We start from the raw sequence: 54888 nt of genomic DNA, 5'->3' as shown, positions 1-54888 counted from the left end.
GACGTCAGCATTTTTGACAAGTACATGGCGATTTGACGTGGTCGAACAACTGAACGGGAACGACGCGCGGACAAAAGGTCGGGCTTTGACACTTTGAAATGTTTGGCGACCATGATTTGAATTTCGTCAATCTTGATGCGGCGCGAATCGCGGGTGCGCATCAGATCGTGCAACGCTTTTTCAGCCAATTCGATAGTTACAGGCTCGCCTGTGAGCTGGTTCGCCGCCACCAAACGATTAATCGACCCATCCAAATCGCGGCCGTGGGAAATGACTTTCTTGGCCACATAGTCCAGCACTTGGGTCGGAATATGCAGGCCTGGATATTTCGCAAATGCTTGCTCTGCCCGCTTATCAACAATCGCACGACGCAGGTCTTCGTCTAGCGCCCGAATGGGCACCACAAGACCGCCTGACAGGCGCGAACGAAGCCGATCATCAAGCATTTCAAGCCCGTTCGGTGGCGCGTCACCAGCCACAACAACTTGCTTGGCCCCAGAAAGCAGCGCGCTGAGCGCTTGCCCAAACTCGGTCACCGACTTGCCTTGCAAGAACTGCATATCGTCGATTAACAAAACATCGATGCCGCGCAGCCATTCTTTAAAGCTAATGGCAGACTGACGCTGTACCGCCGAAATGAAATGATACATGAAATGATCGGCCGTCAAATACACCACATTGCGCGATTTATCCGCACCGCCTGCCGCCCACGCGATGGCGTTTAATAGGTGGGATTTACCCAAGCCAACTGACGAGTGAATGTAAACCGGATTGAATGTCACCGTGTTTTGCGCCACGGCCTGCGCCACTTGTTTGGCGGCACCCAAGGCCATTTCGTTGGCGCTACCTGCAACAAAGCTATCAAAAGTGAGTTTTGGATCCAGCGCAGAGCCCGAAAGGGCATCGCCCTGTTTGACCCGCGCCATATGCTTTGCACCCGTACGAATGGTTGCTGAAGCGGGCGGCATGGGTGTTTTGTGCTGGGTTACATCATCGGGTTTTGCCGCTTGTTTACTTTCAACGCGGCCATTGACCCGAACTGTTATTTGTAACGTTTGAACAATCTGGTTTTCACCTTGAAAGGCCTCAATGATCCGGTCTTGATAATTTGACATAATCCAAGAACATAAGAACCGCGTCGGCACAGATAGATGAGCCAAATCCCCATCCAGCTCAACCAATTCAAGCCGCGCAAACCAAGAGCTGAAAACGTCCTCCCCGACGCTGGCCCAAAGTCGCTTCTTTACCCGTTCCCAGAGTTTGACATTGTTGCCCCCCGACAATTCCATCTGTGCCCCGCCTTGCTGTTTTGCATCCGCTGTCGCTGTGCTTTGATGTCTTGCTGCATCTTTTTTGTCGCGCGCCAACATTGTGAAATGATCCATTTGTGCCTCTTAATGTGTCGAGCAACGCACCGCCGCAAAAATGGCGCGTTGATCAGCTGACTGCGTCTGCTGCCAGACAAAACATTAGCGTTCGCTGAAAGTATTCAACGTCACTACTTTTATGATTTACTTTGAATTGACGCCTAAACCACGCCGTTTACTTAACTAATGTAACTCTTATTGGTCTGACTAGCTATGGTGTGGTGCATATCTCAAATGGAAGACTGGAAATTTTGTATAACCGCACTGTTCCTGCTTAACACGCATTGTCATTGGCCCCCGTATTTCTAAACAACTCTTGTGACCGCAAGTGCTGTTGCTAGTTCCTTCATCAACAGGGGCAGTTTAGCCTTATTAAGGGATGCGTTTCAACTGGTGAATCATTTAAAAACCCTCTTGACTCTGGGGGGCAGATTTGGGTTGGCGATAGGGGTAGAATCTGACCAATCTTAAGGGATTGGATTTGCTGAATGAATCATAATTCAAGTCAAAAATGACGCAAAAAAAATAATTTACTTTTTATTAAGGATCAGCCCATTTTTGCCCGTGACGGTATCTTGCTGCAACATTTGAATTTGGATAAACGTTTGAAATCTTTGGTGTTTTGGAAGTCAAAAACGATAGTATGTCAAATTCATGAATAGATTCAATGGCTTCAATTTAATCGTTAAGTACCATCATGTGTGTCCAACATTTCGCAACGCTGGGTTTTTCGTCATGCAATAAACAGCGCCAAAAAGGTTCGATAGTTAACTAAGTTAACTCCCAATAAAGCGTGAGAAGAATCACCAACGAAAAAAGGCCGCCCGAAGGCGACCCTAAATACATCTACTGGTGATAAAGCGGCGCTTATGCGCTTAGGGCTTTAACCCGCGTAGAAAGACGTGAAATTTTGCGAGAAGCATGGTTTTTGTGAACGATGCCTTTTTGCGCTGCGCGCATGATTTCTGGTTGAGCGGCTTGCAAAGCAGTTTTTGCTACGGCGCTATCGCCAGATGTGATTGCTTCTTCAACCTTACGGATGAATGTGCGCATACGCGAACGACGTGCTTTATTCACTTCGGTGCGGCGCTCAATTTTACGAACAGCTTTTTTAGCTGATGGAGTATTGGCCATGTGGTCCTCTTTGTGCCTATTCGCGCCCCGCCCGTTGACAGATATGCGAAATAAAAGCGGCGGCACCTAAGGCCGCCAGAAACTACGTTGGCCGGGTTATAGGTTGAAGATTGAATTTGGTCAATAGGAAATGAGCGGAAATTGCCCGCAAAGCCCCGGTGGAAGAGTCTTTGGCCTATGTTTGGCAGCTCGGGCAATAAAAGGTTGAACGACCAGATTGCACGATGCGTGCAATTTCTCCTTTACAACCTGGAGAAAGGCAACGTTCGCCCTCGCGCCCATAGGCTTTAAACCGATGCTGGAAATAGCCCAATTCTCCGTTGGCATGCTTAAAGTCTTTAAGCGTTGACCCGCCCGCCGCGATCGCCTCATTGAGTACATGCACAATGGTTGGCGCCAACAGTTCCAGTGCTTTTTTCGGCCCACCGTCGGCCTTGACCAGCGTACCGACTGAGCGTCTTGGGTCAATTTTTGCGATGAACAAGGCCTCGCACACATAGATATTACCCAAACCTGCCACGTTGCGCTGATCGAGCAGCGCCGACTTGATTGGGGTCTTCTTATTTAAGAATCGGTCGGCAAGATGTTGCGCACTGAATTGGTTGCCCAAGGGCTCAGGGCCCATATTGGCAAAGTGGGGGCTTTGTGCCTCATCCTCAAACAAGTCCATATACCCAAATCGACGCGGGTCGTTATATATGATGTCGACCCGGCCTTTTTGCGGGTGTGCGATTTCTAAAATCACATGGTCATGCTTTTCCTGGGACAAGGGTACAAATTTGCGGGCTGCACCTTCAACCAATTCGGCGTTTATCTTAAAACTGCCGCTCATGCCCAAATGGGCGAGCATATGGGTGCCAGAGGTGAGCGGAATAATTAGATATTTGGCGCGGCGGCGCAATTGGCCGATTTGTTGACCTTCAAGCAAAGATTTGAAGTTATCCGGAAAGGGAAAGCGCAAATTCTCGCGGTTGAGCACCACGCGGGTGATCGTTGCCCCATCCATAAAGGGTGCGAGGCCGTTTTTGACCGTTTCAACCTCTGGTAATTCAGGCAATTTGCTGTTTCCTTTTGCACATTAACTGTGGCAATGACGCGCAGGCCTGTTACATGCGTCAGCCATAGAAAAGCTGAGGCGCATGGGATAAGGTGCGCCAACATTGATGATTTGCAAGTGACGACAAACAAGTGACCATAAAGATGAGTGAAGCGCAACAAACAACCCACTTTGGCGAACGCGAAGTCCCCTTGGATGAAAAACAAGGGATGGTGAATGACGTTTTCCACAAAGTCGCCGACCGCTACGACATTATGAATGATCTGATGAGTGGCGGGATGCATCGGGTATGGAAAGACGCCTTTGTGGCCAATCTTGCGCCCCCCAAAGGCGGCAAACGCCCGTTTGAAGTGTTGGATATGGCGGGGGGCACCGGCGATATCGCCCAGCGGATCAAAAACGCATCGCATGGCTATGCAAAGGTCACCGTTTCCGACATTAATTCAGACATGTTGCGGGTTGGTGCCGAGCGGGCCAAAACATGGCGCTATCAGGATGGCGTCGAGTTCGTTGAGGCCAACGCTGAAGAGTTGCCGTTTGAAGACAATTGCTATGACGTTTATACGATTTCCTTTGGTATGCGGAACGTGCCACAGATCGACAAAGCGTTAGCCGAAGCCTATCGGGTTTTAAAACGTGGCGGTCGAATAATGGTCATGGAATTCTCTGAGGTTGATGTGCCGGGTCTTGATAAGATCTATGATATGTTCTCTGAACATGTGATCCCACCGATTGGCGGGGTCGTGACCGGGGATGCGCAACCTTATCAATATTTGATTGAGAGCATTCGCAAATTCCCCAAACCCCAACAATTTTGTACCATGATTGAGGATGCAGGCTTTTCGCGGGTTACCCATACGCCGTTAAGCGGCAATATTGCCGCCATTCATTCTGGCTGGAAACTAAGATAGGCGGACGAAAAATGGGGCTTTTTGCTTATCTCCGTCTCGTGCGGGCTGGTTATGTGTTGGCGCGTGAAGGCGCATTCTCGTTAACCGAAGGCCAAGGCATTAAAGGACCTGCCGCAACCGCGATCTGGTTTGCGCGGCTGATTGAACGCCGTGCGGTGCGCAAAACCGGGCGGGTTGAACGTTTGTCTGCGGCGCTACAAAAACTTGGGCCAACTTATGTGAAGCTGGGCCAAGTGCTGGCAACGCGCGCGGATGTGGTGGGGCCGTTGGTGGCGCAGGATTTGGCCAATCTGCAAGACAAAATGCCGCCCTTTGATGCAAAATTGGTGCCCGCCATTCTGGCCGAGGCTCTGGGCGACAAAGTAAATGCACTCACGGATATTTCTGACCCGGTGGCAGCCGCTTCGATCGCTCAGGTGCATAGCGCGACCCTGATCAATGAAGATGGAACCAAGCAAAAAATTGCCATCAAATTATTGCGGCCTGATGTAGAAATGCGGTTTAAAAAGGACCTTGCTTCCCTTAAAGCCGCGGCTGGTCTTGTTGAGTTGGTCGACCCAAGAGCCAAGCGACTACGCCCCAAAGATATTGTGGCCACGTTAGAGCGCTCTGCCATTCTGGAAATGGACTTGCGCATGGAAGCGGCCGCCATTTCTGAGCTGTTTGAAAACACCAAGGACGATGAGGGATTTGAAATCCCCACTGTGCATTGGCCACAGACCGCCCGCAATGTATTGACCACGTCCTGGATGGACGGCATCCCGATCCGCGAACACGACCAGCTAGACGCAGCAGGCGTTGACCGGAAAAAGGTGGCGAAAGCGCTGATGCAGCATTTTCTGCTTCACGCGATTCGTGACGGGTATTTTCATGCAGATATGCATCCGGGCAATCTGTTTGTTGATCCAAAAACCGGCCATGTGCGGGCCGTTGATTTTGGCATTATGGGCCGCATTGGCAAGCAAGAACAAAAATTCCTCGCCGAAATCCTTTATGGCTTCATCCGGCGCGATTATCGTCATATTTCGCAACTGCACTTTGATATTGGCTATGTACCCAAACATCAATCGGTTGACGATTTCGCGCAATCGCTACGCTCTATTGGTGAGCCGTTGGTGGGGCGTCCAGCAAGTGAAATTTCCATGGCGAAAGTCCTCACCCAATTGCTCGACAATACAGCTTTATTTGAAATGGAAACCCGCACTGAACTGGTGATGTTGCAAAAGAACATGGTGTTGGTGGAGGGCGTGGCGCGCACGCTGGACCCAGAACTGAACATTTGGACCATTGCCGAACCTATTGTGAGCAAATGGGTGAAGCGAAATGTGGGGCCAATTGGCATCGCAGAAGAAGCAAAGGACACCGCTATCGCGCTTTATGGCGCGGCGAAAAAAGTGCCTTTGCTGGTGCAACGCTATGAGGCGATGCTGGAGCAAGCCGAAAAAGACCGGGCGAATCCACCTTTCTTTATGACAAGTTGGTTTGCCGTTTTGGTGGTAGCGCTGATGATTGGTGTTGGCGCGGCGGCGATAAAGACGTTAGTTTAGCAACAATTCTCATCTAGCGGAGTATGCCCCACATGTTGGCAGGCAAAAAAATATTGCTGATCATCACGGGCGGCATCGCTGCCTTTAAAGCGATTGATCTCATTCGCTTGATCAAAAAAGCAGGTGGTGAGGTGCAACCTATTCTGACGGCTTCGGCGGAGGAATTTGTGACCCCGCTAACCGCTGGCACGCTTGCGGGCAATGCGGCTTTGACCGACCTGTTTGACTTAACCCGCGAAAGCGAAATTGGGCATATTGAATTGGTGCGCGATGCGGACTTGATTGTGGTTGCGCCATGCACCGCCAACTTTATGGCAAAAATGGCCAACGGTTTGGCCGATGATTTGGCGTCCACCGCGATTTTGGCGCGCGACAAACATGTCATCGTTGCGCCTGCGATGAACGTAAAAATGTGGTCCGCTGCCCCAACCCAGCGCAATCTGAAATTGGTCGTTGATGACGGCATGCAAATTGTTGGGCCTGTCAGTGGGGAAATGGCTTGTGGCGAATTCGGCCCAGGGCGCTTGGCGGAACCCGAAACCGTTTTTGCAGCGATCCAAGACTATTTTTTCACCTTTAGCGAGAACCTGCCCCTCAAAGGCAAGCGGATTTTGGTGACGTCTGGTGCAACCCGCGAGCCGCTGGACCCGGTTCGCTATCTATCGAACGCCTCATCCGGCAAACAAGGCACCGCCATTGCCGCATCCTTGCGCGCAGCAGGTGCTGAGATTGAATTTGTCACTGGTGCGGCTGACGTGCCGCCGCCAAACGGGGTAAATGTGACCCAAATCACCACCGCACAAGACATGTATGATGCGGTGCATGAGACATTGCCGTGTGATGTGGCAATATTTTGCGCCGCCGTTTCTGATTGGCGACCTAAAGATGCAGGCTCTGAAAAGATAAAGAAAAAGGGCGACGGCAAAGCGCCAAGCGTTGAAATGGTTCTAAACCCAGACATTTTGAAGTCGGTTGCCGCACTTGAGCCGGGCGAGCGCCCGCAACTGGTGATTGGTTTTGCTGCCGAAACTGAAAATGTGGTGAAGCATGCGCGCGCTAAGTATGAACGCAAAGGATGCGATTGGTTGTTGGCCAACGATGTGAGCGAGAGCAGCGGCACCTTTGGTGGCGACAGCAATGTGATCATTTTCTTTGATAAGCAAGGCCATCAAGAATGGACACAGATGAGCAAAGCCGAAGTGGGGCTAAAACTCACCAACCGCATCGCATCATTTCTCAAACATCCGGACTGATCCCATGAGCGCACTTGACGTTAAATATAAGGTTTTGCCGCATGGCAAAGGGCTGAAACCCCCTTATCAAGCCACTGCCGGCGCCGCAGGTCTGGACCTGTGTGCCGCTGTTCCTGGCGATCAGCCGATGGTTATTAAAGCTGGCGACCAAGACATCGTACCCTTGGGTTTTGCGCTTGGTCTGGCCGAAGGATATGAAGCGCAAATCCGGCCCCGTTCTGGCTTGGCAGCAAAGTTTGGCGTGACAACACTCAATTCACCCGGCACCATTGATGCGGACTATCGTGGCGAGGTCATGGTTATTCTGATCAATCACGGCAAAGCGCCCTTCACCGTCAATCGTGGTGATCGCATTGCACAGATGGTGATTGCGCCAGTGCCGAAAATCAACATGATAGAGACAGATACTCTGGATATAACTGAACGCGGTGCGGGCGGGCATGGTTCTACGGGAGTTGCCACCTCCTAACAAATTAGGGAGCAATTTGATGTTTTACAAAATTCTGGCTGCAATTTTTATTTGGGTGTCGCTGAACATTGGCGCATTTGCCGCAGAGCGCGCAGCGTTTGATCTGATCGGCTATTCACCGGACGGCAAATATTTCGCGTTTGAGGAATATGGTATTCAAGACGGGTCCGGTTTTGCTTATTCGACGATTTTCATCATCGATGTGGCTGAAGATAAATGGGTTGCGGGTGCGCCATATCGGTATCAGGCTGAAGACGAGGAGATAGATCTGTACTCTGCTAGAACTTCCGCACAATCCATGGCTGAACCCGCATTACTGTCTCTTAACATTACGCATCCTGCACAAGCACTGGCGATAAAAGCCGACGGTGACCCCGCAAATCCAGATCTTGAACTGCCCTTTAACCTGCCCGGCCACACTGGCGTTGACGCGATGTGGGGGGAGTATGAACTTCAGCTCAGTGTTTTTGATGTGCCTTCGACTGAAAACTGTGCTTCCTATATGGAAGAGGCAACACAAGGGTTTGCACTTTATTTGGCGGCAGATGGGAACATCAACTTAATTCATCAGGACGACAATATCCCCAAATCCCGTGGTTGCCCCCTTGCCTATCGGCTGAGCGCCATTGTGGTGCCTTTTCAGGACACAAATCTTTCGCGTGCCATCGCATTAGTTTCTGTTTGGGCGTTTGGCTTTGAAGGACCGGATCGGCGATTTATCGCCGTGCCGCTCAATTACGAGGAATGAAATTGCGACTAACCGGCGAAGAAACCAAGCGGTATGCGCGCCATATTGTTCTTAAAGATATCGGCGGCAGTGGTCAGCAAAAACTAAAAGCTGCAAAAGTGCTGATTATTGGCGCGGGCGGCTTGGGCAGCCCGGTGATTGCCTATTTGGCAGCGGCTGGCGTTGGCACGATTGGCGTGGTGGACGACGATGTTGTTTCGCTGTCCAACTTGCAGCGCCAAATCGTGCACCGCACCCAAGATGGCGACGTGGCCAAAGTTGATTCGGCGCAGCGTTTTGCCCAAGACCTTAATCCGCATGTTAACTTCAACGCGATCAATGAAAGATTGAACGCGGCAAACGGTGCGGGCATCGTTGCGCCCTATGATTTGGTGGTGGACGGGTCTGACAATTTTGACACGCGGGCGCTCGTGGCTGATTTTTGCGAAGCTGCTAAAATTCCATTGGTGGCCGGCGCGGTTTCGCTGTTTGATGGCAACCTGACGGTGTTTAAGCCATATGAAATCAATCAACCCCGCTTTGCTGATCTGTATCCCCATCGCCCCACACCCGGTCAACTGCCTTCGTGCGAAGAAGCGGGTATATTGGGACCGATTACCGCTGTGATTGGGGGGCTGCAAGCCATGGAAGCGGTAAAGCTGATCACGGGCGTTGGTGAACCACTTGTTGGACGACTTCTAACATATGATGGGCGCGATGCTCGTTTTCGCGAGATGAAATATCGACGCAACGAATAGGCAATCTAGCCTTTATTGCGAAAAAAATGGGGACAGCAAATGGACGACAAAACTTCAGTTGCGGTGATTGGCCTTGGGGTCATGGGTCGGCGCATGCTTGAAGCGCTGGCAACCCACGATAAGTTCCGCGCCAGCCATATTTGGGATCCCAATCTCGATGCGGTAGCAAAAGCTGTGGCTTTGGCGCCGGATGCAGTAGTCTCTGACAGCCCAGAAGCAGCAATCGAAGCCGCAAATGTGATCTATCTCGCTTGCCCACCCGATCCGCGTCGGCTTTATGCAATGATTGGTGCGGATTGCGGTAAGCCATTGTTTTTGGAAAAACCATTAGGGATTAATTTGGCTGCGAGCCGCGCGATGGTGCATCACTTGGAGCAAACGGGCGTGCCAGTTGCTGTAAATTTTGTTCAAGCCACTGGCGAGCCGCTGGCAGAGATCGAAACCGCTTTGCAATCGGGTGAAATGGGCGACCTAATCGGCATCGATATCGAAGTTTCTTATGCTCAATGGCCACGGGTTTGGCAGCAAGAAGCCGATTGGCTGCGATTTAAGGCAGAAGGCGGGATGACCCGCGAGGTGATTTCGCATTTTGTGTTTTTTGCCGAACGTTTGTTGGGCACAACCCACCTCAAATGGGCGCATCCAACTTTCCCCGATGAATATCTGTGCGAAACCAACTTGTCCGCCCAGCTTTCAAACCATGAGGGTTTACCGCTCAATGTGTTTGCAAACGTTGGTGGCGCACAGCCAGACAGGCAAGGGCTGGTGATCAAAGGAAGCAAGAAAAGCTTTCGGGTCGAACAGTTTAGCGAGTTATGGGAGAGCGAAGGCGATGCGTTTAAGCAAGTGGTGTTCCCTTCGAAAAATGCCCGGATTGACGGGCTTCATCTCCAGCTTGATCATTTCGAGTGTTGTATGCGGGGCGAAGCGCACAAATTAGCAACCATCCAAGAAGCACTGAGCGTGCAGGAAAAGATTGAGGGCATGTTGGCGGGTTAAGGGCGGACATTGGGCAAATGAAGCAGCATATACCGATCTACTTTCAATAAAACGCTGAGTATGTGCGACGATTTTGGCGGAACTCGGGCTGGTAATCGATTTGCAAAACGATAAAATACACAACACGATGCTTCGTTAAAAGTGAAACGGCATGGCCGGTAAAAAGACCTGCAACCGCTGGCAACTTTAATGACTTTACCCCCCAAAAGTATCACCAGAAACGTCTGGCAAGGTTGGGTGGATCAGAGTTAAAAGACCAGCGTCGATCAACAACGCCATGGGACGCGGGTCCCACGAAGGAGCTTTATGCGCAAACTTATCTTCACGATCATACTCATTTTAACGCCGTCGATGGCCTTCGCCCATACTGGCGTCGGCGAAACGACTGGCTTCTTGAATGGCTTGGTCCATCCGATCAGCGGTATCGATCATGTCCTTGCGATGGTGGCCGTCGGTGTTTTCGCTTTCGTCCTTGGTGGACGGGCAATTTGGCTGGTTCCGGCAGCTTTTGTTTCTATGATGGTGGGGGGCTTTGTTCTTGGGGTCAATCAAGTATATGTTCCGTTCGTTGAGCTTGGAATTGCGCTGTCCAGTATCGTCATTGGCGGGGCGGCGGCCCTTGGTCGACCTATGCCGGTCAGCTTTGCCATGGCACTTGTCGGCTTCTTTGCGATATTTCATGGGCACTCGCACGGTGCGGAAATGCCAGAAACTGTGGGTGGGCTGAGCTATGCTATTGGGTTCATCACCGCGACCGCTACGCTTCACGCGGTTGGCATACTCGCTGCGCTCGGGGCGGCGAAAATTATCGGACGCCATGGGCGGCTGATCGCTCAGATTGCCGGCGGTATATTTGCACTGGGCGGTGTGGGCGTGCTCGCTGGCTGGCTCTGAACGTACGGGGACACTTTTATCGCTTCTGTCATCATTTCGGTGTCAAATCAGCGATACCTGAACCCCATATCCCGTGGCTATCGGTCAAATGATGGCCACGGTCTTTCGCAGGCCCAACATTGGCAATAGGACACAATATCAGCGCCAACCCCTGTCAGCGTTTAGGGCTTTAAGGATGTTCGTCCATCGTCCGTCAGCAGCCAGCATTTTTGACCTTCAAACACGGCTGTAGACAAGGGGTATCCATATCCCGCGCCTGAATCCAAATTCACCCGATTGCCATAGTGCGTGGCGACAGGGATATTTGTGTGGCCGTGCACGACCAGCCACGGATGGGCGCGCGGGTCATCCAAGAATTCTTCGCGAATCCACACGAGATCATTTTCAGTCTGTTCTTGAATAGCCACGCCGGGGCGGATGCCCGCATGAACGAACAAGAGTTTTTCGCCGAGATGATACGGCACAAGGTTTTTCAAAAACTGAAGATGTTCAGCTGGTACTGTGCTTCTGGCGTTCTCATGCAAATGGTAAATCCTTTGCCTGTCGGCACCGTCGACATCGTAGGATGCCAAAGTTGTGAGGCCACCTATTCTGTCGTGCAGCCAATGATAGCCAACCAACAGCTGGGAATCATTGCGCGGATAATCTTCCATGAACATCGAGAACATGCGATCGTGGTTGCCGAGCAGGCACGTCCAATTTTTGCCGGCATTTGAGCCGTCCATCAGGAGTTGGATAACTTGTTGGCTTTGCGGGCCTCTGTCAACATAATCACCTAAAAAGACAATTTTTGCGTCAGGGCCACCGTCACGCTCAATTTTTTCCAGAGCCCGCTGCAACATTTCAAACTGTCCGTGTATGTCACCAATGGCGTAAATTGGATCAGACATCTTGTCTCCTTGAAGCAAGTTTAACTAAGGAATCGCATTCAAAAAAGGGGCCATAAGGCCCCTTAATCGTCATGACGCGCCGCCGTCGCACCTAAAGGCGCTACCCCGGCACCCCCGCCAATTGTTGCCAAAAGCTAGTGCCAACCTTTGGGCGGGGAATGAGAGCGACTAAGCGTCTTTGTGCTTGAAGACCAACGTGGCATTGGTGCCACCAAAGCCGAACGAGTTGGACATAACGCAGCCGATTGACTGGTTGTCACGACGTTCCTGCAAGATCGGCATATCGGCAAATTCTGGATCAAGTTCAAAAATGTTGGCGGATTTACACAGAAAACCTTCATTCATCATCATGATCGAATAAATCGATTCTTGCGCACCGACCGCGCCCAAAGAGTGACCGGTCAACGATTTGGTCGCCGACAAAGGTGGACATTTGTCTTCATTGCCAAATACGCGACGGATGGCCTCAATTTCTTTGATATCGCCAACCGGCGTCGAGGTGGCATGCGGGTTGATATAATCAATCGGCACATTGACCGTTTCAAGCGCCATGCGCATGCACCGTTCCGCACCTTCACCCGATGGGGCCACCATGTCGTGGCCATCAGATGTTGCCCCATAACCAACGATTTCAGCCAAAATGGTCGCACCGCGCGCTTTGGCGTGTTCGTACTCTTCGAGCACCATCACGCCAGCTCCGCCTGCGATGATAAACCCATCGCGGTTTTTGTCGTAGGCGCGGGACGAAATTTCAGGCGTGTCATTATATTTGGAGGTCATCGCGCCCAGCGCATCGAACATATTTGACATTGACCATTCAAGGTCTTCGCTGCCGCCAGCAAAAACAATATCTTGCTTGCCCATCTGGATTTGCTCATAGGCATTGCCAATGCAATGCTTTGATGTGGCGCAAGCGGAGGTGATCGTATAGTTCACGCCCTTGATCTTGAACGCCGTAGCAAGCGTGGCCGATGCGGTTGAACTCATGGCTTTTGGCACAGCTAGAGGGCCGATACGCTTTGGATTTAGGTTTTTGCGGGTTAAATCTGCCGCATTGATCAGCGTTTCAGTGGAGGGACCACCCGAGCCCATCACAATGCCGGTGCGTGGATTGGAAATATTGTCTTCTTGCAAACCCGCTTGCTCGATCGCTTCTTGCATGGCGATATAGTTCCACGCGGCGCCGCGCGCCATAAAGCGGGTCGTGCGCCGATCAAGTATCGCGAATGGGTCAAGGGTCGGCTCGCCATGCACTTGGCTGCGGAAACCATATTCCACATGCTTTTGTGCCCGTGTAATGCCCGGTTTAGCATCGCGCAGGCTTTGCAACACTTCTTGTTTATTATTGCCGATTGAGGAAACGATCCCCATGCCTGTGATGACAACTCTCTTCATATATTCCTCTTAATGCGCATTCCATCGGTGCTTACAAAGAAGCTACTTGTTTTCCAAGCCGATGAGGCCCACACGCAAATTTTCCGCCTTGTAAATAATCTCACCATCCGCTTTGACCCAGCCGGTCGCGACGCCAAAGGGTAAAGGTGACCGCATGTGTTTTTTGATGTCCACATGATATGTTAACAACTTCTTATCATTTGTTGCTTGGCCAACAAATTTAATTGTGCCGCCCAATGCACGGCCACGGCCAGGTGAACCCGACCATGACAAGAAAAAACCAACCATTTGCCATAATGCGTCCAATCCCAAACATCCGGGCATAACAGGATCACCCACGAAGTGACATTTGTAAAACCAAAGGTCCGGGTTTAGATCCAACTCGGCCGTGACGCTGCCTTTGCCAAACTCGCCAGCATCGTTATTGATGTTGGTGATACGATCAAACATTAACATCGGTGGCGCTGGCAGTTTCGCATCGCCCTGGCCAGGCAACTCGCCTTTGCCATGCAGGATCAATTCTTCATAGCTAAACTGGCTGGCACGTTCTGTCATAAGCCAAACATCCTTTATCTTTTGGTCTCTGTGGCCAAATTTGAACAAATTCATGGCTCGGCCCAGACATGCTTTTGGCCGTGCATAACATTTTTGTTCCCATTCGCAAAGCAAATGCGGCCTAGTTTCGCCCATTTTTGATAATCATCGTCACATTCTGAAAACGGCAACAATTCAACAAAATTTTGAATGCACAGCCGTGCGATTATCCAAAAGACCAACAATTTGCTTCACACGTTCACCACGCGACAAATGGTCAGTTGTTTGAATTGATGAAATTGCCTATAATTCGCAACTAGAGATCAAATGGACGCGAAAACGAACAAATGACTGCACATATTGGTAATCAAAGATTTATGCAGGGCTCACGGGGCCCATGTCTTACCGCCGTGTTGCGGATGGCAGGCTTGCGCCCCACACGGCAACGGCTGGCCCTGGCGGACATGCTTTATGGCGGCGGCCACCGACATGTCAGTGCCGAGGCATTGCACGCCGAAGCGGCCACTGGTGGCGTTGCTGTGTCGCTGGCTACGGTTTACAACACATTGCGCCAGTTCAAAGATGCGGGGCTTTTGCGCGAAGTCACAGTTGATGCGGCGCGCACCTATTTTGATACCAACACATCAGACCATCATCACTTCTTCATTGAAGATGAAGACCGGGTGGTGGATATTCCAACAAATGATATTGAAATCAGTGGATTACCTGCCGCGCCAAAGGGGATGAAAATTACCCATGTTGATGTGGTGGTGCGGGTCAAAAGCGCGGGTTAGGCCTGTTCCTGGTTGACGACAATTGGTGTCGTTCATGTGCTTATTTCACTTTTTCATTCTGATAGACACCCCATAAGGCGACTTGATTGATCCAGCCCCTAAAATTTTGATTATCGTCAGAATTGGGGTCGGGTTTGTAGCGCCCAGATACTTCGCACCAGCCATCTTCACATTTTTCTACTGTCACCAGCACCTTGGGCTGCAATATGGCGCGACGTGGTGATGTTGCATCGGCGCGGTCATATATGGGTGTGCCATTTGGCGTGTCATTAAGCCACGGGGTCACCAAGGCAGTTCGGCGGCCCGACAAAAGGGTTTTATGGATCCAGCCTTCCGCCCCTTCCGAATCACGCACTTTGCGCCAGGCATCGAATTCTTGAATAATCTCGATGGTCAGCCCATTTTGGACAAAGATCCAAGCCACCTCATATTTTTGCCCCGGCCCGACACGCACATTGATCTTGCTTGATCCTAATGAGGCGAAGCGCGGCAATGGTGAGCCCGACGCCCCGACCGTTTGGGCCAATACTGACACGGGCCCAAACGTGAATGCAATTAGGATTGCGACGCAAAGGATGCGCACATATTGACCAATGCGAAAGGTCAAAGATTTGGTTTTTTGCATCGAAGGGGATACTCTTTCCAGCGACAGAATTTTCACATATCAATTAGCCAAATACACCTTAAGGTATAGCTAAGACCAAAAGGCTAATGGTTTGGGCGATTATAGCGAATATGAGGTCTCAATGACAGGATCAACCGCAAAAGTTTTTGTGACCAGACGTCTGCCCGCGCTGATTGAAGAGCGCATGGCGGCGCTGTTTAATACGGACTTTATCGATGAAGATCGCCCGCAAACCAGCGACAAACTGATCGCGCAATCCTTGCATTGCGATATTTTGGTGTCCACCATTACGGATCACCTAAACGCCGATGTGATTGCAAAACTGGGATCAAATGTGCGCATGATCGCCCAATTCGGCAATGGTGTGGACAATGTGGATGTGAACGCCGCGGCCAAACGCGGTATCACGGTCACCAATACGCCAAGCGTTCTCACCGATGATACTGCCGATATGACCATGGCGCTGATTTTGGCGGTACCGCGCCGCTTGATTGAGGGCTCACAAACTCTTTTGAAAGATGGGACATGGCCCGGCTGGTCGCCCAATTGGATGCTTGGGCGTCGTTTGGCCGGCAAACGGTTAGGCATTGTCGGGCTTGGCCGGATTGGTATGGCGGTGGCCCGCCGCGCCCGCGCATTTGGACTGGAAATTCACTATTTCGGCCGATCCCGCAAAGCGGGTGTGGTTGAAGACGAATTGGACGCCCATTATTGGGATAATTTGGACGCCATGTTGGCCGCTGTGGATATTGTAACCTTGCACACCCCAAGTACGGACCAAACCCATAATATTATCAACAAAGAACGCCTGGCCCTGATGAAAAATGATGCTTATTTGGTCAATTTGGCACGGCCGAATTTGATTGACGAACAAGCACTTATCGACGCTGTAACACGCGGCGAGATTTCAGGCGCGGCTTTAGACGTGTTTGAACACCACAAAGTCATAAACCCAGCGCTGTTGGACCTTGCACGGCAAGACAAAGTGGTTCTAACCGCCCATATGGGATCGGCCACCCTTGAGGGGCGCATTGAGATGGGTGAAACCGTGATTGTGAATATGCGGGCGTTCTTGGATGGGCATCAGCCCCCGCATCGGGTGTTGCCGGATCGGTTGGGGTAAGGGGCAGTAACATTTGTTTGATAAACTTGTGTCTTATGTATGCCACTATACAACATTACAGTTGACGCGTAAAATCTCCCTTGGAGACTAATTATGAATAAGAGCATAAAAAAATACACGTTTAAAATAAAAGGCTTTACCCCAGATCAATTACCATTTGATCGGCTGGTGGAGTATTATGCCGAGATCAAAAAAATGCTCGACGTTGCTGAACACCTGTATTTGGTTGGCGTCTTTGAGGGTAGCCACGCTAGTTCTTTTTCCATTGATCCCATTTATGAAAGCAAACTCACGCGGCGATTGGACGCTATCCGGCATGGCACTGCTCCGGCGAACGCATGTCGTGCTCATGATACAATTAACAAAATGTTGCAAGAAGACGGGACTAGTGGAGCACTTTTTGGCGAACAGGGTCAGAATGTGCTCCAATTTCCAGGAAAGCAGGCTGACACCGGAACACAAATGCAGATTCGCGATGTTGCTACGATTACTGGCGAGTTGTATTATCTCGCAGCGAGTGAAAGTGATGTCAAAGTCCGCGTTAAAACTGGTACCTATGGAGCAGTATACTGCAGTACAACCCGCGAAATCGCAACTGGATTGAAAGACTTTCTTTTCAACAATGTGAAGGTCAATGGGCGCGGCCTATGGACCAAAACAAGTTCTGGTGAATGGCGCGTTGACGAATTCGTAATTACGGATTTTGCCCCAGTACAAACCGAAAACCTTCGTGCAACCATAAACCGAATAAGGGAGCTAGAGCTATCTTGGCCAAAGGATCCCTTAAACGACATACGGGAAGTTGAGGAAAAAGGTGGGCAAATCCATTGATCGTTGCATTTGACAATACTTTTCTTTCCTTAGCACTTAATGAAAACACTATACCGACTCCAAATCCATCTACTGGCATTCCTGCTTCGCACTGTGCTCACCGCGTTGAAGGAGTTGTCGATGATATCGCGAGAGCAAAAGGAACGGTATTGATTCCTACGCCATGTCTTGCAGAACTATTGACTGCTGTGCCAGACATACAACGCGCGGTTTTCGATCATAGACGAGTCAACCGCATTCAGTATTGCTCCATTTGATAGTAGGTGTGCCATAGAGCTTGCCGATGAGACTCGCAAAGCAATCTTGGCCGGTGACAAAAAATCTGGTTCTCAAGCTGGGTGGACACAAGTAAAGTTTGATCGTCAAATTGCTATAATCGCCAAAGTAAATGGCGCTAGCGTGTTCTACACTGACGACATGAAACAAACTGAATTTGCCGAAATGCTTGGAATGAAAGTGATTCATACCTGGGATTTGGATTTGCCCGCGAAACACGCCCAAATCTCACTTATAGACGACAAATCTTAGTTGGCTCAGACAAACAAAAAGCCCGGCACTGAGGCCGGGCTTTTCAAATCGATAAAACTCAAAAGAGATTATTCGGCGGCTTCGCCTTCGTTGATCTCTTCACCAGTTTCTTGGTTTACAACTTTCATGGACAAACGCACTTTGCCGCGGTCGTCGAAGCCCATAAGTTTCACGTAAACTTTTTCGCCTTCTTTGACGATGTCAGTTGTTTTTTCAACGCGCTTATCAGCAAGTTGCGAAATATGCACCAGACCATCACGTGGACCAAAGAAGTTCACGAATGCGCCAAAATCAACACACTTGACAACCGTACCTTGGTAGATTTCGCCAACTTCTGGCTCGTCTGTGATCGACTTGATCCATTTAACCGCAGCTTCAATGGCTTTGCCATCACTTGAGGCGATTTTGATGGTGCCATCGTCTTCGATGTTCACTTTCGCGCCGGTTTTTTCAACGATTTCACGAATCACTTTGCCGCCCGTACCGATAACTTCACGGATTTTGTCGGTTGGGATTTTCATGGTTTCGATGCGTGGTGCAAATTCGCCCACTTCGTCACGTGCGCCATCAAGGGCTTTAGACATTTCCACCAAGATGTGTTCACGACCGTCTTTGGCCTGCGCCAAAGCCGTTTTCATGATCTCTTCGGTGATCCCAGCAATTTTGATGTCCATTTGCAGTGAAGTGATACCGTCAGAAGTACCCGCCACTTTAAAGTCCATGTCGCCAAGATGATCTTCGTCACCCAATATGTCTGAAAGAACTGCGAAACGTTCGCCTTCCAAAATCAGACCCATGGCAATACCAGATACTGGACGTTTCATGGGAACACCGGCATCCATAAGAGCCAAAGATGTTCCGCAAACTGTCGCCATTGAAGATGAACCGTTTGATTCCGTGATCTCAGATACCACACGAACAGTATATGGGAAATCTTCAACGCTTGGACGTACGGGGTTAATCGCGCGCCATGCCAATTTGCCGTGACCTGTCTCACGACGGCTGGTGCCGCCCATGCGACCAGCTTCACCCACTGAGTATGGAGGGAAGTTATAGTGCAACATGAAGTTGTTTTTGAAGGTGCCGTCTAGGCTGTCAACGAACTGTTCATCGTCGCCTGTGCCCAAGGTTGCAACAACCAAAGCTTGAGTTTCGCCGCGTGTAAACACAGCCGATCCGTGCGTACGGGGCAAAATACCCGCTTCAGCGACAATGGGGCGAACTGTTGAAAGGTCGCGACCATCGATCCGAAGACCCGTGTCCAAAACATTCCAACGCACCACTTTGCCTTGCAAAGACTTAAATACCGTACCGATTTGCTCGTCTGAGTATTTAGCTTCTTCGCCTTCAGCAGGTGCAAAATGTGCTTTAACTTTGGCTTTTGCAGCGTCAACTGCGACGTAGCGTTCTTGCTTTTCAGTAATTTTATACGCTGCGCGAAGCTCATCTTCAGTTACTTTGAGCATTTCTGCTTCAAGTTCTGAATAATCTTCGGCTTCGTATTCACGTGGCTCTTTTGCAGAAAGTTCTGCGAGCTTGATGATCGCATCGATGACTTTTTTGGATTGCTCGTGGCCATACATGACCGCGCCAAGCATTACGTCTTCGCTTAATTCGCTGGCTTCTGATTCAACCATCAAGACGGCGTCCTGTGTGCCGGCCATCACCAGATCCAATTTTGAATCTGTGCCTTGCTCTGGGGCAAAGTTCAATACATATTCGCCATCAATATAGCCAACACGTGCTGCGCCAATTGGGCCCATGAAGGGGATACCCGAAATGGTCAGCGCAGCAGAGGCAGCAACCAAGCCAAGGACGTCAGGGCGGTTTTCAAGGTCATACTGAAGAACAGTAACAACGATTTGTGTTTCGTGCTTGTAGCCAGCTGGGAACAATGGGCGGATTGGACGGTCAATCAATCGACAGATCAGTGTTTCCGCTTCTGTTGGACGGCCTTCACGCTTGAAATAGCCGCCCGGGATTTTACCCGCAGCGTAGAATTTTTCTTGATAGTTTACGGTCATCGGGAAGAAATCGACGCCCGCTTTTGGTTTCTTGGCTGAAACAACGGTTGCCAAAACAACGGTTTCGCCAAGGGTTGCCAAAACAGCACCGTCAGCCTGACGTGCCATTTTACCTGTTTCAAGGGTCAGCGGTTGGCCGCCCCAATTTAATTCCACCTTATGGTGATCAAACATATTTTTTAATCCTAAAATGCCTTGGCGGATGTGTCCCTCATGGCCACATTTTCGAAATCGACAAGGCGTCGTTCATTCATTTTGCAGAACGGAGAAGTGAAGCAAGATGGCAAGACGCTTTTGAAACAAGTTCAATAATTATCAAAAGCGACCGACGATCCTGCTCGCTTGGCCGTTGTGCTAGATTGTAAAAGGCGCGGCAGCCCAAAGGCCACCGCGCCAATTTGGTTTCGTCTAGCGACGCAAACCTAGACGCTCGATGAGCGACTTGTAGCGGGCTTCGTCTTTGTTGCGGGTATAATCCAGCAAACGACGACGCAAGCTAACCATTTTCAACAGACCACGACGGGAATGGTTATCCTTCTTGTGATCTTTAAAATGTTCGGTGAGATTAGAAATACGCTCTGTAAGGATCGCAACCTGTACTTCTGGTGAACCTGTGTCACCTTCTTTGATTGCATATTCTTTAATAAGCTCGTCTTTGCGCTCAGCAGTAATCGACATCGTAATTCCCTTCTAAAAATAAAGGAGTGATAAGCCGCCATGCGCCAAGATGTCGTCCAGCGCTGGCCCGAATTAGCCGCCCATCGGTTAGACCATAAGGGCGGTTGCGCTGGCTTATACAGGAAAATACCACATATGAAAAGAGGTAGGTTTTAAGCGTGCCATTCAGCGCGCCACGATCACCCGGCTGGGCTTAAATTGGCCTTTTTCAACAAAGCCCAATGCCACCATTTCGCCCCTATGGGTCGCGTAAGCTTCATCTAGTGCAATCGGTGCGTTGCGGCCAATCAACAAAGCGGGATTTCCCATGCGCACAAGCTGGGCTTGGCGTTCATCCAAAGACACTTCTGGCAAATGTCCCACCGCATCGCTGAGCGGTTTCAATTCAAGATCACGTTCAGCCAATTCAAGCGCTTCAATGTCTTCAATCGTTACCGCATCCTGGTCGGTAAACGGACCAACGGCAGCGCGGTGCAAGCGAGACACATGCCCCTTGGACCCCAGTTTTTCTGCAATATCACGGGCAAGGGCCCGCACATAGGTGCCTTTTTGGCAAGTGACGCGGAAGGTTGAAATGTCGTTGGAGTGGAAAAGCAACTCAAACGCGTCAATTTCCACCTCACGGGGTGGCATCACGACTTTTTCCCCTGCCCGGGCCAAATCATAAGCGCGTTCGCCGTTAATCTTGATGGCTGAAAATGCGGGCGGGATTTGCGTTATGGTGCCGGTAAAGTCGGGTAAAATGGCTTCAACTTCAGCTTGGCTTGGCCGTACATCAGATGTGGCGGTCACGTCGCCCTCAACATCGTCAGTGGTGGTTGTGCTGCCCCATTTGAGATCAAATTCATAGATTTTGACGCCGTCTTGCACAAAGGGAACTGTTTTGGTGGCCTCGCCCAATGCAATGGGCAAAATGCCGGTGGCCAGTGGATCAAGTGTACCCGCGTGGCCGGCTTTTTTACCGCCATACAACCATTTGATTTTCCCCACCGCTTGGGTGGAGGTCATATCATAGGGTTTGTTGAGGATCAGCCAGCCGGAAATGGCGCGCTTAGGGCGTTTGAGTTGGGTCATTGTTTTGCTTTTGATCGCTTATTGATCTTCTGGATCGTTTTCATCTTCATCGGGTCGAAGATCCTGCGCCACATGGTCAGACCGTAGCAATTGGTCGATCCGCCCCGCTTCACCAAATGTTTCATCTTCAAAGAAGCGAAATTCAGGCGCAAATTTGAGCTTGAGCGTCGGGACCACCTGACCACGGATAAATTTTTGGTTGCGGTTTAGCGCGTCAACCACCACATCCACTTTTTGACCGCCCAGAGGCATGATGTAGACTTTTGCGATTTTCAAATCGCGCGTCATACGGACTTCAGGCACTGTGATGAACGCCCCATCCAAGTCGGGATCAAGAATTTCGTCGCGTGACAGGAAAGCAGATAATGCGTGCCGCACCAGTTCGCCAACACGTAGTTGACGTTGCGACGTGAGTTTTTCGCCACTCATGGATCAACCCTCAATGTAACAAATGATGTCCGACGGCTTCTGTCCGCCGGACCAAATTTGGACGTGCTGCTCGAGCAATATGAAAGGCGAATTTGCCAAACAACTCTAAAGCGTACGCTCGATCGATTCGACGCGGTAACATTCGATCACATCGCCTGCGCGCATGTCTTCGTATTTTTCAAACGCCATGCCGCACTCTTGACCAGAGTGAACTTCTTTGACTTCGTCTTTGAAGCGTTTGAGCGTTGACAGCTTGCCTTCATGGACAACCACATCGTCACGGATCAAACGAACACCTGCGCCACGTTCCACCATGCCTTCGGTGACCTGACAACCTGCCACCCGGCCAACTTTGGTAATGTTGAACACTTCCAAAATCTTCGCGTTGCCCAAGAAGGTTTCACGCACCTCAGGAGCCAACAGACCAGACATTGCCGCTTTCACGTCGTCGACGAGATCGTAGATGATGTTGTAATAACGGATTTCGACGCCTTCACGGGCAGCGGCTTCACGGGCTTGCTTGTTTGCGCGGGTATTAAAGCCAAACACAACCGCATTTGAAGCAGCTGCCAGGGTTACATCACTTTCAGTGATACCACCCACGCCACCGATCAACACTTGGGCTGACACTTCTTCGGTGCCCAATTTGTCGAGCGCACCGATAATCGCTTCAACCGAACCTTGAACGTCACCCTTGATCACCAACGGGATTTTGGCCAAGTCTTCGGTTTTGAGCTGGTTCATCATTTGCTCAAGCGACGTTACGCCACCGGCAGCCGATTTTTCGCGTTTAGCGCGCTGACGGTATTCGGTGATTTCACGCGCTCTGGCCTCGTGCTCTACAACACCAAGCAAATCGCCTGCATCTGGCACACCAGCGAAGCCAAGAACTTCAACCGGGATTGACGGACCGGCGGCTTTAACTTGCTCGCCTTTGTCGTTGATCAACGCACGGACTTTCGCCCATTGCGAACCAGCGACCACGATGTCGCCTACAGCCAATTCGCCATTTTGGACCAATACAGTTGCCACCGCACCGCGACCTTTGTCGAGTTTGGCTTCAATCACAATACCTTGTGCGCGGCCTTTAGGATTGGCTTTGAGTTCCAAAATCTCGGACTGCAAAACAATCGCATCGAGAATGCCGGAGAGGTTCTGTTTTTTTATGGCAGAAACTTCAACATCAAGAATATCACCACCCATAGTCTCCACAAACACTTCATGTTGAAGCAATTCATTGCGTACACGGCTTGGGTCAGCTTCATGCTTATCCATTTTATTGATCGCAACGATAATCGGCACACCGGCCGCTTTTGCGTGTTTGATCGATTCAATGGTTTGGGGCATGACGCCATCATCGGCGGCCACCACCAAAATGGCAATATCGGTTGCTTGTGCACCGCGCGCCCGCATGGCCGTAAAAGCCTCGTGGCCCGGTGTGTCCAAGAACGTGATGTTATGGCCGTCTCGCTCAACCTGGTACGCACCGATATGCTGGGTGATGCCACCGGCTTCACCAGACACAACATTGGCTTCGCGAATAGCGTCAAGAAGCGATGTTTTACCATGGTCAACGTGACCCATAATGGTCACGACTGGCGCACGTGGTTTTAGGTCTTCAGGGTTTCGTGTCCCTTCGTCTTCAAACACACCGGTTTCCACATCAGCCTCAGAAACACGCTTTACACTGTGCCCCATCTCTGTTGCGATCAATTCGGCGGTATCCGCATCCAGTACGTCATTGATGGTGACCATTTGGTCTTGAGCCATCATGAGCTTGATCACGTCAACCGCGCGTTCAGCCATACGAATGGCCAACTCCTGCACAGTGATCGCTTCTGGAATTGTCACTTCGCGTGAGATTTTTTCTTTGGGTGTTTGCGGCCCTTTGCCACGCTGTTTTGCACGGCGACGACGCATTGCAGCCAATGAATGCCCACGATCGCGCTCAGTGTCACCTCGGGTGGCCGTTGTCACGGTCAAGCGGGTTTGGCGGCGATCATCAGTGGTCGCTTTTTTGTTTGGTTGCGGCTTGGCCGCACGTTTTGCCCGCTCAAGTTCGTCTTCACGGACCAGCGGCGCACTCTTTTTGCGCGCATGTTGATCTGGGTTTTTTGAAATCGCGCGTTCAGTTGGCGGTGCTGGCTGTTCTGCAGGAGAAAGTTCTGCGTTTTGCACCGGCTTGGCTTTTGGCTTAACCGTTTTAGCTTTTTCAGCCTGTGCGGTTTCACGCACTTTGTCGACACGCTCCGCTTCAAGGCGCGCTTCTTCTTCGACTAGAAGACGCTCAGCAGCCTCACGTTCGGCCTTGCGGCGCGCAGCATCATCAATCCGGCGCTGTTCAGCTTCGACTTGAGCGCGACGCTCTTCGTCGGCACGTGCAGCGGCCGCCCGTAAAGCGCGTTCACGCTTTTCAGATTCGGAATTGGTTAGACCCGTATTGGCAGGTTCTTGGCGACGCCCGCCTTGACCCGGTCGATTGCGGTTTCCATCTTGTCGACGCGGTTGCTGGCGTTGACCGGATGGCGCACCTGGACGCCCAACGGATGCGCCTTCGCTCGCTTTTGGTCGAGGTGCAGCACCAGTTGAGGGTGGTGTGAACGTACGGCTGCGTTTTTCAACCACGACGGTCCGAGAAGACCGACCGCCACCTGGACGACCGCCACCTGCAGGTCCGCCCTTTAGCGAAAGGGTCTTTTTGTCCCCGTCACCTGGTGTCACATCTGATCTTTTATCGTTGTCACTCATATATTCGCCATTCATCCATTACGTTTTCGCCACATAGCGTACAAGTCTTTCGTACTGCTTTATGGCCGAATTTGCTGCCGCACCGCCTACCAGCGCTGCATGTATCACATTTTTGCCGCCAAATGCCAAACTCAATTGTTCGCCACCCAGCAAGTCGATGTGAGGCAATGTCTGATCGAGTTCTAAAACCCGCACCAATTGCATCATTTTTCGTCGACCGTCTTCACTCGCATCGCTCGCTGTTATCAGCGCGCGCGCCTTCTCCGATTCTAAGGCGCTGCGCACTTTTGCAGAGCCCATAACAAAAAAACCACCTTTGCGTGCCAGTTGCAACGCGCCGATCAGCCGGTTTTCCAAATGCGCTTGGGTCAAACCGGCGAGGTCTTCAGGCAATTTGACCGGCGATTTTAGACTCCGAGCAAATGCATTCTTCTTCTGCGCCTCAGCAACAGCGACAGCCGTTGCGGTTACCCATACGCCTCGACCGCCTGCTTTTCCAGTCACATCTGGAAAAATTTGGGTGTCAGGCCCAACAACAAACCGAATGAGGTCGGTTTTTGGCAAAATTTCCTTGGTCACGCAACATTCACGTGTCGCAATTTCTTTATTTGCCGGCATTGGGCCTTTTACTAACCTCGACTTTGTACTTATTCAGCTGGTGCAGCAGGATCATCAGAACCCGCAACAGTTTCGGCTTCGGTTTGTGCATCGACTTTTGCATCAGCTTCAGCCGCAATTTCAGCTTCACCTGTTACCGGCACTTCAGTTGCTTCTTCATCAAGCTGTTCTTCTGACGACAAATCATCAAGCGTAACCCAGCCAGCTTTTAGGCGGGCACTCATGATCATTTCTTCAGCTTCTTCTCGGCTCACTGGGAACCCAGAGAACGTGCCTTCAAAGCGCTTCACTTCACCGTCTGTTTTCTCTGTCCAACCCACTAGATCGTCAGCAGCATAGCCAGCAAAGTCTTCGATGGTTTTGATCCCTTCCTTACCCAGCGCCACAAGCATTACAGCGGTTAGACCAGGAATTTGATAAAGTTCGTCTTGAACACCCAAAGCGACGCGTTCTTCATTGCGCTCACGTTCTGCTTGCTCAAGATATTCAGCGGCACGGGCTTGAATTTCAGCGGCAGTATCTTCGTCAAAACCTTCAATTGAGGCAATTTCAACCGGTTCAACATAGGCCACTTCTTCCAATGATGAGAAGCCTTCAGAAGCCAGCAATTGCGCAACCATCTCGTCAACATTCATGGCGTTCATAAACAGGTCTGAACGTTCAACGAATTCTTTTTGGCGGCGCTCTGATTCTTCTTGCTCGGTGAGAATATCAATATCCCAGCCGATCAATTGTGAAGCCAAGCGCACATTTTGACCGCGACGGCCAATGGCCAACGACAATTGCTCATCAGGCACAACAACTTCGATGCGCTCTGCTTGTTCATCAAGCACAACTTTTACCACCTCAGCCGGTTGCAATGCAGAAACCACAAGGTCAGGCAAAGCTTCGGTCCAAGGGATGATGTCGATTTTTTCGCCTTGCAGCTCGTTCACGACGGCCTGCACACGTGACCCGCGCATACCCACACAGGCGCCAACCGGATCGATTGACGAATCGTTTGAGGCCACAGCAATTTTCGCGCGGCTGCCAGGATCACGTGCGATGGAGCGAATATTGATCACGCCATCATAGATTTCCGGCACTTCTTGCATGAACAATTTTGCCATAAATTGTGGATGAGTACGTGACAAGAAGATTTGCGGACCACGTTGTTCTTGGCGCACATCATGAATATAGGCGCGCACGCGGTCGCCATAGCGGAATGTTTCACGCGGGATCAATTCATCACGGCGAATAATCGCTTCGCCACGACCAAGATCAACGATCACATTGCCATATTCAACCCGCTTCACGGTGCCATTGATGATATCGCCAAGCCGATCTTTAAACTCATCATACATGCGCTCGCGCTCAGCATCGCGAACTTTTTGCACGATCACTTGTTTCGCAGACTGGGCAGCGATACGACCGAATTCGATTGGCGGCAACGGCTCGGTGATGAAATCACTGAGCTTTGCATCTGTGTTGCGTCGCTGGGCTTCTTCTAATGAAATCTGGCGACCATGTTCTTCAACCTCGTCAACAATTTCGAGCAAGCGCCACATGCGCAACTCGCCGGTTGTTGGATTGATTTCAGCCCGGATTTCAGTTTCTGCGCCATAGCGTGAGCGGGCCGCTTTTTGAATAGCGTCCTGCATCGCTTCGATGACGATCATCCGATCAATTGACTTTTCGCGCGCTACAGCATCCGCGATTTGCAATAGTTCGAGCCTATTTGCACTGACAGCCATGTATCATTCTCCTCGATAGGGAACTTGAGACGCTTTTTAAGCGTCCCCATCATTCTCATCAGACTCATTGGTCTGATCAATTTCAGTTTCAATTTCTGGGTCGCTTAATGGGTTTGCTGCAACTTGGCGCTCGCGTGCCTCATCAAGCAATTTGTCCGTCATAACCAATTTGGCGTCTGCCAGGTTCTCAATGTCGATCTTGTGCAGAGCCTCTTGCCCCTCAGGCACATCGGGCAAACGAAGCAACACCAAATTGCCTTCAACCCCTTCAATGGTGCCGCGATAACGCCGCCGTCCATTGATCATATTTTGCAGTTCAATCTTGGCTTCATGACCAATCCATTGTTCAAAGTCAGAACGCCGAACCAAGGGACGGTCAATACCCGGCGAAGACACTTCAAGATGATATTCGCGGCTGATCGGGTCTTCCACATCAAGGATCGGCGAAATCTCTTTTGAAAATTTTTCGCAATCTGAAATGTTAAACTCGCCTTGGGCGTTTTCGGCCATGATCTGCAGCGTACAGCCATTATCCTGCGTCAAGCGCACCCGAACCAAGCGATAGCCTAAATCAAGCGCCACTGGTTCAAGGATTGCGGATACGCGCTGCTCTTGGCCAGCTTCGCGAGAATAACGTTGTTCTTTTAAGTCTAGTTCGACGTGCATTGGACCCATTTGGTATTAAAAAAGAGCGGGGCCGGTAGGCGCCCACTCTCATATTCGATTTGAGATTTTGGAGCTTGTATACTTGCCTTATCGCGTTTTGGCAAGCGATTTGCGACACAAACCGCCTGCGCTTGGGGCGCAGAGGAGTTGACCTCTATCAACGAATTGATGGGGCGCATGGGCCAGAATGAATAAGAACCAAAGGTGGCCGAGCGTGCTCAAGATCTATTTTCTATATGCAATCTACTTTGTGGGTGCCGCTATTGCGCTCTTGGTGGCGATTGGGCTGTGGTTCAATTATTCTGATCGGCGGGCGCTTGTGGCCGTCAACAAGGAAATTTGGCAGTACAAAGACCTCGCAACTGGGGTTTACGACCCCGCAATGGTTGGGGGGTTGCCTGAAGGGGTTCAGCGCTACTTTAGCTTTATGATTGCGCCCGGCGCGCTGCTCAAAACCATCAATCGCATTGAAATGGTGGGCGAGTTTGGCTTGGGCGACGTGAACAAGCACAATTACTTTGCATTCGATGGCATCCAATATAACGCAGCCCCACAAGGGTTCACATGGTCGCTTAAGACCAAAGATAATTTGATGGCGATGAATGGGGACGATACATTTTGGGCCGGTGAAGCCTGGACCAAGTTTTGGCTTTTGTGGGTGTTTCCCGTTGCGCGTGCCGGTGGCATTTCGGATTACCAAAGATCAGGATTTGGCCGGGTGGTTACCGAAATGGCGGCTTGGTCGCCGGTATCTTTGCTGCCCCAGTTTGGTGCGCAATGGGAACAACTCTCACCCAATTTGATACGGGCAACGGTTCGGGCACACGGCTTAGAGCAAGCGGTGGACATCACCATTGATGCGCGTGGCGCACCGACAGCATTTCTTATTCAACGCTGGAGCAATTCAAATGCATCGCAAGTGTTCAAACTACAACCGTTTGGCGGCGTTGCCCATACATATGCAACAGTTGATGGGATCACATTTGTGAGCGAGGTTGAAGCGGGCAACCATTTTGGGACGCCCGACTATTTTCCCTTTTTTAAAGCCAAAGTCACCAAGTTTGAATTTCAGCCAACCCCTTAAGTTTAGGTGCGGATGAAGCTGAAATAGAACGAGATGTTTCGACCCTCTTTGCGGGCCTTTTGTTCATAACGGGTAGATTGCCAACCGTCCCATGGCTCATGCCATGAAGTCGCGTCAACTTGTGGCCAATCAAATTGGTCGTGGCGTAATATATGACCAAGGGCCCAAGTGGCGTAATCCTCAATATCGGTGGCCACCCGAAACTCAGCACCCGGCTTCAAAATTCTTGCCAATGCGCTCAGTGTTACTGCGTTCACAAAGCGGCGCTTGTGGTGACGTTTTTTCGGCCATGGGTCAGGATAAAGCAAATAAGCCCCATCAAAAGACGCTTCTGGCAGAGCTTTGAGCAAATGCAATGCATCGTCGGTAAACAGCTTCACATTGGTCAGTTGATCATCATTGATCGCCGCCAGCATTTTGCCAATGCCGCCAATGAAGGGTTCGCAGCCAATAAAATTGGCATCGCGGTTCTCTCTGGCCTGCCGAGCCAAATGCTCACCACCGCCATAGCCGATTTCAATGAAATTCTTGGGCGCTTGATGTTCAAATATCGCGTTTAACGCTAATGGCCCTTCCCCCAGATCAAGCTTGACCTTGGGCAACAACTCATCGGCCAGCTTTTGCTGGGTGGGGTGCAGCTTATGGGCTGAACGACGGCCAAAGAAGGCCTTGCGTTCAGCCTCTAGGCCATATTCTTTCTTACGCAGATGCGATGTTGATGCTGGAGACATGAATTAGGTCAGTTCCGACCTGATCGCATCACCTAGGTTGGTGCGTTCCCACGAAAAACCACCATCATTTGTGGGGTTGCGGCCAAAATGCCCGTAAGCCGCTGTGCGCTCATAAATCGGCTTGTTCAACTCAAGCGCTTCACGAATGCCGCGCGGTGAAAGATCCATCACTTTATTGAGTACTTGGCCCAATTTATCCTCGTTCACCGAACCCGTACCGAACGTATCGACAAAGATCGACAATGGTTTGGACACACCAATTGCATAAGAAAGTTGGATTACGCATTTTTTCGCCAAACCAGCAGAAACGACATTTTTCGCCAAATAGCGCGCTGCATAAGCAGCTGAGCGGTCGACTTTGGTGGGGTCTTTACCCGAAAATGCGCCGCCACCATGCGGGGCTGCGCCGCCATAGGTGTCCACAATGATCTTGCGGCCGGTTAAGCCTGCATCGCCATCGGGGCCGCCGATAACAAATGCGCCTGTAGGGTTTACATAAAAATCTTCTTCGGGACACATCCAGCCATCAGGCATGGCGCTGAGCACAAACGGGCGGATAATTTCGCGCACGTCTTGTTGGCTGATGCCTTCAATGTGCTGGGTCGACACCACAACCGAAGCGGTGCCTACAGGTTTGCCATCCTCGTATTTCAACGTGACTTGGCTTTTGGCATCGGGGGCAAGCTGTGGCACTTCGCCTGCGTGGCGCGCCGTGGCCATAGAACGCAAGATTTTATGGGCAAATTGAATTGGCGCGGGCATGAGTTCGGGGGTCTCATCCACCGCGAAACCAAACATAATACCTTGGTCGCCAGCACCTTCATCTTTGTTGCCTGAGGCATCTACACCCTGGGCAATTTCGGCAGATTGTTCGTGCACATAAATATCAATATCGCAGTTCTGCCAATGAAAGCCGGCCTGCTCATAACCGATATTTCTTATGCATTCGCGGGCTATCGCTTCCATCGCCGCTTTGTCAATCGACTTGGGTCCGCGGACTTCGCCTGCCAAGACAACCCTATTTGTTGTCGCCAATGTTTCAACAGCAACACGCGAATATGGATCCGCCTTCAAGAATGCGTCAAGCACCGCGTCGGAAATACGGTCGCAGATTTTGTCGGGATGCCCTTCTGAAACGGATTCAGAGGTAAAAAGATATGACGATGTTGCCACAAGTGAGACCTTTCATTCAGAGCTTGAACAGCGCCTTTGGCGCGCCGGTTGGCTCTACAATTATTCTGTGGCGTTGATAATTGCAACATGGATATAAAGAATTCGTTATATCTAGCGAATCTCACTCGTTTTTTTGCGGCACATAGGGTGCAGCCATTTGATCTGCGATATCCAAAAGGGCGTTTTTGGCCACCGCAGTGGGAATGGCATCAAAGGCGTTCAGCAAGCGCCGTTTTTCTGAAGACAGTGTGGAAAACGCTTGCTGTGGGGTTTCCGCAAATGCGGGTGCAGACACGTCATCATAAAAATCACCGGGCGAACCGCCTAACAATTCTGCAATAAAGGCCAATCGGGATACGGGAATGCGGTTTGAGCCGGTTTCGTATTTTTGAACCTGCTGGTATGTGATCCCTAAAGATTGGGCCAGCTCCTTCATGGACATATGGCGGGCTTTGCGCCTTAGGCGCACTTGGTGTCCTACATGCTGGTCAATTTGATCGGGCTGTCGCGGATGAGGGATTGGCAATCTAGTTCTCCCAATTTCGACGCCATCTATTCCTTAAAAGTACGGAAATCAACACTGCGCCAATTATCAAATAAAATATCATATGACGGTATTGCGAAAATAAAGTTTTCTCAAGCCTTTGCGGCAAATTTGAATTGAGCACCGCAGCTTCGTCCTGCGCCAATGAAGCCGTGACGCGCCCCAAAGAATCAACAATGGCGGTACGGCCGGTGTTGGCGACCCGCACAAGCGGCAAACCCTGTTCGACGGCCCGCATACGCGCCTGCTCAAAATGCTGTGCAGGGCCGATGGTACCCGCAAACCATGCATCATTTGTGAGATTTAACATCCATTCCGCTTGATTAACACCATCGCCAAGTTCGCCCGAAAAAATATCTTCGTAGCAAATCAGCGGCAAAAGTGGCGGTGTACCCGATGGCGCAAATGGCCTGTTCGATCGTGCGCCATGCACAAAACTATCTGATGCGCTAACCATTTCGCGAATACCAAGCAACGACAATAGTGGCTTGAACGGCACAAATTCACCAAACGGCACGAGGCGGTATTTATCATATGTTGCGTTGATCTCACCTTGATCATTAAAAGAAAGAATTGAGTTCAAAAGGCCGGTTTCAGTTTGGCCCAAGCCCGTTCGATCCGTGTTGTTACGCGCCGCGCCAGCAATTAGGCTTGTGCCGTTTGGTAAAAGACGGGCGATCCGGGCCAACGCCTCTGGCCGCTCAGCCACCAGAAATGGAAAAACCGATTCGGGCCAAATCAGATGCGTGGCAGCAATTAAACCTGGATCCTGAGGTGACGAACGTTCGGTGGACAGGGTAAGCAATTTCTCAAAGATTGGAATTTCGTTCTCTGGTTTCCACTTTTCTGCTTGTGGGATATTTGGTTGCACCAAGCGCAACCGCACATCGTCACGATATTGAGTTGGGTTGGCGTTGAGCCGGAATTGGCCAAACCCAAACAAGACCACCAAAAGCGCGACACTTCCTGCAAGGGGCGCGAACCTTGCGGTTTTCGTTTGCCCCAGATTTGGCCATATGGTTGCCGGTGCCATCGCGATAATTAGCACCAAAAAGCTTAGGCCATATATGCCGATCACCGCACCAAGCTGCATGGTTTGATCGGTTATGTTCAACGCATAACCGGGCAAGTTCCAGGGGAACCCCGTGAACAATTGGCCACGCAAAAATTCGGTCAGGCTTAACGTTGCGGCAAGCGCAAATATCCGTTGCCCATAATCTGACCACATCAAATGGGCAAGGGCTGCGCCGACGCCCCAGAACAGGGCAAGGACAGCTGGCAAGCCCAAAAGCCCCAGCGGCAAAGCCCACAAAAACAAGTCAGGCTCGACAAAAAACGCACCCGACATCCAATGTAACGAGATGGTGAAATAGCCAAAGCCAAAGCTCCAACCAATTCGAAATGCCGGCCCGAAGATTCTTAGGTGCCAAGATTGTTGCGTTTCAACACCATCAAGCAGCCACACCAAAATGGGAAACGCGACAAACAGTACGGGAAATGCGAATAGTGGTGGCATTGACAGGGCGGCAAGCGCGCCCGCCACAAAGGCGATGACCACCCGCCGCCAGCCATGCACCAACAAACACCATTGTACGAAATTATCCAACATGAAACGCAATTACCTATCTAGGGTCTGAACTCAATTGAGAAATGATCTGGACAGCAGTTCAATTGAGTCTAAACCCTAGCAAATCAGTTAGGTACATTGCTCGCGTTTGATTGTGGCTTCGTCAAGACCAAGTTGAAAGCAAATCTACTCAGCGGCGGTTTTTGTATGTTCATCCTGTTCGCTATTTTCGATCTTAAGCTTGCGCGGGCGCGGCCGTGGGGCCCGCTTGCGACGGGTTACTTTGATGGTTTTCACCCGGCGTGGATCAGCTTGAATGATTTCGAATTCAAAGCCACGAAGTTTGGATATGACTTCCCCACGCACCGGCACACGATCAACCAACGAAGTAACTAAGCCGCCCAACGTGTCCACATCTTCGGCATGCTCACCCGGCTCAAACTCGGGGCCCAATGCGTCTGAAAGATCTTCAAGTTCACACCGCGCATCAACAACAAACGTGTTTTCGTCGATTTGGCTTACCCGAATTTCTTCAACCTCATCGTGCTCGTCTTCGATATCGCCAACAACTTCTTCGATCAAATCTTCAATCGTCACCAAACCGTCAGTGCCGCCATACTCGTCGACCACAATCGCCATATGGATACGTGTTGCTTGCATAGATTGCAGCAAATTGCCCACAGGCATGGCTGGCGGCACATAAAGCACCTCGCGAACAAGGCCTGTATTGACAAGTTTTGCGCGCAATGTGCCCGATTTCAACTTTTCGGGATGTGTTTTTTTGTCCTCGGCTTGCTGCGGCTCAGAAAGGCTTAGGAGCAAATCTTTGATGTGCACCATGCCCACAATATTATCGAGCATATCGTCATAAACCGGCAAACGAGAGTGACCCGCTTTGCGGAATCGCGCAATCAACGTAGAGACGGAATCGTCAACCTCAGTGGCCTCAATGTCGGCCCGGTTAACCATCACATCTTCAACGCGAATTTTTGATAGGTTCAAGACGTTTTGAATAAGATCGCGCTCGCCATCAGAAAAGGCGGCGTCAAAACCATTATTTGTGGAATCTTCAAGCGCTTCTTGCAAATCTTGGCGCAAAGTTGGCGCACGGAATGCAAATTTTGCTCTAATTTTATCCCAAAGAGACTGCTTCCTATCGATGGAATGGTTGTGATCGGGATGCGAATTTGGAGTTTGCGCACTGTCGCCATTCTGGCGATGCGGCCGTTGCGCCGCGGCGATGGGTTGGTCTTTGTCGTTCATTTCGATGCGGCCAATGGGCCGGTTTTGCTCCTTAGGGATATTCAACTGTTGAGTGCTATTTCGGCATAGGGGTCGTTAATTTCAAGGGCGCGCAATATTTCGCGCTCCAATTGTTCCATTTTGTCCGCTTCTTCACTGGTCAAGTGATCATAGCCTAAAATGTGCAAAAATCCATGCACACAAAGGTGTGAGACGTGATCGGGGAAGCTTTTGCCCTCCAGCTGCGCCTCTTTTGCAACGGTTTCATAGGCTAAAGATATGTCGCCAACAAGACCGGTAACAGGGGCAAATGGTTCTAGCTGTGCAAAAGACAGTACATTGGTGGAGGATTGTTTTTCACGCCACTGGGCATTTAGCTGATGTTGATGCGCGTCATTGGTCAACAAAACTGACAATTCTGTGGGACCCGTTGGCTGAATGCCTAAGTGGGTAATCGCTGTGTTGATGGCGCGCAAAATCACGCTTTCCAACGCCATATCCCATGCATCGTCTTGGATCAGCACATCAATTTCAATTTGAAAATCTGACAATTGTCCTACCAAAGTTCCGACCTATTTATCGGCATTTCTGGCCTTCTTCTCCGCTTTTTCATAAGCGCGAATAATCCGGGCGACCATTTCGTGACGCACCACATCTTTGTCTGTAAAGCGGGTCACATGAATGCCTTGAACGCCAGACAAAAAGTCTAATGCTTCTGCGAGGCCCGATTTCACCCCACGGGGCAAATCAACCTGGGATGGGTCGCCGGTAATGATCATTTTTGAATTTTCGCCGAGCCGCGTTAGAAACATTTTCATTTGCTGCGCGGTTGTGTTTTGTGCTTCGTCCAAAATCACCACAGCATTGGCGAGTGTACGCCCGCGCATAAAAGCCAATGGCGCCACTTCAATCGAACGGTTTTCAATGCAACGATCAACGATCTCTGGCTGCATCATATCGTAAAGCGCATCGTAAAGCGGGCGCAAATATGGATCGACCTTATCTTTCATGTCACCGGGCAAAAAGCCCAAATGCTCGCCTGCTTCAACCGCAGGTCGCGACAGGATGATGCGACTAATGTCGCCACGTTCGAGCAATGTTGCTGCATAGGCAACCGCCAAATAGGTTTTGCCGGTCCCCGCTGGGCCAACACCAAACACCATTTCGGTGCGATCCATAGCCCGGATATAGCCATCTTGGGCGGGCGAGCGCGCAACAATTGTGGATTTACGTGTTGCAATTTGCGCCATTCGAACCCGGCCTTTTGTTTCAAAGGTCGGCAGGGTCAGTTGGCTGTCCTCAGTGATGATCATGCGAATAACGCCATCGACATCTCCAATGGAGATATCTTGACCATCTTCAAGTTGCGCGTAAAGAGATTCGAGGGTCCGGCGCGCTTGATCTATATTGATCGCGCTGCCAGATAACATGACATGATTGCCGCGGGTATTGGCGCGTACGCCGAGCTTTTGTTCAATCAGAGCCAGATTTTGGTCAAACTCGCCATAAAGTTGGGACGCTAAACGATTGTCTTCAAACGCCAATTCCAAATCTGTTGTGTCCGATTTATGGCCTTCGGGTGACCATGATTTTGTCAAACAAGAGCTCCTTTATGTTTGCGACTCAGTGTCATTTGAGTATGGCGCAATTTTGCGGCCAAACTCCTAATTATTTATGACAATCTTACCAAAAAGTGAAAATTTCCCTACCGAATCGATAAAAACATCACGAATTGTGCCGATATGAGACGGGTCTGCATCAACTTGCACTGGTTGTAGATATGGGGAGCGCCCAACAATTTGACCAGGGTCGCGACCGGTTTTTTCAAACAAAACCTTCATCGTGGTGCCGATACGGGACTTGTTGAACTCGGTTTGCTGATGATTGAGCAATGTTTGCAACCGCTGCAAACGTTCCGATTTCACCTCTTCGGGGACTTGATTATCCATTGTGGCACCCGGTGTGCCAGGGCGGGTTGAGTATTTGAACGAATAGGCTTGCGCATATTCCACGTCACGCACCAACTGCATGGTGCCTTCAAAATCTGCTTCAGTTTCTCCAGGGAAACCAACAATGAAATCACCCGACAGAGCAATGTCCGGCCGGGACGACCGAATGCGGTCCAGCAAAGCCATATAATGTTCAACTGTGTGCTGGCGGTTCATCGACTTGAGGATTTTGTCGGACCCCGACTGCACCGGCAGATGCAGATAGGGCATTAGCATATCAAGTTCGCCGTGGGCTTTGATCAGGGCATCATCCATATCGCGCGGGTGCGACGTGGTGTAGCGCAGGCGATCAAGGCCCTTAATGTCGGCGAGCTTATAGAGCAAGTGGGCAAGGCCCGCGCTGTCGCCGTTCGCATCCAGCCCATGATAGGCGTTGACGTTTTGGCCCAGCAGCGTGATTTCTCTGACGCCAGCATCCACAAGGTTTTCAGCCTCGGCAATTATTTGTGCAATCGGACGCGAAACTTCGGCACCACGGGTATAAGGCACGACGCAGAACGAGCAGAATTTGTCGCAGCCTTCTTGCACGGTCAGGAACGAGGTTAAGCCGCGCGCAATGGTTGTTTCGCGTTTCGGCTTTGGTAAATGTTCAAATTTATCTTCTGCTGGAAAATCGGTTTCAACCACCTTTTTTGTGTGCGCCTGCTCCAAAAGTTCGGGCAAACGGTGATAGGATTGCGGACCAAACACCAAATCAACCACAGGCGCACGGCGCACAATTTCTTCGCCTTCGGCCTGGGCCACACAACCAGCAATGCCGATCATTACTTTGCCGCCCAGCTTTTCCTTTTTCTCACGCATGATGCGTAAGCGCCCAAGTTCGGAATATACTTTTTCGGCAGCTTTTTCCCGAATGTGGCACGTATTGAGCAAAACCAGATCGGCTTCATCAATGTCGGACGTTGCTTCATAGCCCGACGGTGCCAACGCGTCGACCATGCGATCACTGTCATAGACATTCATCTGGCAGCCATAGGTTTTGATGAATAGCTTTTTCATGGGGCTAAAACCGGATCTTTTTGCTGAAATTTATGATTGAGGCGACTTGTTACACCAAACAATGGTGTGAGGCAAAGGAAACTCGACTTAGCCAAGGTGGGCTGGCGGTAGTGGGGTTTGCCTATTGATCGCCACGAGCATTTCACGCACCTTTTCCTCGGCGTTCTTGGTGATCATTTTTCGATCGTCATCGCGCGCAATGGCGATCGGTTCGCCAAACATCACCGTGGTGGATTTCGTGCCAACCCGCAAAATATCACCGATATTGTCCTCAATGCCCATATCGCCAATCCACGCAATTTTGGAACGTTCCGCTGCTGAAATAGGCAACCCATTCAAATGCGTGTAGGCGATCACCATGGGTTGGATGTACATTTCAGACACATGGTCATTTTTCATGGCGGCTTGGGTGCTGCCCACCAATGCCGAGCGAAATGGCAAAACGTGCAACCCAATGTCTGACGTGCCTTCGGCAAACAAAACCACTGCACGACCATCGGACATGCGTTCGCCCATTTCATGGGCAACACGGCCCGTGTCAGTTTTTTTCTGGCGGTCTACAAAGATGGTTTTTTGCAAATTGGCCAAGAAACCAACAATTGGCCAGCGCCCAACTTCGGATTTGGCGACATAGGAAATCGGTACAATCGATCCAATCGCTGGGATATCGAGCCACGAAATATGGTTGGACACCAACAATGTTGGTTTATCGCTTGCCGGCTTGCCAATTTGAATGACCTTAATGCCAAGATTAAAGCACACCAATTTATGCGCCAAACGGGGGAAAAAATTCCAATTCTTGAGTTTTAGGGCCAACACAATCGACTGACAAAGCACAATCGCCAACATCAATGGTATCGTCACCACCACAAAAAACACGATTCTCCAAATCATTGGCTTGAATCGTCTTCCTCTTTTTTGTCAGCAAGTGGCACACCATAAAGCTCAAGTCGGTGATCAACCAGCTTGAACCCGAGTTTGCGGGCAATTGCTTCTTGGATCGCTTCGATTTCTTCGTTACGAAACTCGATGACTTTGCCGGTGCGGACGTCGATCAGATGATCATGATGTTCGTCAGGAATTTGCTCAAATCGTGCGCGGCCGTCTTTGAAATCATGCTTGGCAACCAAACCCGCTTCTTCAAACAGGTTCACCGTGCGGTAAACGGTTGAAAGCGAGATTTTTGGATCAATATCAGAAGCGCGGCGATAAAGCTCTTCCACATCTGGGTGATCAGTGGCCCCTTCGAGCACACGGGCAATGACCCGACGCTGTTCGGTCATGCGCATACCAGAGGTTTCGCACTGTTGCTCAAGGTTTGTGTTATCGCCCGGCTTGTTCATGGCCCAACCTTTTTGGTTCAGTGCGTTTAGTCTTGTTTTTGACCTGAGTTTTGGATTATCCGAGATCAGCTTGCATGACAAGGGCGGTGGCGGTTTTGCCATCAGGTCTTGGGTAATATCCACGGCGTTCGCCAATTTGGTTAAACCCAAAACGCTGATACAGCTTTCGCGCAGGTTGATTGTCTTCATCCACCTCAAGGAACATCTTGGTCACAGGGCTCATCATCAAATCTTCGATCATGGCTTGCATCAGCGCCGTGGACAGACGTTTGCCCTTGAATTTTTTGCTCACCACGATGGTCATCAGTTCGCATTCATCGCCGGTTAGGCGCAACATGGCAAAGCCCGCGATCTTGTGTTTGGCGTCGCATGCCACATAGATGGGGGTTTCATTTGAGCGCAAATAGGATTGAAAATCGGCTACGGTCCAGCCGCGAAAAAACCCCTCTGCATGCAATTTGGCTAGGTCTTTTTCGTCGCCTATGCGCGCGGGTTCAATATGCAACCCTGCGGGCGCCATCCAGATTTTCATAAGCGCGCAATATGTTTTGCGGATTGTGGTTTTGCGTCCGCTGAACGAAGGTAACACGGTTCTGGTGGATAGGCCGCTGGGTCTGCCAATTGACCAAATTCGGCCAGCTTCACCACATTGATAAACGTGCGCACCTCTGGGTCACGGGACAGCTCGACATTTTGAGCATTGCATTGGGCCGCCGCCCAGTCCGCGCCTGAGCCCAATATTCGATTTTCATTGTTCAACCCTGCAAGCGCAACTGCGTTCTCCATCGCCAAGGGCGTGGTCAATGCCACACCCGGTGCGGAAAAGTCTTGCCGATAATGCTGGTCGCGGCGCGCGTCGATGAGCACCGTCACTGGACTGTCTTCCCGTCCGCTTAACGAGAGCGCCAACATGGTCGGGATACCCAAACACGGGATATTTAGCGCCGCGGCCAATCCGCGCGCTGCAGCTAGGCCAACACGTAACCCAGTGAATGAGCCAGGGCCTGAAGCGACAATTATGCGCTCAAGGTCATCATACTCGCGCTGGGCGTTGTCGAGCACCGCATCTATTTGGTCCATCACATACTCAGCATGTCCACGCGCCCGCGCTTCAGACATGGTGTAGCTTGTACCATCGGCATCAATCAGCGCGCACTGGCAACATGCCTGCGCTGTATCGATGGCCAATGTAATGGGGAAATGCGTCATTTAGCGTGCAATGCTATGCATTAGATTTGCTGCACGTCCTCGACACCGGGCACAAAGTGACGAAGCAAGTTTTCAATACCGTTTTTCAACGTCGCTGTTGAAGAGGGGCAGCCCGAACATGCGCCCTGCATGTGCAAATAGACCGTTCCTTGCTTGAAGCCCTTAAAGATAATGTCGCCACCATCCATGGCCACCGCAGGCCGTACGCGGGTGTCGATCAGCTCTTTGATCACTTCGACCATTTCGCTGTCGGCCTCTTCAAAGAATTCGTCGTTGGTATCTGAGTTGGCGTCTTGTGCGCCCTCAGCCAACAAGGGCTGGCCAGACATGAAATGCTCCATAATCGAGCCTAAAATTGCGGGCTTGATGTGGGACCATTCGTTATCGCCTTTGGTCACCGCGATAAAATCGCCACCAAAGAAAACACCGGTCACCCCATCAATGGTGAATAGCGCTGTGGCAAGCGGTGAAGTTTGTGCCGCTTCCTCGTTGCGAAAATCCATAGGTTCGCCCGGCAATACGTCGCGACCCGGCAAAAACTTCAAGGTTTGCGGGTTTGGTGTTGCCTCAGTTTGGATAAACATGACCGTAATACTCCGAGCTTGCTTGCCCAATTAAGGGCGGAATCTTCTTTAGAATGATTATAAAATAGTATTTTTGCGGGCAAAGGCAAGTAATTTCCCCGAGAGCGCGACGCTATATCGCAAACTAGGACAGTTCTTCGATTTGCTCGTCTGTGAGAAAGCCGGGCACAATTGCCACTGGAATCGGCAAGGCATTTGCGCCGCGCGCCGCAATGGAGCTGACCAATGGGCCGGGTCCATCGGTTGATTTGGATGACGCCAACACCAAAATCGCAATGTCTTTGTCTTCCGCGATGGCGGCTTCCAACTCGTCAGCTTTTGGGCCCTCACGAATTTCGCGCTCCACCGGAATATCACCCAACGCTTTGATTCGCGCCTCAGCATCATCAAGCCAGCGATTGGCTTCTTCAAATGCTTCCGCGCGCATGACATTTTCCACGCCAATCCAGTGCTGAAACTGGTCGGGCTCAATCACCACCAGCAATTTAACGATACCGCCGGTGCGCCGCATCCGGCACCCAGCAAAGGTTACCGCAACCGCGCATTCGTCGGTGCCGTCCAAAACCGCCAAAAATTTGCGGTGATATTTGGGTCGATCCATTCGTGCCGCATTTTCCATGTGGTGCATGCTGCCATTTGCAGCACCATTTGCCAAGATGGAAATGTAACTGCGACTATGTGCCAACGCTTAGCTTAAAAAACCAACGATTTCCCGAACATGTTTCATAGTGTCTTCGGCGATCTGACGCGCGCGCTGAGCACCGTCACGCAGAATAGAATCAATTTCATCGGGCTGAGCCAACATGCGGCTGATTTCTGAGGAAATTGGGCTGAGATGCGCAACCGCCAAATCAGCAAGGGCTGGTTTGAACGAACCAAAACCCTGACCACCAAACTCTTGCAACACCTGTTCGGACGTCTGATCGGACAAGGCGGCGTAAATTTCCACCAAATTGCGCGCCTCGGGGCGATCTTTTAGGCCCTCGATTTCAGATGGCAAAGGTTCTGGATCAGTTTTGGCTTTGCGGAATTTTTGCGCAATTTTGTCCGCATCATCCATCAAAGCAATACACGAGTTTTCAGATGGATCCGATTTTGACATTTTCTTTGAGCCATCACGCAACGACATGATCCGCATCGCAGGACCAGAAATTAATGGTTCTGTGATCGGGAAAAACTGACCATCTTCAAAGCCTTCATCAATGATTTCATTCTTGAAATCATTGTTAAATTTGCCGGCAATATCGCGGGTCAATTCAAGATGCTGTTTTTGGTCATCCCCCACCGGCACATGCGTGCCGCGATATAACAAAATGTCCGCCGCCATCAGGCTTGGATAGGCATAAAGACCCAGAGACGCGTTTTCACGGTTTTTCCCGGCTTTGTCTTTAAACTGGGTCATGCGGTTCATCCAACCGATCCGCGTTACACAATTGAAAATCCAGGCCAGTTCCGCGTGCTGCATCACTTGGCTTTGGTTAAAAATGATCGAACGCTTCGGATCAACACCGGTTGCAATGTAAGAAGCCGCGACTTCGCGGGTCTTTTGGCGCAGCACTTTTGGGTCCTGCCAAACAGTGATTGCATGCATATCAACGACACAAAAAATGCAGTCAAATTGCTCCTGTAAGGGTCCAAAACGGCGGATGGCGCCGAGATAGTTGCCCAAATGGAGATCACCGGTTGGTTGTACGCCAGAAAATAGGCGATTTTGGAATTCAGTCATGGTTTGGACCCAAGCTTTCAAGTGAAGATTATTTTGAGGGGTTACCTAAACGATCCACGATAAAAAAGTAAACAGCGAAACCGAAAGGACAGGGGGCGAGATCAGGATTTGATGAAATTACGCCATCGATTGAGGCGCTGAATACCCAATAGATGCAGGAGCAAAAAGTAAATTCCAGCCCCCAAGACGATCAGCAGCGCCAAGGCAGAGCCGCGCCACCAGAGGGGTAAATTATCAACATCGAATTGGGGCAACATATAGCCGTTCGCGAAATAAAGAATAGCACCCATCACGCCACTCACCATCACTAAAGAGAAAACCTGACCAATGGTTGATTTTGGCAACATCAATTCACGCCAAAAGGCCAATGTGCTGACCAACATAAAAACATTCGCCCAGCCCGACAAAGTGGTGGCCCAGGCAATGCCCACATGGCCAAGGCGTGGGAACAGTAACAGCGAAAAACCGATATTGAGGACAACCGACACGGCCGCGAAAATCGCCGGAGTTTTTGTGTCTTCGCGGGCGAAATAGGAGGGTTGAAACACTTTGACCAACACAAAGGCGGGCAGACCAAGCGCAAAAATCTGCAGCGCTTTGGCGCTTTGGTTGGCGGCTTGCCCATCAAATGCGCCCCGCTGGAACAAGGTGGCGATAATCGGTTCGGCAATGAGGAACAGGGCTACCGCTGCAGGCAAAGTGAGCATTAACCCAAAGAACAGGCTTCTTTGTTGAACATTGGCGGCCTTTTGGTGCTCGCCCGCTTTCAGGAGGCGGGACAATTCGGGCAACAACACAATGCCTATGGCGATACCAATCATCCCCAAGGGTAGCTGATAGAGCCGATCAGCGTAATATAAATAAGCTATGGCGCTTTCCTGGCTCGACGCGATGTTGGTGCCGACAAGAATGTTGATCTGGGTCACGCCCCCGGTCAAAATAGCAGGGATGGCCAACGCCCAAAACTTTTTGAGGTCATTATCCAATTTGGGCATGGTGAGGCGCGGGAAATAGCCTGTTTGTTTGAGCGCCCACGCCACCAAGCCAATTTGGGCGATCCCGCCCACCAAAACGCCGGAAGAAATGATGATGCTGGCTAGGCGGGTTTGGTAGGACACAAAGACCAAATAGCCGAGCACACCGATCAGCACCACATTGAGCAATGTCGGCGCAAGCGCGGCGATAAAGAACTTGCGCAACCCATTTAGAATAGAACCATAGGCCGCCATTAACGACATGCAAGCCAAATAGGGGAAACAGATTCGGGCCAGCAAAACCGTTAATTCAAACTTGTCCGGGTCATCTACAAAACCAGTTGTAAGCACCAGAATAAGCTGGGGCATGAAAATTTCAGCCACCAGGGTCAGGACAAATAGAATATAGATCAGCGACGACGTGATATTGGCAGAAAAACGCTTTGCTTCGGCTTCGCCTTTTTGCTCTAAAGCTTTGGCAAATAACGGGATGAAGGCGGTGTTAAATACGCCTTCGGCCAAAATTCGCCGAAACATGTTGGGCAGCCGAAAAGCTGCCACAAACGCGTCTGCCACCGGACCGGCACCCAATATCCCTGCCAGCATGATATCGCGTGCAAACCCGAGCAACCGGGACAAAAGTGTTGCGCCACCAACGCTGGCAAAGTTCTTGATCAAGCTCACACGCTTAACTCTTGTGGCTTTTTCTTCGTCGGTTTCTTGCCATTTTTCGCCTCGAATGTGGCGATTAGAGCCGTTTTGATTTTTACTTGACGTTTTTCGTCAGTGACTTTCATACCCGTCAAATCGGTAACATAAAAAACATCAATTGCGCGTTCGCCAAATGTGCCAATATGTGCCGACCCGATGGTGAGGCTTAAATCAGCAATTGTTTTGGTCAAATCATGCAAAAGCCCTGATCGGTCAAGCCCTGAAACCTCAATCACTGTGAATTTCTTCGATAATGAATTGGAGATGATGATATCTGTGGGAACGTTAAATGGCTTTAAGCGCTTGTTGAGTTTGGATCCCACACCCAGTTCAGGGGGCAGGCGTTTTTCGCCGCTCAATAGCTTTTGCACCATATCGATGATTTTAAGGGCCCGAATGCGTTCGTCTTCATCGGATGTGAAACTGCGTTTCAGACGCAATGTGTCAAGCGCTTTACCATCGCGCATCAAGGTGATCTGCGCCCCAACAATATCAGCGTTTGATAGGGTGCATGCGCCCGCGATCATAGACAGCAAACGTGGGTGATCCGGCGTATAAACTGAAATCTCTGTTACAGCTTCAAAGCTATTGATGCCCACGCAGCCCGCAAAAGGTTGGCCAAGCTGGTTTGCCTTGCGAATCATGTTCGCATGATCGATCTGCAACTGGAACTCTGAGCGAATCCAATAGGCAGGATAGTGCCGATCCAAATATTCATCGGCTTGGGCCTTGGGCCAATCGCGCAAAGCTTGTGCGAGCCGCTCTCTGGCCGCTAGGATGCGATCAGCATGGCTGATTTGCGAGTGACCGCCGGACAAAATCGGTTCAGTGGCATAATAAAGCGCGCGCAATAATGAGCCCTTCCAACCGGTCCAAACGCCCGGGCCAACCGCGCGAATATCGCAAGCTGTCAGCACCAACAAAAGGCTCAACCGGGCCGGGCTTTGTGCAATTTGCGCGAAATTTGTGGCCGTTTCTGGGTCTTGCACGTCACGGCTTTGGGAGATTTCACTCATCACGAGATGTTTCTCGATTAACCAAGCAACAGTGTCGGTTTCCGCCGCACTTAGTCCAAACCGTGGGCAAATCCGGCGGGCCATTTTGGCCCCAGCAATCGAATGATCTTCTGGCCGCCCTTTGGCAATATCGTGCAAAAACAGTGCGACAAACAACAGCTTCACATCAGCCAAATGGGGCAATAATTCGTGGGTCAGCGGCAACTCATCTTTAAGGCCGCCTTGCACGATTTCAGCCATCACGCCAACGGCACGAATCAAATGCTCGTCGACCGTGTAATGGTGGTACATATTGAACTGCATCAACGACACGATGCGGCCAAATTCTGGCACAAACCGTCCCAACACCTCCGCTTCATTCATCCGGCGCAAGATGCGTTCAACAGATGGAGCATGGGTAAGAATTTCAAGAAAATACCGATTTGCTTCTGGGTTGGCGCGCAGGTCTTTATCGATCAATTTTCGTGAGCGGTTGATCTGCTTAAGGCCATCGGGATGAAACAAAATCCCTTCTTGGCCCGCGATAAAGAACATTTTGATAATGTTGACCGGGTTTTTGGCAAATACGTCGTCATCAACAATATTAAGACGTCCGCGATCAATAATAAAATCGGTTTCGCCTTTGATTTTTCGCTGTCGAGAAAACGTTTTCCGCATGCGCCCCAACATGTCCACATCTTTGGCGTGATTGAACTCAAGCGACGTGCAAAATATCCTGGTGAGATCGCCTACGTCTTTGGCAACGGCAAAATAGCGCTTCATCAACCGTTCCACAGGCATTAGCCCGGCGCGACCGGTGACGTTGAGGCGATTTGCTAATTCCTGTTGCAATTCAAAGCTGAGCTTTTCTTCGGCGCGACCGGTTAAGAAATGCAAATGGCAGCGTATGGCCCACAAAAACTCTTCCGAACGACGAAAACGACGATATTCTGTTTTTGAAAACACACCATTTTTGATCAATCCAGCACTTTTTTCGACCCGATAGAAATATTTGGCAATCCAAAACAAGGTGTTCAAATCACGCAGACCGCCCTTGCCTTCTTTGATGTTGGGTTCAACCACAAACCGGGTGTTGCCCATTTTTTCGTGCCGTTCATCGCGCTCTGCCATTTTGGCCGCAATAAATTCGGGGCCCGTGCCAGCGACCAATTCTTCACCGAAACGATATTGGAATTCTGCAAACAAGGCTTTGTCGCCGGTAATGTGCCGCGCCTCCAGCGTTGCTGTACGCACGGTCATGTCCGCCTTTGCCATACGCAAACATTCATCAATTGAGCGCACGGCATGGCCTACTTTTTGGCCCAAATCCCAAAGCAGATAAAGCACATATTCGGTGACGCTCTCCCCCCATGGGGTTTGCTTATACGGCAGAATAAACAGCAAATCGATGTCGGAGCCCGGCGCCAATGTGCCGCGTCCATAACCGCCAACCGCAGATATGGACAGGGTTTCAGCGTCTGTTCGGTTGGTGACTGGATAAACATATTCCGAGGCGAACCGAAATGCCATTTTGATCAGTTCGTCTTGCGCGTTGTTAAGATTTTTGGCGCAAGCGCGCCCGCGCCCGTTTGTGGTCAAATCCGCTTCAGCTTGTTGGTGGGCGGTGGCCAAAATTTGCTTGGCCTTTTTCAACACAATGGATCTTGCTTTGGGTCCAGCTGGATTTTCATCACCAATTTCATGCAAAATCTCGCTGATTGCATCATCAGCCTTTGCAAGCGTGAAACTCAATTTGGGGCGGCTAGCGTGCGGCATGTTTTTGGCTAAGCTTTTTCAGTTCATACAATAAATCAATCGCCATGCGGGGCGTCAATTCATCGGGGTTGATTTGAAGGATTCTTTTTTGCAGCGAATTATCGATTTTTGGCTTTGGTGCGGGTCGGCGTTCAGCAAAGAGGGGTAATTGTGAAACCCCAGCGGTCACGTCATTGGTCTCACGTTTTTCCAATATATCAAGCACTTCTTGCGCCCGCTCAATCACTTGTGCTGGTAAGCCTGCCAACTTTGCCACCTGAATGCCATAGGAGCGGTCGGCTGTACCTTTGGCAACTTCGTGCAAAAAGACCACATCGCCTTCCCACTCGCGCACTTTCATTGTGTGATTGGAAACCCGATCCAGACGTTCGGACAATGCTGTGAGCTCATGGTAATGGGTTGCAAAGAGGGCGCGGCAGCTTGTGTTTTCATGCAATGCTTCCACCGCAGCCCAGGCGATCGACAGGCCATCAAATGTCGCAGTGCCACGGCCAATTTCATCCAGCACAACCAACGACGAAGCGGTGGCGCGATTTAGAATGGCAGCGGTTTCAACCATTTCCACCATAAAGGTTGAACGGCCATGGGCGATGTCATCTGCGGCACCCACACGAGAAAACACCCGATCAATCACACCGATATGAGCCGCACTTGCAGGCACAAAGGAACCCAATTGCGCCATGATGGCAATCAGCGCATTCTGTCGCAAGAAAGTCGACTTTCCACCCATATTGGGGCCTGTGATCAACCAAAGTGCACCATTTACCTCTTCGCCGATTGGCGATAAATCACAATCATTGGCCACAAAGGAAATTTGCCCTGCTTTGGCGAGCATCGCCTCGACCACCGGGTGACGACCGTCTTTGATGTCAAAAGCGTTGCTGTTGTCGATTTTGGGTCGGCAGTAGTTTTGTTCCAGCGCCAGTTGGCCAAGCGCTGTGGTAACATCCAGCTTTGCCAAACTATCCGCCAGACTTTGCAGTGCGGCGGTTTCAGCCAAGATCATTTCACGCAATTGCTCAAATATGCGCAACTCAATCGCCAGTGCCGCATCGCTGGCATGGGTGATTTTACCCTGCAATTCAGAAAGTTCTTTGGTATTGAACCGCACCGCATTTGCCAACGTTTGGCGGTGGATGAAGGTTTGATTGAGTGGTTCCGCCATTAACTTATTGCCATGACTGGCGGGCACTTCGATGAAATAGCCCAGCACATTATTGTGCTTCACTTTGATGGCCTTGATGCCCGTTTCATCCGCGTAGCGGGCTTGTAATGCGGCAATGATTTGCCGGCTTTGGGTTGCAAGGGTGCGAAATTCATCCAGTTCCGCATCAAATCCCTGGCGCACGAACCCACCGTCACGCGGCAATATGGGCACTTCGTCTTGTAAGCGGTCAGCAATTTGTGCGGCCAATTCTGTCGGTGCGGCGATCAAATTGTCGAGCAAATGCTTATTGCCGTCGTTTGGCCTTTCAAGTGCTAACAATTCAGCGGCAAGACCTGAGGAAACATTTATTGCAGCCTTAATGGCTAGCATTTCACGTGGGCCGCCGCGCGCAAGCGCCAACCTTGTGAGGCCTCGAACAATGTCGGGGGTTGACTTTAGTTTTTCGCGAACAAGCGAGGTGACCAGACTGTTGTCAACAAAGTCTGCGACCATATTGTGACGTTCAACAATGGCTGCTGGATCGCACAATGGCGCACTGATGCGCGTTGACAAAAGCCGTGATCCAGCAGACGTTACGCATTTATCGATGGTGGTGCGCAATGCCCCATTGGCCTCGCCCCGGTTGGTGCGCAACAATTCGAGCGACATCCGCGTGGCCGCATCGATTTGCATCAACTTATCGCCGGTGCGTTGGGGCAAACGGAGCGGCACTTTTGCCCCTTTTTGGGTTTGATCGATATAAGCAACAGCTGCTGCAAGCGCCGAACGTGTGATGCGTGACTGCCCTAGAAGTGGTTCCGCTGCGGCACCAAACGCTGATTTCAACACATCTGCGGCGGCTTCTGAGTTGAACAATTCGGGGGGCTGGACTGCCAACTGGCCGGAAAACGCAAGGGGCAGCAAATTATTTTGGGTAATGAAACTATGGGTTTGCGCTGTGACAACCAGTTCGGTTGGTTCGATGCGCGCCAGTTCGTCGGTCAATTGTTCGGCACTCACGTCACAAAAAAACATTTCACCGGTAGAAATGTCTGTGTAGCAAATGGCAAAATCCGCATCCCCATGCTGGATCATTGCCAGGCACGCCAGATAATTGTTGGCCGCGCTGTCGAGCAAATCATCTTCGGTCAGCGTGCCTGCCGTCACCAGCCGCACCACATCTCGTTTCACCACAGATTTTGATCCGCGCTTCTTTGCCTCCGCCGGGTCTTCCATTTGCTCGCACACCGCCACACGGTGTCCCAAGGCGATGAGTTTTTTCAAATAACCTTGCGCCGCATGCACAGGCACACCGCACATCGGAATATCCTGATCCAGATGTTTGCCCCGTTTTGTCAGCGCGATTCCCAAGGCGCGAGAAGCGATCTCGGCATCGTCAAAAAACAATTCGTAGAAATCGCCCATTCGATAGAATAAGAGATATCCTGGATTGACCGCACGAATTTCAAAGAATTGCGTCATCATTGGCGTGAGCTGCGCCGGGGAACCTGGTTTTAAAGCGGGCTTTGAAATTTGCGCAGGATCGTCCGGTGCCTCACCCTTTAGCGGGGCTTGGTCAATGTCATCACTTGGCTGGGCATATTGGATATTTTTGTCGTTCATTGTGATTTATTTAGCCGGATCAGTCCGCAATCAGAAAGCCAAGACTAGGCTAACCCGTCCATGGTGCCAACAATAAAGCGTTGCGAATTACCTAGTTTTTGCGATCTAGGCCCGTGGCTTGCACAAAGTGCTGTTTATAGCGATCTGGGATTTGATCTATCAATGTAACGATCATGACATCGGTGGTGCCGAATTGGTGGTCCACAAACGCCCCGTCGCCCACATATGCGCCAACGCGCAAATAGCCTTTAATCAAAGGCGGCAGGTCTTGGACAATCTGGCGTTGGTTTAATGAATCTTGCTCAAGATATTGGATCGTGACGCCAACATCTGTCCGGGCGCAGGCAGACCAATTTTGCGGCGGGCTTGCCGTGTGATGTAGCAGGCTCAGTGCCTCCAAATGCACGTCAGGGTTGGTGCCTTCAAAACTGGCGACGCCAAAATAGACGTCAATATCATACAGGATGGCGTACACCCAAAGCCCGACCCACAGTGCTTCCATGGTACGACGGTCGCGATAAGGCGGCAAAACGCAGGATCGACCAAGCTCGCAAAAACCTTTTTCCCAATTTTTGGCCAACATTGATTTAAGGTCAAATTCGGCGGACGAATAAAACCCATTGCAGGCATGAGCCACATCTGCCCGCAAAGCGCGATAAGTACCCACAATTTTTGGCCGCGCTGAGAGCCCTTCGGTTTCATCATGGTCGACGACGATAATGTGGTCGCAAATCGGGTCAAATTCGTCTGCATCTCGTTTGGTGCGGGACGCGCGCGGGTCGGGTTTGGCCGACATTTCTTCGTAAAAAACTTCATAGCGCAATTGTTGCGCGCGCCGCACTTCGCTGGCGGTTTGCGCGATGCGCACTTCAAGCGAGCCAATCTGCGCCAAGGAAGCTGGGTCTTTTCGCTCTCGCTCCACGCGCTCGTTGCGACCCAACGCGGCTATGCTGGAGCCAATAATTTGTGTGCCCGTCAGGGGAAAAAACTGTTCATACCAGCGCTTGGGACGGCGATGAACAGGCGCCAATTCTCGCGGTTTTAGATCGAACATGGACATCTACAACTACCCCAATGCCAATTGTGTTGGCCGCAACTCATGTGAAAATTGTATGCGATGCGACGATGGGTTGCAATCGCCACTTGTGCGGGCAGACAAGCTGATCTCAAAATGGCTCAGTTATTTCCAGCTCAGTGCTTTGCTTATCCATCACGCAGACCTGACGGCCACGTGGTGTATAGATGATCGCAACGCCGTAACTAGCGCTACCGAACGGTTCAAATTGGACAAGGCTATCATCGCCTGCATTAGCGGCAGCGCGGCACTTTTGCACCAGGGTTTCGCGAAATTCGTCCCAAGCATCTGAACTGCTGGCCTTGGTAGAACCTGTGACCAGCAGCAATGACAACCAAGCCAGAGAACCCACCAATGTAAATCTGTTCACGTGACCAACTTTCTGCTGCGATACATTAAGTCATCTTAGCGTAAAGGTTTTCGGGTTTGGTGGCACTATCAATTTGGAAACGATGATCGGCAGGCGGGTGGGCGCGCTGACCGCACTCTAGGCGCGGGCAAATACGACAACCAACACCGATCGGTACCACTTGGCTTAAGTTTTTAAGGTCCACGCCCTCCGAATAAATCATCTCTTTGGCGTGGGAAATGTGGCATCCCAAACCAATTGACAAGTGACGACGCGGGGCATTGTGTCGATAACCACCCTTGGCGATTGATTTTGCAATGCAAAAATAGGTTTCGCTGTCTGGCATCTGCGAAATCTGAATATTGATCTTTTCGGGCTGCAAAAACGCTGAATAAATGTTCCAACGCGGACAGGCACCCGAATGGCGGGGAATATGAATGCCGGATAGGGAAAAGCGTTTGGAAATATTGCCCGCAATATCGGTGCGCACCAAATGCAAGGGAATGCCCTGCGCACCTTGGCGTTGCAACGTGGTCATGCGGTGGCACACTTGTTCAAAACTAGCATTGAACCGACGCGACAGCCGCTCCACGTCATAACGATAGTCACGACATGCGGCCAAAAACGGCGTGTAAGGCATCACCAAAGCGGCTGCAAAATAGGATGCGAGCACGTTTTTGGCCAAGATCGGCGCATCGCCTTCGGGCAAGTTGGATTGATCGACGATTGCTTCAATCTCATGCTCTGCGGTCAGCAAAGCGGCGCGATGCGCCATCGAGAACAGTGCGGATTCTGGGCTTAATATGTCTGAGATATAAAGCTTGTTGGTCGCCTCATCGAGTTTTTGTGCAATGCCAGCAGGCAAAGACGCCATTTTGCAGTCGAGTCCAAACACATTGGCTAGGTAGGCTTTAAGGCCCATTTCGAAACTGTCTGAGGCGTGATCGACGTCGTGACGCACCCGTTCGGCTGAAGCTTCAAGGGTTGGGAAATGATTGGCGTTTTCTTGGATAAAGTCCGAAATCGCCTCTGTGGCCATGTGGTAGCCAGTAGTTGAGGGTTCGGGCAAATCATTGCTATTCCCCGCAGCGCCTGATGAACGGGTTTCTTGGAACTTATCAAATAAGCGCAAAATCGCGCGGGACGCCGACGGATTGGAAAAAGCCAGGTCACGAATTTCGTGGTTGGTCAGATCGGTATCAGCAAAAATATCGTCGCCGAACAATTCCATTAAATCGCCGACCAATTGCCCTTCATCGCTTTCCACCAATTCGCCTGGCTCGATTCCGAAATGCCCGGCCAGCTTAAAAAGCAGCGGCACGGTGATGTTGCGCCGATTGTGTTCAAGCAGGTTCAAATAGCTGGCAGAAATGCCTAGGGCTGACGCCAAATCGGCCTGGGACACATGCTTTTGCCGGCGTAACCGCCTGATTTTACCGCCAATTTGCGGGCCTGACTTTTCCATATGGGCCTCCAAGATTGTTTGTAAACTTTACAAGACTTTACAAAATTGACCGATGCGCTTTACTGATCTTTACAGCTTAACACCTTGATTTATCGAATTATCTTGCATTTTGGTGCCAAATGTCAAATCTTTACATCATCACTTCTCGGAACGGTTCCGGGAGACGGAGGAAAAAATGACACACACAATCGATAACCGGCAGAACACGCAAGACGAATATATCACAATTATTGCGCGTACCGTTGCAGACGCGATGCGCCAGTTTAAAGCCAAAGGACTTGATAAGTTGGGCTTTGCGATTGTGGGCCCCGTCGACAAGCACCAATTCTCGCTCGCTGATGGCGGCGAAACAACCATTGAGATGTTTGATGGCAACCCAATGATTTCTGCCACATTTAGACGCAGTTTAGCGCAATAACGCCACTGAGCTTTTTAATGCTCTCTCCCTTCGAAAACCCTCCAACGCTCTTTGGCAAGACCATAATGGACTTGCCAAGGGTCGGCGGAGCATTAAAACAAATCCAAGACATACAGGAACATCGCCATGCTCGACCGCAACAAAAGTCAATTCGCTACGCCAGAATGGGCCCCGGACCGCTGGGACAATATTGCCCGGACTTACACCCCTGAAGACGTCAAAAAATTGGCCGGTTCGTTGCCAATTCAGTATTCATTGGCTGAAAATGGCGCAAAGAAGCTTTGGGATTTGCTGCACACTGAAGACTATGTGCCAACTTTGGGTACCTTCACCGGCAACCAAGCGGTGCAACAAATCAAAGCGGGCCTTAAAGCCATCTATCTGTCAGGTTGGCAAGTGGCGGCGGATGCCAATAATTCTGGCAACATGTATCCAGACCAAAGCCTTTACCCAGCGGACAGTGTGCCTGCGGTTGTAAAACGCATCAACAAAGCTTTGCAGCGCGCTGACCAAATTCAAACCATGGAAAAGCTCTCTGGTGAAGAAACCACCGACCTTGATTTTTTTGCGCCAATTATTGCGGACGCGGAAGCCGGTTTTGGCGGTCAATTGAATGCCTTTGAATTGATGAAGGGTATGATTGAGGCGGGTGCTGCTGCCGTTCATTTTGAGGATCAACTGGCGTCTGAAAAGAAATGCGGCCATTTGGGCGGTAAAGTTTTGGTGCCAACAAAGACTTTTGTGCGCACATTGAATGCGGCTCGTTTGGCCGCTGACGTTTTGGGTGTACCAACGCTGATTATGGCCCGAACAGACGCGGAAGCCGCGCGCCTGATCACCTCAGATGTTGACGAATATGATGCACCATATGTTACTGGCGAGCGTACTGAAGAAGGTTTTTATCGCCTCAAAGGCGGGTTTGAGGCGGCGATTGCTCGTGGGTTGGCCTATGCACCATATGCTGACTTGATCTGGTGCGAAACATCGACGCCAAGCCTTGATGATGCCCGCCGCTTCGCTGAAGCCATCAAACGCGAATTCCCGGACCAAATGTTGGCGTATAACTGCTCGCCATCGTTTAACTGGGCCAAGCATATGGATGAAAGCCAAATGGCCAAATTCCAAGCCGAATTGGGTGCGATGGGGTATAAATACCAGTTCATCACATTGGCTGGCTTCCATAATTTGAGCTACACGACCTTTGATCTGGCAAGCCGCTATAAAGATCGCGGTATGGCGGCATATTCAGAGTTGCAACAGGCTGAATTTGGTGCTGAAAGCCGTGGCTTTTCTGCAACCCGCCACCAGCGCGAAGTTGGCACAAGCTATTTTGATGCAGTTTCCATGGCGGTTAGCCAAGGCACCAGTTCAACAACTGCAATGGCTGAATCAACTGAAACGGCACAGTTCTAGTTGAACTGAAATTAAGAGATCTCAACTCCTTTGGGTTTGGCACACGTCCCCACTTTAGTTGTGCCAAATTTGTTGGGAAACTTGAAGCCGACGGGTTCGCCCGTCGGCTTTTTATTTGACATATTTTGCCATGCCCAAAGAAACTGGCGCGGTCTCGCCAAAGCTAAATTTCTTGTAAAGTTCGTTCGCTGAGCCATCTGCGAAAAGACTAATGAAAGCACCGGCCGGGATAGTCCGGTCGATATGGTCCATCAGTTCTTGCATCACTTTGCGGCCCAAGCCGTGCCCCTGATGGTCTGGGCGCACTGCAATATCGCACACCTGTACAAAACAACCGCCATCGCCGATCAGACGGCCCATGGCGATCAACTCGCCAGCTCCATTTCGAATACACACAGCAAAAAGCGAATTGGGCAAGCCAATGGATGCCGCTTCTTTGGATTTGGCGCTCAAACCGGCGGCAATGCGCATGGCGCAATATTCGTCGACCGCAGGGTTTTGATGGGCAATTGAAATATCGGGGTTGATCATAATTGTCCTCAGGTGAATTAGAGCCACAGTTTAGTAGGCGGGCAAATCCGTTTCGAGCAATCCCAGTTCATCCAAGTCCTTAACGCGCTCTGTGTGATCTGCTCGGAACATAAATTCGTCCAGTTGCGGCGGCGCAACAGATGTGCCAGCAAACATGGCATGTGCTTGGCCACGATGATGAATTTGATGTTGGAACAGATGGGGCAAAACATTGCCCAATGGCTCGTCATAGCGCAATAACCTAACCACTTTCTTCAAAGCCTGTTCGGTGAGTTGACCACAAAACCTGATCAGGCGCAGATCCACCTCGCGCTGAGCGGCCTTTAAGCCCGTCGCATTTTCAAATGGCTCGTCATTTTCCCAGGCTTTTGCCCCAAGCGAGCCGCCTGCAAAC

General features: G+C 50.7%; 52 protein-coding genes. 14 read left to right on the top strand and 38 right to left on the bottom strand.

What is annotated here, in order from left to right; all coding sequences use genetic code 11:
* The 3 genes from dnaA to mutM form a co-directional block, all read right to left on the bottom strand.
* Positions 1-1385, bottom strand: a 1385-nt coding sequence (gene dnaA / locus ACJAZW_RS06305) for a chromosomal replication initiator protein DnaA (RefSeq protein WP_415156172.1), incomplete at its 3' end; no start/stop codon positions are given.
* Positions 1386-2234: 849 nt separating this feature from the next.
* Positions 2235-2501 carry a 30S ribosomal protein S20 gene (gene rpsT, locus ACJAZW_RS06300; RefSeq protein WP_415156170.1) on the bottom strand — a complete coding sequence of 89 codons (267 nt, stop codon included), beginning with the start codon at positions 2499-2501 and terminating at the stop codon, positions 2235-2237.
* A 175-nt stretch (positions 2502-2676) separates the two neighbouring features.
* A complete protein-coding gene (mutM, locus tag ACJAZW_RS06295; protein WP_415156168.1) occupies positions 2677-3558 on the bottom strand; it encodes a bifunctional DNA-formamidopyrimidine glycosylase/DNA-(apurinic or apyrimidinic site) lyase in 882 nt (293 codons plus the stop codon).
* A gap of 143 nt (positions 3559-3701) precedes the next feature.
* Between mutM and ubiE the strand changes: the two genes are divergently transcribed.
* From ubiE to ACJAZW_RS06255, 8 genes are all read left to right on the top strand, one after another.
* Positions 3702-4469, top strand: coding sequence for a bifunctional demethylmenaquinone methyltransferase/2-methoxy-6-polyprenyl-1,4-benzoquinol methylase UbiE (ubiE, locus tag ACJAZW_RS06290; RefSeq protein ID WP_415156166.1), 768 nt, complete (start codon positions 3702-3704; stop codon positions 4467-4469).
* An 11-nt stretch (positions 4470-4480) separates the two neighbouring features.
* Entirely contained in the window at positions 4481-6016 is a 1536-nt protein-coding gene (gene ubiB, locus ACJAZW_RS06285; protein WP_415156164.1) for a 2-polyprenylphenol 6-hydroxylase, read from the top strand.
* A 32-nt stretch (positions 6017-6048) separates the two neighbouring features.
* Positions 6049-7269: a bifunctional phosphopantothenoylcysteine decarboxylase/phosphopantothenate--cysteine ligase CoaBC gene (gene coaBC, locus ACJAZW_RS06280; RefSeq protein WP_415156162.1), complete on the top strand. Its 1221-nt coding sequence runs from the start codon at positions 6049-6051 to the stop codon at positions 7267-7269.
* A 4-nt stretch (positions 7270-7273) separates the two neighbouring features.
* A complete protein-coding gene (gene dut, locus ACJAZW_RS06275) occupies positions 7274-7738 on the top strand; it encodes a dUTP diphosphatase (RefSeq protein ID WP_415156160.1) in 465 nt (154 codons plus the stop codon).
* Between the two features lie 19 nt (positions 7739-7757).
* On the top strand, positions 7758-8486 hold the full coding sequence (locus ACJAZW_RS06270; protein ID WP_415156158.1) for a DUF2259 domain-containing protein: 729 nt from the start codon (positions 7758-7760) through the stop codon (positions 8484-8486).
* Positions 8483-9223 carry a molybdopterin-synthase adenylyltransferase MoeB gene (gene moeB, locus ACJAZW_RS06265; RefSeq protein ID WP_415156156.1) on the top strand — a complete coding sequence of 247 codons (741 nt, stop codon included), beginning with the start codon at positions 8483-8485 and terminating at the stop codon, positions 9221-9223. Before ACJAZW_RS06270 ends, moeB begins: the two co-directional genes overlap by 4 nt.
* Positions 9224-9262: 39 nt before the next feature.
* The gene (locus tag ACJAZW_RS06260; protein ID WP_415156154.1) at positions 9263-10222 is read left to right on the top strand and encodes a Gfo/Idh/MocA family protein; all 960 of its coding nucleotides are present in this window, start codon (positions 9263-9265) and stop codon (positions 10220-10222) included.
* 306 nt (positions 10223-10528) lie between these two features.
* Positions 10529-11116: a HupE/UreJ family protein gene (locus tag ACJAZW_RS06255; protein ID WP_415156152.1), complete on the top strand. Its 588-nt coding sequence runs from the start codon at positions 10529-10531 to the stop codon at positions 11114-11116.
* A 161-nt stretch (positions 11117-11277) separates the two neighbouring features.
* Here the strand turns inward: ACJAZW_RS06255 and ACJAZW_RS06250 are convergent, their stop codons facing one another.
* The 3 genes from ACJAZW_RS06250 to fabA all read right to left on the bottom strand — a co-directional run bounded on the left by ACJAZW_RS06250 (position 11278) and on the right by fabA (position 13956).
* Entirely contained in the window at positions 11278-12006 is a 729-nt protein-coding gene (locus tag ACJAZW_RS06250) for a metallophosphoesterase family protein (protein ID WP_415156150.1), read from the bottom strand.
* 168 nt (positions 12007-12174) lie between these two features.
* A complete protein-coding gene (fabB, locus tag ACJAZW_RS06245) occupies positions 12175-13401 on the bottom strand; it encodes a beta-ketoacyl-ACP synthase I (protein ID WP_415156148.1) in 1227 nt (408 codons plus the stop codon).
* Positions 13402-13443: 42 nt separating this feature from the next.
* On the bottom strand, positions 13444-13956 hold the full coding sequence (fabA, locus tag ACJAZW_RS06240) for a bifunctional 3-hydroxydecanoyl-ACP dehydratase/trans-2-decenoyl-ACP isomerase (protein ID WP_415156146.1): 513 nt from the start codon (positions 13954-13956) through the stop codon (positions 13444-13446).
* A 356-nt stretch (positions 13957-14312) separates the two neighbouring features.
* Here fabA and irrA point away from each other — a divergent pair, with 356 nt between their 5' ends.
* Positions 14313-14729, top strand: coding sequence for an iron response transcriptional regulator IrrA (gene irrA / locus ACJAZW_RS06235; protein WP_415156144.1), 417 nt, complete (start codon positions 14313-14315; stop codon positions 14727-14729).
* Positions 14730-14769: 40 nt separating this feature from the next.
* On the opposite strand, the gene ACJAZW_RS06230 is transcribed toward irrA, so the two are convergent.
* A complete protein-coding gene (locus ACJAZW_RS06230; RefSeq protein WP_415156142.1) occupies positions 14770-15354 on the bottom strand; it encodes an SH3 domain-containing protein in 585 nt (194 codons plus the stop codon).
* 121 nt (positions 15355-15475) lie between these two features.
* On the opposite strand from ACJAZW_RS06230, the gene ACJAZW_RS06225 reads away from it, so the two are divergent.
* Positions 15476-16477 (top strand): 2-hydroxyacid dehydrogenase, encoded by a 1002-nt coding sequence (locus tag ACJAZW_RS06225; RefSeq protein WP_415156140.1) that lies wholly within the window; start codon positions 15476-15478, stop codon positions 16475-16477.
* A 93-nt stretch (positions 16478-16570) separates the two neighbouring features.
* Entirely contained in the window at positions 16571-17308 is a 738-nt protein-coding gene (locus ACJAZW_RS06220; RefSeq protein ID WP_415156138.1) for a hypothetical protein, read from the top strand.
* A 596-nt stretch (positions 17309-17904) separates the two neighbouring features.
* On the opposite strand, the gene pnp is transcribed toward ACJAZW_RS06220, so the two are convergent.
* The 8 genes from pnp to rimP form a co-directional block, all read right to left on the bottom strand.
* Positions 17905-20034 carry a polyribonucleotide nucleotidyltransferase gene (gene pnp, locus ACJAZW_RS06215; RefSeq protein WP_415156136.1) on the bottom strand — a complete coding sequence of 710 codons (2130 nt, stop codon included), beginning with the start codon at positions 20032-20034 and terminating at the stop codon, positions 17905-17907.
* Between the two features lie 234 nt (positions 20035-20268).
* Positions 20269-20538, bottom strand: a complete 270-nt coding sequence (rpsO, locus tag ACJAZW_RS06210) for a 30S ribosomal protein S15 (RefSeq protein WP_415156134.1) — start codon at positions 20536-20538, stop codon at positions 20269-20271.
* A 165-nt stretch (positions 20539-20703) separates the two neighbouring features.
* Positions 20704-21612, bottom strand: a complete 909-nt coding sequence (gene truB, locus ACJAZW_RS06205) for a tRNA pseudouridine(55) synthase TruB (RefSeq protein ID WP_415156132.1) — start codon at positions 21610-21612, stop codon at positions 20704-20706.
* A gap of 18 nt (positions 21613-21630) precedes the next feature.
* Positions 21631-22041, bottom strand: a complete 411-nt coding sequence (gene rbfA / locus ACJAZW_RS06200) for a 30S ribosome-binding factor RbfA (RefSeq protein ID WP_415156130.1) — start codon at positions 22039-22041, stop codon at positions 21631-21633.
* 105 nt (positions 22042-22146) lie between these two features.
* Positions 22147-24789 (bottom strand): translation initiation factor IF-2, encoded by a 2643-nt coding sequence (gene infB, locus ACJAZW_RS06195; RefSeq protein WP_415156128.1) that lies wholly within the window; start codon positions 24787-24789, stop codon positions 22147-22149.
* An 18-nt stretch (positions 24790-24807) separates the two neighbouring features.
* Positions 24808-25407, bottom strand: coding sequence for an RNA-binding protein (locus ACJAZW_RS06190; RefSeq protein WP_415156126.1), 600 nt, complete (start codon positions 25405-25407; stop codon positions 24808-24810).
* 29 nt (positions 25408-25436) lie between these two features.
* Positions 25437-27140 carry a transcription termination factor NusA gene (nusA, locus tag ACJAZW_RS06185; RefSeq protein ID WP_415156124.1) on the bottom strand — a complete coding sequence of 568 codons (1704 nt, stop codon included), beginning with the start codon at positions 27138-27140 and terminating at the stop codon, positions 25437-25439.
* A 36-nt stretch (positions 27141-27176) separates the two neighbouring features.
* Complete coding sequence (gene rimP, locus ACJAZW_RS06180) at positions 27177-27806, bottom strand: ribosome maturation factor RimP (RefSeq protein WP_415156122.1); 630 nt, start codon at positions 27804-27806, stop codon at positions 27177-27179.
* Between the two features lie 214 nt (positions 27807-28020).
* Between rimP and ACJAZW_RS06175 the strand changes: the two genes are divergently transcribed.
* On the top strand, positions 28021-28890 hold the full coding sequence (locus ACJAZW_RS06175; protein WP_415156120.1) for a DUF6544 family protein: 870 nt from the start codon (positions 28021-28023) through the stop codon (positions 28888-28890).
* A 2-nt stretch (positions 28891-28892) separates the two neighbouring features.
* Here ACJAZW_RS06175 and trmB read toward each other — a convergent pair whose 3' ends face one another.
* The 21 genes from trmB to ACJAZW_RS06070 all read right to left on the bottom strand — a co-directional run bounded on the left by trmB (position 28893) and on the right by ACJAZW_RS06070 (position 52132).
* A complete protein-coding gene (trmB, locus tag ACJAZW_RS06170; RefSeq protein WP_415156118.1) occupies positions 28893-29621 on the bottom strand; it encodes a tRNA (guanine(46)-N(7))-methyltransferase TrmB in 729 nt (242 codons plus the stop codon).
* Positions 29622-29624: 3 nt separating this feature from the next.
* Positions 29625-30794: a methionine adenosyltransferase gene (metK, locus tag ACJAZW_RS06165; RefSeq protein WP_415156116.1), complete on the bottom strand. Its 1170-nt coding sequence runs from the start codon at positions 30792-30794 to the stop codon at positions 29625-29627.
* Between the two features lie 121 nt (positions 30795-30915).
* Positions 30916-31320: a helix-turn-helix domain-containing protein gene (locus ACJAZW_RS06160; protein ID WP_415156114.1), complete on the bottom strand. Its 405-nt coding sequence runs from the start codon at positions 31318-31320 to the stop codon at positions 30916-30918.
* A 1-nt stretch (position 31321) separates the two neighbouring features.
* Complete coding sequence (gene lnt, locus ACJAZW_RS06155; protein ID WP_415156112.1) at positions 31322-32947, bottom strand: apolipoprotein N-acyltransferase; 1626 nt, start codon at positions 32945-32947, stop codon at positions 31322-31324.
* A gap of 144 nt (positions 32948-33091) precedes the next feature.
* Positions 33092-34168: a hemolysin family protein gene (locus ACJAZW_RS06150; RefSeq protein WP_415156110.1), complete on the bottom strand. Its 1077-nt coding sequence runs from the start codon at positions 34166-34168 to the stop codon at positions 33092-33094.
* Between the two features lie 41 nt (positions 34169-34209).
* The gene (gene ybeY / locus ACJAZW_RS06145) at positions 34210-34644 is read right to left on the bottom strand and encodes an rRNA maturation RNase YbeY (protein WP_415156178.1); all 435 of its coding nucleotides are present in this window, start codon (positions 34642-34644) and stop codon (positions 34210-34212) included.
* Positions 34645-34719: 75 nt separating this feature from the next.
* Positions 34720-35745, bottom strand: a complete 1026-nt coding sequence (locus ACJAZW_RS06140) for a PhoH family protein (protein WP_415156108.1) — start codon at positions 35743-35745, stop codon at positions 34720-34722.
* Between the two features lie 66 nt (positions 35746-35811).
* The gene (miaB, locus tag ACJAZW_RS06135) at positions 35812-37155 is read right to left on the bottom strand and encodes a tRNA (N6-isopentenyl adenosine(37)-C2)-methylthiotransferase MiaB (protein ID WP_415156106.1); all 1344 of its coding nucleotides are present in this window, start codon (positions 37153-37155) and stop codon (positions 35812-35814) included.
* Positions 37156-37242: 87 nt separating this feature from the next.
* Positions 37243-38049, bottom strand: coding sequence for a lysophospholipid acyltransferase family protein (locus ACJAZW_RS06130; RefSeq protein WP_415156104.1), 807 nt, complete (start codon positions 38047-38049; stop codon positions 37243-37245).
* Entirely contained in the window at positions 38046-38498 is a 453-nt protein-coding gene (locus ACJAZW_RS06125) for a Fur family transcriptional regulator (RefSeq protein ID WP_415156176.1), read from the bottom strand. The genes ACJAZW_RS06130 and ACJAZW_RS06125 overlap by 4 nt, the downstream gene beginning before the upstream one ends.
* A gap of 55 nt (positions 38499-38553) precedes the next feature.
* A complete protein-coding gene (gene rimI / locus ACJAZW_RS06120) occupies positions 38554-39030 on the bottom strand; it encodes a ribosomal protein S18-alanine N-acetyltransferase (protein ID WP_415156102.1) in 477 nt (158 codons plus the stop codon).
* A complete protein-coding gene (gene tsaB / locus ACJAZW_RS06115) occupies positions 39027-39707 on the bottom strand; it encodes a tRNA (adenosine(37)-N6)-threonylcarbamoyltransferase complex dimerization subunit type 1 TsaB (RefSeq protein WP_415156100.1) in 681 nt (226 codons plus the stop codon). The genes rimI and tsaB overlap by 4 nt, the downstream gene beginning before the upstream one ends.
* A gap of 20 nt (positions 39708-39727) precedes the next feature.
* Positions 39728-40291, bottom strand: a complete 564-nt coding sequence (locus ACJAZW_RS06110; RefSeq protein WP_415156098.1) for a NifU family protein — start codon at positions 40289-40291, stop codon at positions 39728-39730.
* Positions 40292-40415: 124 nt separating this feature from the next.
* On the bottom strand, positions 40416-40976 hold the full coding sequence (locus ACJAZW_RS06105; RefSeq protein WP_415156096.1) for a universal stress protein: 561 nt from the start codon (positions 40974-40976) through the stop codon (positions 40416-40418).
* Positions 40977-40979: 3 nt separating this feature from the next.
* On the bottom strand, positions 40980-42017 hold the full coding sequence (gene trpS, locus ACJAZW_RS06100) for a tryptophan--tRNA ligase (RefSeq protein ID WP_415156094.1): 1038 nt from the start codon (positions 42015-42017) through the stop codon (positions 40980-40982).
* A gap of 101 nt (positions 42018-42118) precedes the next feature.
* Positions 42119-43675, bottom strand: a complete 1557-nt coding sequence (gene murJ / locus ACJAZW_RS06095) for a murein biosynthesis integral membrane protein MurJ (RefSeq protein WP_415156092.1) — start codon at positions 43673-43675, stop codon at positions 42119-42121.
* Entirely contained in the window at positions 43672-46473 is a 2802-nt protein-coding gene (locus tag ACJAZW_RS06090) for a [protein-PII] uridylyltransferase (protein WP_415156090.1), read from the bottom strand. Before ACJAZW_RS06090 ends, murJ begins: the two co-directional genes overlap by 4 nt.
* Positions 46460-49105 (bottom strand): DNA mismatch repair protein MutS, encoded by a 2646-nt coding sequence (gene mutS / locus ACJAZW_RS06085; protein WP_415156174.1) that lies wholly within the window; start codon positions 49103-49105, stop codon positions 46460-46462. Before mutS ends, ACJAZW_RS06090 begins: the two co-directional genes overlap by 14 nt.
* 229 nt (positions 49106-49334) lie before the next feature.
* The gene (locus ACJAZW_RS06080; protein ID WP_415156088.1) at positions 49335-50303 is read right to left on the bottom strand and encodes a GNAT family N-acetyltransferase; all 969 of its coding nucleotides are present in this window, start codon (positions 50301-50303) and stop codon (positions 49335-49337) included.
* Between the two features lie 106 nt (positions 50304-50409).
* On the bottom strand, positions 50410-50688 hold the full coding sequence (locus ACJAZW_RS06075) for a hypothetical protein (RefSeq protein WP_415156086.1): 279 nt from the start codon (positions 50686-50688) through the stop codon (positions 50410-50412).
* Between the two features lie 25 nt (positions 50689-50713).
* Positions 50714-52132, bottom strand: a complete 1419-nt coding sequence (locus tag ACJAZW_RS06070) for a helix-turn-helix domain-containing protein (protein WP_415156084.1) — start codon at positions 52130-52132, stop codon at positions 50714-50716.
* A gap of 175 nt (positions 52133-52307) precedes the next feature.
* Here ACJAZW_RS06070 and ACJAZW_RS06065 point away from each other — a divergent pair, with 175 nt between their 5' ends.
* On the top strand, positions 52308-52550 hold the full coding sequence (locus ACJAZW_RS06065; RefSeq protein WP_415156082.1) for a hypothetical protein: 243 nt from the start codon (positions 52308-52310) through the stop codon (positions 52548-52550).
* Positions 52551-52676: 126 nt separating this feature from the next.
* Positions 52677-53963 carry an isocitrate lyase gene (gene aceA, locus ACJAZW_RS06060; protein ID WP_415156080.1) on the top strand — a complete coding sequence of 429 codons (1287 nt, stop codon included), beginning with the start codon at positions 52677-52679 and terminating at the stop codon, positions 53961-53963.
* A 111-nt stretch (positions 53964-54074) separates the two neighbouring features.
* Here the strand turns inward: aceA and ACJAZW_RS06055 are convergent, their stop codons facing one another.
* Complete coding sequence (locus ACJAZW_RS06055; RefSeq protein ID WP_415156078.1) at positions 54075-54494, bottom strand: GNAT family N-acetyltransferase; 420 nt, start codon at positions 54492-54494, stop codon at positions 54075-54077.
* 30 nt (positions 54495-54524) lie between these two features.
* On the bottom strand, positions 54525-54888 hold a 364-nt coding region (locus ACJAZW_RS06050), incomplete at its 5' end, for a DinB family protein (RefSeq protein ID WP_415156076.1).

It is taken from the genome of Maritalea sp., from assembly GCF_047634455.1.
Classification (GTDB): Bacteria; Pseudomonadota; Alphaproteobacteria; order Rhizobiales; family Devosiaceae; genus Maritalea.
The sequence above is the reverse complement of the archived record's forward strand: the minus strand, read 5'-3'. Positions and strand labels throughout refer to the sequence as shown.

Bases quoted from the DNA above. Each gene is read 5' to 3' on its own strand.
- ACJAZW_RS06270 (WP_415156158.1), top strand. From the start codon at position 7,758: ATGTTTTACAAAATTCTGGCTGCAATTTTTATTTGGGTGTCGCTGAAC.
- moeB (WP_415156156.1), top strand. From the start codon at position 8,483: ATGAAATTGCGACTAACCGGCGAAGAAACCAAGCGGTATGCGCGCCAT.
- ACJAZW_RS06110 (WP_415156098.1), bottom strand. From the start codon at position 40,291: ATGTTTATCCAAACTGAGGCAACACCAAACCCGCAAACCTTGAAGTTT.
- aceA (WP_415156080.1), top strand. From the start codon at position 52,677: ATGCTCGACCGCAACAAAAGTCAATTCGCTACGCCAGAATGGGCCCCG.
- pnp (WP_415156136.1), bottom strand. From the start codon at position 20,034: ATGTTTGATCACCATAAGGTGGAATTAAATTGGGGCGGCCAACCGCTG.
- nusA (WP_415156124.1), bottom strand. From the start codon at position 27,140: ATGGCTGTCAGTGCAAATAGGCTCGAACTATTGCAAATCGCGGATGCT.
- coaBC (WP_415156162.1), top strand. From the start codon at position 6,049: ATGTTGGCAGGCAAAAAAATATTGCTGATCATCACGGGCGGCATCGCT.
- rpsO (WP_415156134.1), bottom strand. From the start codon at position 20,538: ATGTCGATTACTGCTGAGCGCAAAGACGAGCTTATTAAAGAATATGCA.
- miaB (WP_415156106.1), bottom strand. From the start codon at position 37,155: ATGAAAAAGCTATTCATCAAAACCTATGGCTGCCAGATGAATGTCTAT.
- rimI (WP_415156102.1), bottom strand. From the start codon at position 39,030: ATGAAAATCTGGATGGCGCCCGCAGGGTTGCATATTGAACCCGCGCGC.
- ACJAZW_RS06070 (WP_415156084.1), bottom strand. From the start codon at position 52,132: ATGGAAAAGTCAGGCCCGCAAATTGGCGGTAAAATCAGGCGGTTACGC.
- rbfA (WP_415156130.1), bottom strand. From the start codon at position 22,041: ATGAGTGGCGAAAAACTCACGTCGCAACGTCAACTACGTGTTGGCGAA.
- ACJAZW_RS06130 (WP_415156104.1), bottom strand. From the start codon at position 38,049: ATGATTTGGAGAATCGTGTTTTTTGTGGTGGTGACGATACCATTGATG.
- ACJAZW_RS06230 (WP_415156142.1), bottom strand. From the start codon at position 15,354: ATGCAAAAAACCAAATCTTTGACCTTTCGCATTGGTCAATATGTGCGC.
- ubiB (WP_415156164.1), top strand. From the start codon at position 4,481: ATGGGGCTTTTTGCTTATCTCCGTCTCGTGCGGGCTGGTTATGTGTTG.
- ACJAZW_RS06065 (WP_415156082.1), top strand. From the start codon at position 52,308: ATGACACACACAATCGATAACCGGCAGAACACGCAAGACGAATATATC.
- ACJAZW_RS06190 (WP_415156126.1), bottom strand. From the start codon at position 25,407: ATGCCGGCAAATAAAGAAATTGCGACACGTGAATGTTGCGTGACCAAG.
- ACJAZW_RS06255 (WP_415156152.1), top strand. From the start codon at position 10,529: ATGCGCAAACTTATCTTCACGATCATACTCATTTTAACGCCGTCGATG.
- fabA (WP_415156146.1), bottom strand. From the start codon at position 13,956: ATGACAGAACGTGCCAGCCAGTTTAGCTATGAAGAATTGATCCTGCAT.
- irrA (WP_415156144.1), top strand. From the start codon at position 14,313: ATGCAGGGCTCACGGGGCCCATGTCTTACCGCCGTGTTGCGGATGGCA.
- ACJAZW_RS06225 (WP_415156140.1), top strand. From the start codon at position 15,476: ATGACAGGATCAACCGCAAAAGTTTTTGTGACCAGACGTCTGCCCGCG.
- truB (WP_415156132.1), bottom strand. From the start codon at position 21,612: ATGACCCAACTCAAACGCCCTAAGCGCGCCATTTCCGGCTGGCTGATC.
- ybeY (WP_415156178.1), bottom strand. From the start codon at position 34,644: ATGGCGTTGGAAAGCGTGATTTTGCGCGCCATCAACACAGCGATTACC.
- ACJAZW_RS06220 (WP_415156138.1), top strand. From the start codon at position 16,571: ATGAATAAGAGCATAAAAAAATACACGTTTAAAATAAAAGGCTTTACC.
- trpS (WP_415156094.1), bottom strand. From the start codon at position 42,017: ATGACTGAATTCCAAAATCGCCTATTTTCTGGCGTACAACCAACCGGT.
- ACJAZW_RS06080 (WP_415156088.1), bottom strand. From the start codon at position 50,303: ATGTCCATGTTCGATCTAAAACCGCGAGAATTGGCGCCTGTTCATCGC.
- ACJAZW_RS06260 (WP_415156154.1), top strand. From the start codon at position 9,263: ATGGACGACAAAACTTCAGTTGCGGTGATTGGCCTTGGGGTCATGGGT.
- ubiE (WP_415156166.1), top strand. From the start codon at position 3,702: ATGAGTGAAGCGCAACAAACAACCCACTTTGGCGAACGCGAAGTCCCC.
- ACJAZW_RS06150 (WP_415156110.1), bottom strand. From the start codon at position 34,168: ATGAACGACAAAGACCAACCCATCGCCGCGGCGCAACGGCCGCATCGC.
- ACJAZW_RS06055 (WP_415156078.1), bottom strand. From the start codon at position 54,494: ATGATCAACCCCGATATTTCAATTGCCCATCAAAACCCTGCGGTCGAC.
- mutS (WP_415156174.1), bottom strand. From the start codon at position 49,105: ATGATGACGCAATTCTTTGAAATTCGTGCGGTCAATCCAGGATATCTC.
- fabB (WP_415156148.1), bottom strand. From the start codon at position 13,401: ATGAAGAGAGTTGTCATCACAGGCATGGGGATCGTTTCCTCAATCGGC.
- lnt (WP_415156112.1), bottom strand. From the start codon at position 32,947: ATGTTGGATAATTTCGTACAATGGTGTTTGTTGGTGCATGGCTGGCGG.
- tsaB (WP_415156100.1), bottom strand. From the start codon at position 39,707: ATGACGCATTTCCCCATTACATTGGCCATCGATACAGCGCAGGCATGT.
- ACJAZW_RS06250 (WP_415156150.1), bottom strand. From the start codon at position 12,006: ATGTCTGATCCAATTTACGCCATTGGTGACATACACGGACAGTTTGAA.
- ACJAZW_RS06125 (WP_415156176.1), bottom strand. From the start codon at position 38,498: ATGAACAAGCCGGGCGATAACACAAACCTTGAGCAACAGTGCGAAACC.
- rimP (WP_415156122.1), bottom strand. From the start codon at position 27,806: ATGCACGTCGAACTAGACTTAAAAGAACAACGTTATTCTCGCGAAGCT.
- ACJAZW_RS06090 (WP_415156090.1), bottom strand. From the start codon at position 46,473: ATGCCGCACGCTAGCCGCCCCAAATTGAGTTTCACGCTTGCAAAGGCT.
- infB (WP_415156128.1), bottom strand. From the start codon at position 24,789: ATGAGTGACAACGATAAAAGATCAGATGTGACACCAGGTGACGGGGAC.
- dut (WP_415156160.1), top strand. From the start codon at position 7,274: ATGAGCGCACTTGACGTTAAATATAAGGTTTTGCCGCATGGCAAAGGG.
- trmB (WP_415156118.1), bottom strand. From the start codon at position 29,621: ATGTCTCCAGCATCAACATCGCATCTGCGTAAGAAAGAATATGGCCTA.
- rpsT (WP_415156170.1), bottom strand. From the start codon at position 2,501: ATGGCCAATACTCCATCAGCTAAAAAAGCTGTTCGTAAAATTGAGCGC.